Annotated in this window: 58 protein-coding genes (1 of these 58 cut by a window edge); 29 read left to right on the top strand and 29 right to left on the bottom strand. The window is 46.1% G+C overall.

Going from position 1 to position 55,747, the window contains the following annotated elements; translation table 11 throughout:
- From JWV37_RS06445 to JWV37_RS06390, 12 genes are all read right to left on the bottom strand, one after another.
- Window positions 1–199, bottom strand: the 5' portion of a protein-coding gene (locus JWV37_RS06445) for an HMA2 domain-containing protein (RefSeq protein ID WP_205458963.1). 122 nt of this gene lie to the left of the window's left edge; only the first 199 of its 321 coding nucleotides appear in the window; it begins with the start codon at window positions 197–199; its stop codon lies off the left edge, out of view.
- A gap of 124 nt (window positions 200–323) precedes the next feature.
- Window positions 324–779: a Fur family transcriptional regulator gene (locus JWV37_RS06440; protein ID WP_205458962.1), complete on the bottom strand. Its 456-nt coding sequence runs from the start codon at window positions 777–779 to the stop codon at window positions 324–326.
- Window positions 776–2,404 (bottom strand): DUF4857 domain-containing protein, encoded by a 1,629-nt coding sequence (locus JWV37_RS06435; RefSeq protein ID WP_205458961.1) that lies wholly within the window; start codon window positions 2,402–2,404, stop codon window positions 776–778. Before JWV37_RS06435 ends, JWV37_RS06440 begins: the two co-directional genes overlap by 4 nt.
- Complete coding sequence (locus JWV37_RS06430) at window positions 2,404–3,240, bottom strand: ABC transporter ATP-binding protein (RefSeq protein WP_205458960.1); 837 nt, start codon at window positions 3,238–3,240, stop codon at window positions 2,404–2,406. The genes JWV37_RS06435 and JWV37_RS06430 overlap by 1 nt, the downstream gene beginning before the upstream one ends.
- Window positions 3,237–3,368, bottom strand: coding sequence for a FeoB-associated Cys-rich membrane protein (locus JWV37_RS06425; RefSeq protein WP_205458959.1), 132 nt, complete (start codon window positions 3,366–3,368; stop codon window positions 3,237–3,239). Before JWV37_RS06425 ends, JWV37_RS06430 begins: the two co-directional genes overlap by 4 nt.
- Before the next feature lie 9 nt (window positions 3,369–3,377).
- Window positions 3,378–4,115, bottom strand: coding sequence for an EAL domain-containing protein (locus tag JWV37_RS06420; RefSeq protein ID WP_205458958.1), 738 nt, complete (start codon window positions 4,113–4,115; stop codon window positions 3,378–3,380).
- Window positions 4,116–4,158: 43 nt separating this feature from the next.
- Window positions 4,159–5,235, bottom strand: a complete 1,077-nt coding sequence (locus tag JWV37_RS06415) for an Opr family porin (protein ID WP_205458957.1) — start codon at window positions 5,233–5,235, stop codon at window positions 4,159–4,161.
- The gene (locus JWV37_RS06410) at window positions 5,236–6,030 is read right to left on the bottom strand and encodes a DUF4198 domain-containing protein (protein ID WP_205458956.1); all 795 of its coding nucleotides are present in this window, start codon (window positions 6,028–6,030) and stop codon (window positions 5,236–5,238) included.
- A gap of 91 nt (window positions 6,031–6,121) precedes the next feature.
- A complete protein-coding gene (locus tag JWV37_RS06405; protein WP_205458955.1) occupies window positions 6,122–6,421 on the bottom strand; it encodes a hypothetical protein in 300 nt (99 codons plus the stop codon).
- Between the two features lie 14 nt (window positions 6,422–6,435).
- A complete protein-coding gene (gene feoB, locus JWV37_RS06400) occupies window positions 6,436–8,895 on the bottom strand; it encodes a ferrous iron transport protein B (RefSeq protein ID WP_205458954.1) in 2,460 nt (819 codons plus the stop codon).
- Window positions 8,892–9,116 (bottom strand): FeoA family protein, encoded by a 225-nt coding sequence (locus JWV37_RS06395; protein WP_205458953.1) that lies wholly within the window; start codon window positions 9,114–9,116, stop codon window positions 8,892–8,894. The genes feoB and JWV37_RS06395 overlap by 4 nt, the downstream gene beginning before the upstream one ends.
- A gap of 209 nt (window positions 9,117–9,325) precedes the next feature.
- Window positions 9,326–10,762, bottom strand: coding sequence for a sensor domain-containing diguanylate cyclase (locus tag JWV37_RS06390; protein ID WP_205458952.1), 1,437 nt, complete (start codon window positions 10,760–10,762; stop codon window positions 9,326–9,328).
- A 156-nt stretch (window positions 10,763–10,918) separates the two neighbouring features.
- Here JWV37_RS06390 and JWV37_RS06385 point away from each other — a divergent pair, with 156 nt between their 5' ends.
- Genes JWV37_RS06385 through JWV37_RS06375 form a run of 3 tightly spaced genes read left to right on the top strand, consistent with a single transcriptional unit; the run spans window position 10,919 to window position 14,133 of the window.
- On the top strand, window positions 10,919–11,710 hold the full coding sequence (locus JWV37_RS06385) for an efflux RND transporter periplasmic adaptor subunit (protein ID WP_205458951.1): 792 nt from the start codon (window positions 10,919–10,921) through the stop codon (window positions 11,708–11,710).
- A complete protein-coding gene (locus JWV37_RS06380; protein WP_205458950.1) occupies window positions 11,711–13,444 on the top strand; it encodes a molybdopterin-containing oxidoreductase family protein in 1,734 nt (577 codons plus the stop codon).
- The gene (locus JWV37_RS06375; protein WP_205458949.1) at window positions 13,441–14,133 is read left to right on the top strand and encodes a hypothetical protein; all 693 of its coding nucleotides are present in this window, start codon (window positions 13,441–13,443) and stop codon (window positions 14,131–14,133) included. The genes JWV37_RS06380 and JWV37_RS06375 overlap by 4 nt, the downstream gene beginning before the upstream one ends.
- Here JWV37_RS06375 and JWV37_RS06370 read toward each other — a convergent pair.
- From JWV37_RS06370 to amt, 3 genes are all read right to left on the bottom strand, one after another.
- Window positions 14,099–15,463, bottom strand: coding sequence for an SLC13 family permease (locus JWV37_RS06370; protein ID WP_240332066.1), 1,365 nt, complete (start codon window positions 15,461–15,463; stop codon window positions 14,099–14,101). The two genes, JWV37_RS06375 and JWV37_RS06370, sit on opposite strands and share 35 nt — an antisense overlap.
- 194 nt (window positions 15,464–15,657) lie before the next feature.
- Window positions 15,658–15,996: a P-II family nitrogen regulator gene (locus JWV37_RS06365; RefSeq protein ID WP_205458948.1), complete on the bottom strand. Its 339-nt coding sequence runs from the start codon at window positions 15,994–15,996 to the stop codon at window positions 15,658–15,660.
- A 9-nt stretch (window positions 15,997–16,005) separates the two neighbouring features.
- Window positions 16,006–17,220: an ammonium transporter AmtB gene (gene amt, locus JWV37_RS06360; protein ID WP_205458947.1), complete on the bottom strand. Its 1,215-nt coding sequence runs from the start codon at window positions 17,218–17,220 to the stop codon at window positions 16,006–16,008.
- A 415-nt stretch (window positions 17,221–17,635) separates the two neighbouring features.
- On the opposite strand from amt, the gene JWV37_RS06355 reads away from it, so the two are divergent.
- The gene (locus tag JWV37_RS06355; protein ID WP_205458946.1) at window positions 17,636–19,570 is read left to right on the top strand and encodes a bifunctional diguanylate cyclase/phosphodiesterase; all 1,935 of its coding nucleotides are present in this window, start codon (window positions 17,636–17,638) and stop codon (window positions 19,568–19,570) included.
- A gap of 44 nt (window positions 19,571–19,614) precedes the next feature.
- Here JWV37_RS06355 and JWV37_RS06350 read toward each other — a convergent pair whose 3' ends face one another.
- Together JWV37_RS06350 and JWV37_RS06345 are read right to left on the bottom strand one after the other, a co-directional pair.
- The gene (locus JWV37_RS06350) at window positions 19,615–21,498 is read right to left on the bottom strand and encodes an AMP-dependent synthetase/ligase (protein WP_369407661.1); all 1,884 of its coding nucleotides are present in this window, start codon (window positions 21,496–21,498) and stop codon (window positions 19,615–19,617) included.
- 10 nt (window positions 21,499–21,508) lie between these two features.
- Window positions 21,509–22,078 (bottom strand): HD domain-containing protein, encoded by a 570-nt coding sequence (locus tag JWV37_RS06345; RefSeq protein WP_205458945.1) that lies wholly within the window; start codon window positions 22,076–22,078, stop codon window positions 21,509–21,511.
- A gap of 147 nt (window positions 22,079–22,225) precedes the next feature.
- Here JWV37_RS06345 and JWV37_RS06340 point away from each other — a divergent pair, with 147 nt between their 5' ends.
- The 12 genes from JWV37_RS06340 (at window position 22,226) to JWV37_RS06285 (ending at window position 33,467) form a co-directional block, all read left to right on the top strand.
- Window positions 22,226–22,450: a DUF2061 domain-containing protein gene (locus tag JWV37_RS06340; RefSeq protein ID WP_205458944.1), complete on the top strand. Its 225-nt coding sequence runs from the start codon at window positions 22,226–22,228 to the stop codon at window positions 22,448–22,450.
- 9 nt (window positions 22,451–22,459) lie between these two features.
- Entirely contained in the window at window positions 22,460–23,161 is a 702-nt protein-coding gene (locus tag JWV37_RS06335) for a phosphoadenylyl-sulfate reductase (protein WP_205458943.1), read from the top strand.
- Window positions 23,162–23,313: 152 nt separating this feature from the next.
- On the top strand, window positions 23,314–24,222 hold the full coding sequence (cysD, locus tag JWV37_RS06330) for a sulfate adenylyltransferase subunit CysD (protein WP_205458942.1): 909 nt from the start codon (window positions 23,314–23,316) through the stop codon (window positions 24,220–24,222).
- Window position 24,223: 1 nt separating this feature from the next.
- Window positions 24,224–25,639: a sulfate adenylyltransferase subunit CysN gene (gene cysN / locus JWV37_RS06325; protein WP_205458941.1), complete on the top strand. Its 1,416-nt coding sequence runs from the start codon at window positions 24,224–24,226 to the stop codon at window positions 25,637–25,639.
- A gap of 122 nt (window positions 25,640–25,761) precedes the next feature.
- A complete protein-coding gene (thiS, locus tag JWV37_RS06320) occupies window positions 25,762–25,968 on the top strand; it encodes a sulfur carrier protein ThiS (protein WP_205458940.1) in 207 nt (68 codons plus the stop codon).
- Window positions 25,965–26,771, top strand: coding sequence for a HesA/MoeB/ThiF family protein (locus tag JWV37_RS06315; RefSeq protein WP_205458939.1), 807 nt, complete (start codon window positions 25,965–25,967; stop codon window positions 26,769–26,771). The genes thiS and JWV37_RS06315 overlap by 4 nt, the downstream gene beginning before the upstream one ends.
- The gene (locus JWV37_RS06310) at window positions 26,768–27,166 is read left to right on the top strand and encodes a M67 family metallopeptidase (protein WP_205458938.1); all 399 of its coding nucleotides are present in this window, start codon (window positions 26,768–26,770) and stop codon (window positions 27,164–27,166) included. The genes JWV37_RS06315 and JWV37_RS06310 overlap by 4 nt, the downstream gene beginning before the upstream one ends.
- Window positions 27,163–29,442: a ferredoxin-like domain-containing protein gene (locus JWV37_RS06305; RefSeq protein WP_205458937.1), complete on the top strand. Its 2,280-nt coding sequence runs from the start codon at window positions 27,163–27,165 to the stop codon at window positions 29,440–29,442. Before JWV37_RS06310 ends, JWV37_RS06305 begins: the two co-directional genes overlap by 4 nt.
- A complete protein-coding gene (cobA, locus tag JWV37_RS06300) occupies window positions 29,415–30,758 on the top strand; it encodes a uroporphyrinogen-III C-methyltransferase (RefSeq protein ID WP_205458936.1) in 1,344 nt (447 codons plus the stop codon). Before JWV37_RS06305 ends, cobA begins: the two co-directional genes overlap by 28 nt.
- 75 nt (window positions 30,759–30,833) lie before the next feature.
- Window positions 30,834–32,033: an aminotransferase class I/II-fold pyridoxal phosphate-dependent enzyme gene (locus tag JWV37_RS06295; RefSeq protein WP_205458935.1), complete on the top strand. Its 1,200-nt coding sequence runs from the start codon at window positions 30,834–30,836 to the stop codon at window positions 32,031–32,033.
- Entirely contained in the window at window positions 32,030–33,055 is a 1,026-nt protein-coding gene (mnmA, locus tag JWV37_RS06290; protein WP_205458934.1) for a tRNA 2-thiouridine(34) synthase MnmA, read from the top strand. Before JWV37_RS06295 ends, mnmA begins: the two co-directional genes overlap by 4 nt.
- A 208-nt stretch (window positions 33,056–33,263) precedes the next feature.
- Window positions 33,264–33,467 carry a YgaP family membrane protein gene (locus JWV37_RS06285; RefSeq protein WP_205458933.1) on the top strand — a complete coding sequence of 68 codons (204 nt, stop codon included), beginning with the start codon at window positions 33,264–33,266 and terminating at the stop codon, window positions 33,465–33,467.
- A gap of 27 nt (window positions 33,468–33,494) precedes the next feature.
- Here JWV37_RS06285 and JWV37_RS06280 read toward each other — a convergent pair whose 3' ends face one another.
- Both JWV37_RS06280 and JWV37_RS06275 read right to left on the bottom strand, forming a co-directional pair.
- Window positions 33,495–34,325 carry a DUF4197 domain-containing protein gene (locus JWV37_RS06280; RefSeq protein WP_205458932.1) on the bottom strand — a complete coding sequence of 277 codons (831 nt, stop codon included), beginning with the start codon at window positions 34,323–34,325 and terminating at the stop codon, window positions 33,495–33,497.
- Between the two features lie 184 nt (window positions 34,326–34,509).
- On the bottom strand, window positions 34,510–34,710 hold the full coding sequence (locus JWV37_RS06275) for an NUDIX-like domain-containing protein (RefSeq protein WP_205458931.1): 201 nt from the start codon (window positions 34,708–34,710) through the stop codon (window positions 34,510–34,512).
- 151 nt (window positions 34,711–34,861) lie between these two features.
- Here JWV37_RS06275 and JWV37_RS06270 point away from each other — a divergent pair, with 151 nt between their 5' ends.
- The gene (locus tag JWV37_RS06270) at window positions 34,862–35,302 is read left to right on the top strand and encodes a hypothetical protein (RefSeq protein ID WP_205458930.1); all 441 of its coding nucleotides are present in this window, start codon (window positions 34,862–34,864) and stop codon (window positions 35,300–35,302) included.
- 59 nt (window positions 35,303–35,361) lie between these two features.
- Here JWV37_RS06270 and dmeF read toward each other — a convergent pair whose 3' ends face one another.
- On the bottom strand, window positions 35,362–36,285 hold the full coding sequence (gene dmeF / locus JWV37_RS06265) for a CDF family Co(II)/Ni(II) efflux transporter DmeF (protein ID WP_205458929.1): 924 nt from the start codon (window positions 36,283–36,285) through the stop codon (window positions 35,362–35,364).
- Window positions 36,286–36,356: 71 nt separating this feature from the next.
- On the opposite strand from dmeF, the gene JWV37_RS06260 reads away from it, so the two are divergent.
- On the top strand, window positions 36,357–36,629 hold the full coding sequence (locus JWV37_RS06260) for a metal/formaldehyde-sensitive transcriptional repressor (RefSeq protein ID WP_205458928.1): 273 nt from the start codon (window positions 36,357–36,359) through the stop codon (window positions 36,627–36,629).
- A gap of 34 nt (window positions 36,630–36,663) precedes the next feature.
- On the opposite strand, the gene JWV37_RS06255 is transcribed toward JWV37_RS06260, so the two are convergent.
- From JWV37_RS06255 to JWV37_RS06240, 4 genes are read right to left on the bottom strand one after another with little or no spacing between them, the layout of a single operon-like run.
- A complete protein-coding gene (locus JWV37_RS06255; protein WP_205458927.1) occupies window positions 36,664–37,362 on the bottom strand; it encodes a hypothetical protein in 699 nt (232 codons plus the stop codon).
- A gap of 20 nt (window positions 37,363–37,382) precedes the next feature.
- Window positions 37,383–37,847 (bottom strand): hypothetical protein, encoded by a 465-nt coding sequence (locus JWV37_RS06250; protein WP_205458926.1) that lies wholly within the window; start codon window positions 37,845–37,847, stop codon window positions 37,383–37,385.
- Window positions 37,831–38,520, bottom strand: a complete 690-nt coding sequence (gene queC, locus JWV37_RS06245) for a 7-cyano-7-deazaguanine synthase QueC (RefSeq protein WP_205458925.1) — start codon at window positions 38,518–38,520, stop codon at window positions 37,831–37,833. Before queC ends, JWV37_RS06250 begins: the two co-directional genes overlap by 17 nt.
- Complete coding sequence (locus JWV37_RS06240) at window positions 38,520–39,098, bottom strand: 7-carboxy-7-deazaguanine synthase QueE (RefSeq protein ID WP_205458924.1); 579 nt, start codon at window positions 39,096–39,098, stop codon at window positions 38,520–38,522. Before JWV37_RS06240 ends, queC begins: the two co-directional genes overlap by 1 nt.
- A gap of 102 nt (window positions 39,099–39,200) precedes the next feature.
- On the opposite strand from JWV37_RS06240, the gene JWV37_RS06235 reads away from it, so the two are divergent.
- A complete protein-coding gene (locus JWV37_RS06235) occupies window positions 39,201–39,752 on the top strand; it encodes a 6-carboxytetrahydropterin synthase (protein WP_205458923.1) in 552 nt (183 codons plus the stop codon).
- 4 nt (window positions 39,753–39,756) lie between these two features.
- On the opposite strand, the gene JWV37_RS06230 is transcribed toward JWV37_RS06235, so the two are convergent.
- The 5 genes from JWV37_RS06230 to JWV37_RS06210 form a co-directional block, all read right to left on the bottom strand.
- Complete coding sequence (locus JWV37_RS06230; RefSeq protein WP_205458922.1) at window positions 39,757–40,452, bottom strand: ABC transporter ATP-binding protein; 696 nt, start codon at window positions 40,450–40,452, stop codon at window positions 39,757–39,759.
- Window positions 40,445–41,212 (bottom strand): ABC transporter ATP-binding protein, encoded by a 768-nt coding sequence (locus JWV37_RS06225; protein WP_205458921.1) that lies wholly within the window; start codon window positions 41,210–41,212, stop codon window positions 40,445–40,447. The genes JWV37_RS06230 and JWV37_RS06225 overlap by 8 nt, the downstream gene beginning before the upstream one ends.
- Complete coding sequence (locus JWV37_RS06220; RefSeq protein WP_205458920.1) at window positions 41,209–42,243, bottom strand: branched-chain amino acid ABC transporter permease; 1,035 nt, start codon at window positions 42,241–42,243, stop codon at window positions 41,209–41,211. Before JWV37_RS06220 ends, JWV37_RS06225 begins: the two co-directional genes overlap by 4 nt.
- 10 nt (window positions 42,244–42,253) lie before the next feature.
- The gene (locus tag JWV37_RS06215) at window positions 42,254–43,150 is read right to left on the bottom strand and encodes a branched-chain amino acid ABC transporter permease (RefSeq protein ID WP_205458919.1); all 897 of its coding nucleotides are present in this window, start codon (window positions 43,148–43,150) and stop codon (window positions 42,254–42,256) included.
- A 127-nt stretch (window positions 43,151–43,277) separates the two neighbouring features.
- Entirely contained in the window at window positions 43,278–44,396 is a 1,119-nt protein-coding gene (locus JWV37_RS06210; RefSeq protein ID WP_205458918.1) for an ABC transporter substrate-binding protein, read from the bottom strand.
- Window positions 44,397–44,684: 288 nt separating this feature from the next.
- Between JWV37_RS06210 and JWV37_RS06205 the strand changes: the two genes are divergently transcribed.
- The 10 genes from JWV37_RS06205 (at window position 44,685) to JWV37_RS06160 (ending at window position 55,611) form a co-directional block, all read left to right on the top strand.
- Complete coding sequence (locus tag JWV37_RS06205; RefSeq protein WP_205458917.1) at window positions 44,685–46,235, top strand: flavocytochrome c; 1,551 nt, start codon at window positions 44,685–44,687, stop codon at window positions 46,233–46,235.
- Window positions 46,236–46,560: 325 nt separating this feature from the next.
- On the top strand, window positions 46,561–48,114 hold the full coding sequence (locus JWV37_RS06200; RefSeq protein WP_205458916.1) for a flavocytochrome c: 1,554 nt from the start codon (window positions 46,561–46,563) through the stop codon (window positions 48,112–48,114).
- Between the two features lie 2 nt (window positions 48,115–48,116).
- The gene (locus tag JWV37_RS06195) at window positions 48,117–48,551 is read left to right on the top strand and encodes a cytochrome c3 family protein (RefSeq protein ID WP_205458915.1); all 435 of its coding nucleotides are present in this window, start codon (window positions 48,117–48,119) and stop codon (window positions 48,549–48,551) included.
- Window positions 48,548–49,168 carry a cytochrome c3 family protein gene (locus JWV37_RS06190; RefSeq protein ID WP_205458914.1) on the top strand — a complete coding sequence of 207 codons (621 nt, stop codon included), beginning with the start codon at window positions 48,548–48,550 and terminating at the stop codon, window positions 49,166–49,168. The genes JWV37_RS06195 and JWV37_RS06190 overlap by 4 nt, the downstream gene beginning before the upstream one ends.
- Window positions 49,169–49,171: 3 nt before the next feature.
- Window positions 49,172–49,834: a winged helix-turn-helix domain-containing protein gene (locus JWV37_RS06185; RefSeq protein ID WP_205458913.1), complete on the top strand. Its 663-nt coding sequence runs from the start codon at window positions 49,172–49,174 to the stop codon at window positions 49,832–49,834.
- A 168-nt stretch (window positions 49,835–50,002) separates the two neighbouring features.
- Window positions 50,003–51,262 carry an OprD family outer membrane porin gene (locus tag JWV37_RS06180; protein ID WP_205458912.1) on the top strand — a complete coding sequence of 420 codons (1,260 nt, stop codon included), beginning with the start codon at window positions 50,003–50,005 and terminating at the stop codon, window positions 51,260–51,262.
- A 121-nt stretch (window positions 51,263–51,383) separates the two neighbouring features.
- Window positions 51,384–53,270: a methyl-accepting chemotaxis protein gene (locus JWV37_RS06175; RefSeq protein ID WP_205458911.1), complete on the top strand. Its 1,887-nt coding sequence runs from the start codon at window positions 51,384–51,386 to the stop codon at window positions 53,268–53,270.
- Between the two features lie 15 nt (window positions 53,271–53,285).
- On the top strand, window positions 53,286–53,963 hold the full coding sequence (locus tag JWV37_RS06170; protein WP_205458910.1) for a response regulator transcription factor: 678 nt from the start codon (window positions 53,286–53,288) through the stop codon (window positions 53,961–53,963).
- Entirely contained in the window at window positions 53,960–54,523 is a 564-nt protein-coding gene (gene ribA, locus JWV37_RS06165) for a GTP cyclohydrolase II (RefSeq protein ID WP_205458909.1), read from the top strand. Before JWV37_RS06170 ends, ribA begins: the two co-directional genes overlap by 4 nt.
- A 14-nt stretch (window positions 54,524–54,537) precedes the next feature.
- On the top strand, window positions 54,538–55,611 hold the full coding sequence (locus JWV37_RS06160) for a bifunctional 3,4-dihydroxy-2-butanone 4-phosphate synthase/GTP cyclohydrolase II (protein ID WP_205458908.1): 1,074 nt from the start codon (window positions 54,538–54,540) through the stop codon (window positions 55,609–55,611).
- Window positions 55,612–55,747 lie beyond the last annotated feature (136 nt).

Here is a 55,747-nt window from a genome sequence, read left to right as displayed (position 1 = left end):
TGGAGGCAACAATTTTATTAATCTTGACGCGCGTGATGCCCGTGATTTTTTGGGCCAACTGCTCAATGTCTTCAATCTTCCATCCCTTGCCATGTTCTTTGATTTTTGGATTTACGCGAAGGCGAATGCGGCCCTTGACGTGGTGGATCAGTGAAAAATATGAAAGCAATCTGACAATCTCTTCTGTGCGAATTTCCAACGGTACTTCCTTACATGTAATAGTACAATCCTAGTCTTCTTGGATTTAAAAAAAACTTAAAGTTTACTGATTGTTGTTATCAAAACACCCAATTTTCAGCAGGTTATTTCGATACTTGGTTTCATTAGATTTTACAGGAACTGCAAACACCGTACAAAATAATGGTTTGGTTGATGCCGGTAAAGGCGTGGTCTTGGAGGATAAGCCGCTCGCGCGCTTCGAGTTCTTTATCGTAAAAAGGAACGATTTTTCCGCATTTAATGCACACAAGCTGGTCGTGGTACTCTAGCATCAACCGGTAAGTTTTGAGGGTGTAGGGAGGCAAAATAAACACATGAATCATGCCAAGTTCTTCTAAAAAGGAGAGGGTGTTGTACACTGTGGGGAGGGAAATTTTCGACTCCTTGCGTACTTGTAGCGCAATCTCTTCTGCGCTTAGGTGGGAGGTGCTAAAAAAAAGCACCTTCAAAATGGCTTCTCGGTGCGCAGATTCATAATGGCCTTGGTCTTTGGTCATGGCAAGAAAACGCTGGTAAAAGGCGTCAAAGGTTTTTTTATGCTTGGGTGTGGTTGGATTCATAAAGAGCCTTTGTTGGCAGATGAAAAAGAGGTAGTATCTAAAAGGGTGAAATCCTTAGAAAAAAGCACCGCATAATACTCTGTACCGTTGTCATAACGCACGAGGTAGTGCAGCGGGTCTTGGATGAGTTGAAACTGCATAGAGGTGTAATCAAAATTTGGCAAAACAAGGGGGATAAATTCCCAGTTTTCTCGCAGGAGAACATGCATCTTTCCCATAGCATCAATGGCGTATCCGGCTAGATGATTGGCGCGGTTTTCGCTAGGATACATGTAAAAAAGTTCAAGACCTGGGGGTGTTTGAATAGCTTCAAGCGTTGTGCGGTTATCGTAGCGTTTGAGGTTAAAGAGTGCCCCTTGGCTGTCCGCTAAAAACATTCCAAAATCATGGGGTTTTAGGTTGGTGTGTTTGCCCCAAACATGGCGCAATGGAAAGCGAACTCCTGCATCTGCCGCAAGCGTGGCAATCTCTTGGGTAAGCTTGGTGTCTACACGTGCGTGTTCGCCATAGGCGACAATGGCATCTTTTTTGACGTGTAAAACCTCTTCAGGAAAGGGAATCATGCTCGTCTTGGCCTTGGGGTTTATGAGGGGCAGTAGGGCTACCTCTTTGGGTTTTAGCGCACTGGGTGTGTAGGCAAAACTAAGACGACTCTCTTTAATCTCTTCCGCTTCAAACACGGTGCCATCTATCTCCAAAGGAAGCTTGCCCTGAATTTCAAAATTGCGCCAATAGACAAAAGGCAGTAGTCCTTCATAGGTAAGGCGGTCAAAGGTTTCGCCTTCTTTGGTGCCGTATTCAAACTGGTGGCCGCCAAAGTTGCGTTGGTAAACAAAGGTTTTGGCAATGGGCGAATAAAAAAGATAATAATGGGTTAGTGGTGTGGTGTAATGGTTTAGGAAAAATCCTACACCTTTAACGCCTGCAAACCCAAGGGCCAAAAATGCTAAGGCGAAAAAGGCAGGAGAGCGCAAGGGTATGTCTTTGATGCGCAAAAAGCTCTCACCTGCAAGAACCATCAAGAAAAGCCCTACGCCAATCCAGCCTAAATTCTCCCAACCAAAGGGGGGTTGGGCATAAATCCAACCAATCGCAAGGGTGAGGGTGAGTTTTAAAAGGGCACGTTTGGAGGATTTTTCAAGGATAGCTGCGCTTAGACCACTGTAGGCAAGGATGCTCCCTAGCGCGTAAAAAAAACTATCTTTTAGGGCAACAATTCCCACGGGTGCGGGGTAATAATGCCCTATTAGGGCGTATAAAACGCCGCTAAGAAGCAATGCAAAAACCCCCAAAAAGGCCACACCCATGCTAAGGTGTAGGGCCAAAAGAGAGAAAGGACGCAAGGGCAGGTGGGCAAGAAGTTTCATGCGACCCTGAAGGCGTTCGGGTAAAAACTGCACCACCGCCACTAAGACGCCAACAAGAAAATAGAGCCACAAGAAAGAGGAGTAGGGTTTTTCTCCTAAAAAAGAAAAACGGTACCATGCCATGGATTCGGGTTCAACGCTGATAAACAAATAGCGCACATGATGCCACAGCGCAAAAGCACTCGCAAGAAGAAGGATGAGGCACAGGGGCACCAAGGGTTTGAGTTTGGTCCACTCTTTGGTGAAAATAGCGCGCATCATTCGTATTTTCCTATAAAACCTAAAAATTTTTCTTCAAAATCGCATGGGATTTTGGGGAGGTGTTCTACGGTATCAAAGGTAAAAAGTTTACGCGTTGTGCCGTGGGTTTCGATGCGATGGGCGGTGATGGAATCAATGGCATCGGTTTCTTCAAAGGCGTAGCAATGAAAGCTTTCCAAAAAGGCTTCCATGGTGTTGCGGTAGATATGGCCTCCTTTTTGGACGATAAGCATCTCATCAATAAGCCCTACTAATTCCCCCATCACATGAGAGGTTATGAGGACCGTTTTTTGCGTGCTACTGACGTGGTCTTTAAGGTAATCAATAAAGAGCCGTCGGTAGCCCAAATCCAACCCCATGGAATAATCATCCAAGATGAGCAGCTGTGCATCTTGAGCAAACAAGGCGCCCAGTACAACTTGGGATTTTTGCCCAAAAGAGAGGGTGGAAAGGCGTTGCGAATCTTCAAGTCCCGCAAGGCGCACAAGGTCATAAAAATAGTCGCGTTTCCATGCGGGGTAAAAGGCGCGAAAGAAGGCTTCGACTTGTCCTATGGTGAAAAAATCATAAGCCACGAACCCTTCGTGCAACAAGGCAATCTTGCGCTTTGAGGCAGGGGAGAGGGCATGGGTAGGCTCCCCAAAAATCGTGCATTCGCCTTGGCTTGGAAGGGTGTAGCCCATAAGAATGTTGATAAGGGTCGATTTTCCCACACCGTTTTTCCCTAAAATACCAAAAACAGAGCCCGCTTCTATGGCGAGGTTGAGGTTGCGGTAAATCTCTTTTTTGCCATACTTGTGGCAAAGATTGCGAATCTCGATAATGGGGCTCATGGTTGCTTTGGTTTTTTACTCGCGCACGAACCGCCACCGCTACAATTGCACCCTTTTTTCTTAAACAGTGAATAGTAAATGTACGCTCCAGCTCCAAGAGCGATGAGCACTAGAATAACGGTTTCCATAAAATCTCCTTAGTAGGTATTAAAGTGTGTGATAAACAAGGGTCGAAATAAAAACCCTTGAACACTGTCACATTCAAGGGTTTCGGCAAAACGCAAATCTTCTTCAGTTTCAACCCCTTCGAAGATGACCGTTTTGCCTTTGGCGTGGGCAAAGGCGATGAGCCCTTGGATGACGTTTGAGAAAACATCATCGTGACGCAACTCTTGGATGATGCCACGGTCAAGTTTGAGAACGTGGCAAGCTTTGAGTAAATACAGCGAAAGCATGCTGTTTTCTTGAAGAAAATCATCCACCGCTAGGGTGTAGTTTTGACTCAAAAAAACATCAAAGATTTCCTTGGCATGTAAGGTGGTGTATGAATTTTCAACCAACTCCACCACGAAATCACGTTGTTGGTTAAGGCACGCAAGCACCGCTTTGGAGGCGTGTTTGTCCTCTAAAATATGCGGGTCGATGTTAACGTACAACGTCCCCTCACTGGGGCGATGGGTAAACTGAAACCCTTTGAGCGTCGCTTCTGCTTTGCAAAATAAGGCGCGGTCTTCGTGCAGGGCATCAAAGAACACGTTAGGTGGAATCACCTTTCCTTGATACATAAAACGAGACAGCGCCTCATAACCTAAAACCGTACCGCTTTTTAAATGCACTATGGGCTGGTATTCCACCCCATAACTCCCTAAAATCAAGACTTCTTTTGCCATGGAAGCGGTAAAAACAGAAGAAGGAAAAGGATGGATATGACTCATAAAACTCCAATCATGTAAGGGCAAAAGCCCTTACATGTAAGCATTAAAATGCGTAAACAGCATTGAGCGAAAATTTAGTATAGTCATCATCACTATCCTGCGCGTTGACATCAACAATCAACCCACCCAAACTAAAGGCATCACTAAAGGCGTACTCCGCCATAAAGTTAAACTCTTTTTCTTTATCACTTCCGTATTTTGTGTGTCCGTATAGTGCGCCAAGGCTAAGTGCCCCTATTTCATACGTAGCGCCTACATAAACGGTTTTTGCATCAGCACCATAGACTTTATCGCCTTCTTCAAGAGGGTTAATGTTGTCTCCAATGCTGTCCATGCTACCAGCTCCTGCGTCTTTATCTGTAGTAATGTAGCCTGCAGATAATCCTAGGTCACTAAAAGTACCGCGCACTTCAGCGTGAAGAATGTTTCCATCTTTCATAGCGTCTTCGTTACTAAAAGCACCGTGGGCGGTAAGGCCAAACAACTCTGAATCCCACACCGCTTTTGCGCCATACCAGCTTGCAAGGTCATTGGCGTTGTAGTAGTAAGCGTTAAGCACTGTGTTTTCTACACCTTCGTAGGCAACATCTAGCACTTGTGCGCCATCGCTTCCGTTGAATTTTTCAAATTTTTCCAACGGCGCGTCGGTATCGGCTACCGCAAGACGAATAGTGTGCGCAAGGGTAATGGTGGTGTTAGGAAGACCTGTAAACACACCCACTAAAGCCTCGTGGTAGTCTCCTGCCCATTCAAGGTCTAGCTCTTGACGACCGCCAATCACCGTAAACGCTTCATTGGTGTAAGAGATGTTGGCCGTGTGAAGCAGCGATTTAGGCTCGTCTCCATCGCTGTAATCCCCATTTTCTTTTTCGCTCAAGTCGTTGTTAGCGCGAAAACCAGCCGCAAAACCAAAACCACGGTAGCGTGCACTTTCATAATGAAGTCCCAAAGAACCCATGGAAAAACCCGAATCAGGTTTGGCGTCAATACTTTCCCCATAAAGGGTAAAATCTCCGCCAAAACTTCCACTTTTAAGGGCATCTTCGATATCAAAAGAGTCTGCGTACAGTGTGCTTGTTGCCAACACCGCTATGGCGGCTAAACTGAGTTTTTTAAGCATCTATTTCATCTCTTTTGCTTGAACCCAAATAACGGCGTCTTGGCTAAGTTCTTTGCCTTTGTATTCATCATCTGGACCAACACCTAGGGCTGCAAATCCCCACCATCCCGCTTTGGGAATCCCGAAGGTAAACTCACCGTCTTTGTTGGCTTTGATACCCATGGTGACAAAGGCATCTTGGGGTGCTTCTACATGGGGTTTGCCCATGGAGTTTGTTGTTAAGTCTACGTCATGGTTGAGGTACTCTACTTCGATTTCTGCAAAAGGCACAGGTTTCCCCTCGCTCATGACGATGCCCGTAAAGGTTCCGCCTGCCCAAATAGCATAGGGTTTTGTTAAAGGCACGATTTCCGCTTTGAGGTTAAAGGTAGCATCCCAGTCACTTGGTGCACCTGCAACGTTGACGACGGTTTTGGTGATTTGTTGGATGTAGGCATCTTCATTTTTTTCATAATAAGGCGCTGGGGTGATGATAAATACGTGGTCGCCCATGCGTCTAGCTTGGTATGTAGAAGCGTACGCTTTACCGCTGTTGGCATTGCCTTTAAATTCGATAGGTTTAAGGGTGTCAAGAAGGTTTTTTTCTTGCTCTTTATTGATGACAACAAAAGATTCAATGCCTGCGATGTCCATGGTGTGCTCATCTGCAAATGGATGGTTGAACACGTGGCGTAGTTCGATATTTGTGGGCTTTTCAAGGGCGCTTTCTGGTGTGTAAAGCATTTGAAAATGCGCCATTGCGCCTGTAGCTAAAACTCCCGCTGCAACCATGGAACCTAAAAACTTCTGACTCATGCAAACTCCTTAATGTAAATGTAATAATAATCTTTCTCAATGAAAAACAATAGGCCTCTTGTAAAATCAAACAACAAGAGCACTAATGGCACTACTGGACGATATCTTTGCCTTGAATGACTACCTGATGACCTTCGCCTGCATCAAAAACTGCCTGATACTCGCCTGCTGGTTTTTTGAAAGTGAACTCGCTGTGCTGGTCCATTTTTCCACTCTCAACCGTGCTGTTTCCTTGTTTGACAAAAAAACCAACACCACTGGCGCTACTGCCATCACTAAAGCCACCTTCGCACGTGATAGTGCCATCTCCGTTATCAAAACAACTCATGAGCGCCGAATGCGCAAACAGTGAACTTGCTGCAAGCAAGCTAGCCAAAACAATTTTCTTCATTTTCTCTCCTTTTGTTAAGATTTATTTAAAATACTTTTTGTAAAACCACCGCTCCAGTTGATGCGTTTTTGCGGTAAGCTCCCCATGAAAAGAGCCAAGGCAATGACGGTGCCATAAAAGAGCGCAAAGGCTTCAACACCGCTCCATCCAAAGCCAGTCCCAAGGGTAAAGATGAGCGATGCGGCCAAAAATCCCAAGGTAATGGGAAAAAAGATAGCAAAAAGCATCCATTTGTAGCTCCCGGTTTGGAGCTTTACGACAATCATAGTCGCAATGCAAGGTGGCGTTAAAAGCATGAAAATAATAATGGCCGCAGCATGCAAAGGCGTATAGCCACTGTTTTGTGCCATGGCTTCTTCTGCTCTTAAGTTGTCAGCCGCGTTGTTTTCATAGATACTTCCCAGTGTTGCTACAGCGGATTCACGCGCAGCAAAGGAGCTCAAAAAAGCCACATTGATTTTCCAGTCAAAACCTGCAAATTGGGTGACAGGTTCTAAAGAACGTCCGATGAATCCCAGTAATGAGCTTTCTACTTTGTCATTTTTCATCTCTTGCAAGATGCCACGGCGATCACGGGAAAGGTTTCGTAATTGGCGATTGATGGTTTTTGCCTCAGCGTCGTCGGCTGGTGGCTTAATAAAGGTCATGTAAAAAGGTGCTTTTGCCTCAAAATCCGCGTCGATGTTACCCGCCTGCGCAGGGCTTGCCGACATGCGTCTGGCGCGGTAATCATCATAGGTGTTCAAAAGTCCTGATACACTTTCGCGAGTGCTTAATTGTTCACCGTATGAGGTTTTGGCCGCTTGGGCATAAAAAGAAGTAAGAAGTGCGTCGCTTCGTGCTTCGTATGCTACTTTTTGCTCATCGCTAAGGCCAGGAAGTTCTAGCATGGCAAACAAAACAATCGCAACAGCCAAGACAATGGTGCCTACTTTTTTGATGTACATCCACACCCGTTCAAAAGCGCGAAAGATAACCCCTTTAAAGGTAGGGAGGTGGTAAGGGGGAAGCTCCATCACAAAAGGAGAGGTTTCGCGCGTTTTTAAAACTGTTGCGGTTAAAATTTTAGCCACAATGAGAGCAATAAAAAGGGTGGCGGTGGAGATGAAAAACATCATGAGTGCCATTTGTGCTTCAAAAAATGCCCCTAACAGAAGGGTATAAAAAGGGACTTTTGCAAGGCAGTTCATGTAAGGTACAGATAAAATCGTCGCCATGCGCGCCCGCTCATCCGCAATGCCTTTGGTCGCCATAATGCCAGGAACCGCACACCCACCTACAAAGGCGCCACCTAGCACAAGCGGAAGGGTGGATTGCCCATGGAGGCCAAATTTTTTAAAAATACGGTCTAAGATAAAAGCCATGCGCGGCATGTAGCCCACATCCTCCAAAATAGCAATGAGCGCAAAAAGGATGAGAAAAATGGGGATGTAGTTTAACAGGGCGTTGGCGCTGTTGACCATCCAGATGGCAAAATCCGTAATCATGGGCACTTGGGTAAAATCAGCCTCAGGAGAAATGCCGATGATGAAGTTTTTGAAAGCGGCTAACAGGGGCCACGTGTAGTCGGTGAGCTTGTAGCCGTAGACGATGGAAGATTGGTAGATTAAGAAGATGATGAGAAACAAGATGGGAAATGAGAGCCAACGGTTGAGAATAAGCCCATCGGCAATGTCTGTAGCCGTTTTTTTGCCTTGTTGTTTCTCGACGACACTTTGGTGATAGATGACATCAGCCGAATCGTAACGCATGGTGGCCAAAAAGCTCTCCACGTCTTTGTCATATTGGCGGTGAAAGTCTAAGCATTTTTCGCGAATGGCAAGGGTGGCTTTAGGTAATTTTTCCAAAATAACACCGTCACCCTCAAGGGCTTTGATGGCGAGCCAACGGCGCGATGCCTGCGGGGAGTCTGTGGTGATGAGTGCTTGCGTTTCCTTAATGAGGGGTTCAAGCTCTTCGTAGTTGATTTTAAATTCATTGTAAGGGGTGGTTTTAGCCTGCATGATAGCTTCAACGATGGCTTCTTTGCCTTCGCCTCTTGCGCCACTTGCGGGAACCACGGGGCATGAAAGCATGCGTGCTATTTTTTGAACGTCAATGTCCATGCCACGCCTTGCTGCCACGTCCATCATGTTTAGCACCACCACGACGGGCTTGCCAATTTCTAAGAGTTGAAACGTAAGATAAAGATTGCGCTTAATGTTAGAAGCGTCCACAACATTGACGATAATATCAGGCTCTTCGTTGAGGATAAACTCTTTGGCTACGCGCTCTTCAAGGGAATAAGAACTAAAGGAGTAGGTTCCTGGAAGGTCCACCACCTCAATGGTTTCGCCTTGGTGCGAAAAAGTGCCAGATTTTTTTTCAACCGTGACACCGGGGTAGTTGGCAATGTGTTGTTTGAGTCCGCTGATGAGGTTAAAAATGGTTGATTTGCCGCAATTTGGCTGACCTGCGAGGGCAACTTTAATCATACGAGTTCCACCTCTACCAGCTTCGCTTCGCTTTTTCGTAAAGAGAGGAGGTAGTTGTGGATTTTTAACTCCATGGGGTCATACAGGGGGGCTTCACGCACCACGCTCACTTGAGCGCCTGAGACAAATCCCATGTCAAGGAGTTTGTACTTAAGTGCATCGTGGGCGTGTACTTTGATGATTCTACAAAGGGTGCCGCTGGCAAGTTCATCTAAACACATGTTAACCTCTTTTTTCGTATCGCTTTTGATAATCATTCTCGAACTATAAAGAAAAAGAGCTTAAGAAGAGATGAAAATAACTGAAATTACATAAAAAATTTGAGTGATTATAAATTTAATTTTTTATTAAGCTGTAAGGAATTATGGCGAAAATAACCTTTACATGTAAGGCAAAATGTAAAGATTAAGATACGCCAAAAAAAGAGGGTTTAAAGGGCAAGCACTGTTTGGTTTTTCCCATTTTTTTTGGCACGAAGCATGGCTTCGTCAACCCGATGAAACAAAGATTTTAGGGTGTCGTTTTCATGAAAAGTGCCAACACCGACACTGATGCTTAAGGGACCTTTAATAAGAGCATTGATAGCCGCATTGGTGCCAATGGCTTGACGAAGTTTTTCACCAATCTCAAAGGCATCATGTTGGGTAGTGTTAGGAAAGAGTAAGGCAAACTCTTCTCCTCCCCAGCGCGCGAGGATGTCAGAACCCCTAACCGTTGCCTTGGCGCACAATGCGACATGTTCAAGGACGGAGTCTCCAGTGAGATGTCCTAATGTGTCGTTAATATGTTTAAAGTTGTCAATATCAAATAAAATAGCGCTTAAAGGCGCTTTTGTGCGGCGGTGAAGGGCGGAGAGCGTGCGAAAGTGATTATCAAAGGTGCGACGATTGTAGAGCCCTGTGAGGGGGTCTTCGGCCGCAAGGGATTCAAGCTGTTTTTGGTAGGTGTTGATGGTAAAAATAATAATAGCAGCTACGATGCTAGTCACTAAAAGAGAAAGAAATAAGTTTCCTAAAAAGTTTTTCTTAAGCTCTTGGGTAAAGTCTGAAGTGTTAGCTTCTACAAATAAAAAGAGATTGAGTTCTGGGATGTATTTTGAGTTAACAACAAAGTGGTTGTTGCCTGTTTGGTACTCAAATTGCAAAGATTCGCTTTTGAGAATTTGAGGAACAAGGGTGGAGAGGCTTTTAATGTCCATTAAAAAATTATCGTTCTTTATGCCTTCTTCTATAAGTAAAATCTCCCCCGAAGTGTTGGCAAAAAAAACATTAAATTTATACGTTTCACGAAAGTGTTTTAACATGTGATGCACATAAGAGATATTGATGCCAATGCCTGTAGCGCCCATAAAATTGCCTGTATCATCAAGGATTTTATAATTAATAAACATGATTAAATCTTGATCAAGGTGCGTATTGAAGTCAAGATTCATCTCGTACTCTTCGGCGATATTCTTAAAGGCATAATACCAAGCGTTTTCTGTCTTGTGGGGTGAAACAACATCTATGGTGCCTGTGGGGTGGTAGTAATTGTTAGTAAAATCAGAGACGAGAAAAGTTGTAAACATCCCGTATTTTTCTTTGAAAGTGGCAAGGTATTGGTAAATTTTTTCAGGCTCTTTCTCGCCATCTCTTAGCCACTCTTTCACAAAAGTATCGTGTGCCATCATGGAAGAGACAAGGGTGGGCTCAATGAAGTGTTTTTGAATTTCGGTGTAAATATTGTCAATAGAAAGGGGCAAAGAGCGTTCTTTGAGCTGTGTGTCACTCGCTTGAAGAGAGTAGTAATAATTGAGCAAAGAGGAGCCTAGGGAAACGGAAATCAATAATAAACAGATAAGACTCACCACTTTGTATTTTAAATGCATTAAAAGGCCCCCTTGAAATAGTGGGAACATTTTAACCAAGCCTTCCTTTGGTTTTTTTTGTGGCGGTGTGTTCAAAAAAAGGCTTTAAATAGCGTGGCATTAACATTGCTTAGCTATAATGCCATCATTTTATAAATGCCTCCAAAGGAGAATAGTGTGAAATTTTTTATTATTTCAGGGCTTATTGCTTTGCAGTTGTGTGCTTCGGTCTACTATGCCAAGGTAGAGCCTGTTGAAGTGTATACCATTAAAGCAAACACAAGTGGAACAGTACATGCCGTAGCAAGGGAGTACGAAGGGGAGGTGGCTTCGGGTTTGGTTGTTGTGCAGCTTGATGATACGCTCGATAAAATTGAACTGACTAGTTCTGCTCAAAAACTTGCAGCACTAAAAGGAATGCAAGAGGCCACAAAAGCAAGTTTGGCAAACCTCGAAGCCATTGCAGCGGTTAAAGAAGACCAATACGCGCGGATTAAGGATTTGAAAACCAAAGCTCAAATAGCCAAAGAAGCCGAATACATTGCCCTAATGACGGCCAATAACCAAGCTATTTCTACCCGCTCAACCTTGCATAATCTAGAAAGCCAGATTGCAGATTTGTTGTTTAAAATCGAAAGCCTAGAAGACACTATTCGCAAAAAACGCATTGAGTTGGAGGGTTTGTTGGTGTATGCTTTACATGTAAACGAGCGCGACTATGTGAGCGTGGGAACAACACTTGTTGAAGCCCATGATGTGCGTCAGGGAAAACTCACTCTCTTTCTTAGCGCCAACGATGCCCAAAGTGTCGCTACAAAAACCATCTATTTGGACGACGCGCCAACGTCAATAAAACTGGATAAGCTTTGGCCTGTGGCGGACGCACAAAATATCTCTTCTTATAAGGCGCAAATCATCATCCCCGCGCCCGAGGTGTTTTCACGCCTTGTGAAAGTGGAGTTTAAGTAGGTGGAATACACCACATGCCCTTTGGATTGTTTTGATGGATGTAGTGTTGAGTATGAGGCTGGAAAAAAACTGCGGGGAGAAAAAGCCCATCCTATTACACAAGGGTATTTGTGCCCCCATTTAAACCACTGGTTTAAGCACCCACGCCTTGAAAAAGCACGTGTGGAGGGGACTGAAGTCCCTTTGCACACAGCACTTGAAGCGGCCATCGCAAGCCTCAAAGAAACCCCTCCTCATAAAATTCTTTTTTACAAAGGAAGTGGCAATCTCGGTCTGATGCAAGGGGTCACCAAGCTCTTTTTTGCAAAGCATGGTGCAGTCATTGCCAAAGGAAGTTTGTGTGATGAGGGAGGTGGTTTTGGTGTAGAGGAGGGGCGAGGACTTAACCTGACGCTTTCTCCTTTACATGTAAAGGAGGCTGATGTGGTTGTTTTATGGGGGAGAAATCCCACCGTAACCAACACGCACATGCTTCCTGCACTTCAAGGCAAAACGCTCATCGTCATCGACCCTGTGGTTATCATGCCAAGCGCGCAGTTGCATCTGGCTATTCGTCCGCGCGGGGATGTGTACTTGGCACTGCTTTTAGCGCGCATTGCCTACATGGAAATGCTTGAAGATGTGGCGTTTATTGAGGCGCGTACAGAAGGGTTTGAGGAGTTTAAAGAGCTCTTTTTGTGGACACCTATTAGGGTGTTGGCCCAGCGCTGTGGGCTTTCGCTTGAAGAAGTGGCGCACATGCTAACACTCATGAAGGGCAAAAAAGTTGCTTTTTTGGTGGGGACGGGTGTGCAACGCTACGCCCATGCGCACACAGTTTTACGCGCTATTGATTCTTTTGCTGCCATGATGGGGTGGCTAGGAACGTGGGGAAGTGGCGTGGGGTATTTGAGTCAAAGTGGCGTGGGTTTTACCAATCCGTTTGATGTGCCTTCCAAAGAAGCATCACTGGTAAATGTGGATTTTTCTGCCTATGAGGTGGTTGTTATTCAAGGAGCGAACCCCATTAGTCAAATGCCGACTTCTTCTGTAGTGCGTACGGGTTTGGGGAAAGTAAAAAAAGTCATCTACTTGGGCCTCCATGAAAATGCTACTTCTGTGCTAGCAGACATTGTGTTGCCTGTAAAAAGTTTTTTAGAAAAAGAAGATCTCAAAGCAAGCTATGGTCACCATTTTTTGGGCCGCATGCCAAAGTTGACTGAAAACCAAAATGCCTTAAGTGAGCATGAATTTTGCACCGCACTGATGGAGGCTTTTGGCTATGAGGCTCCTAAAAGTGAGCATAGCTACATTGAAGATTTTTTAGTTTCAGGTGCCGTGGAAAAAAAAGGAAGATGGCAAAATCGTCTTTATGAAACGTGGCCCTATGAAAAAACGTTTTATACGTCCAGTGGAAAATTTTGCTTTTTAGAAACTTTTGATGATACCTTGGAAGCGGAGGGAATGTGGCTGATATTTGCCAAGTGGGAGCGTTCGCTCAACTCCCAGTTTTTGCCTCATCATGCGTTACATGTACCGCCTTCTTTGGGTCTAAAAGATGGAGATGAAATTCGTCTTAACAGTCCTTATGGAAGCTGTGTTTATGAGGTAGTAAACGACATAAGGCTCCGAAAAGATACCTTCTTGCTCCATTCTGGAGCCAACAACGCCAATGCCCTTACGCCTTCTTTTGAGACCGAAGAGGGACACAGCGCAGCGTATCAAGAGATGCATGTTACTTGGGAGCGCGCATGAAAACAACGCAACTGCTTGAAGATGCATTGCTTTTGGTGGAACAGAATTTTTACTTTTTGCATGCTGGACAATTCTTTGGAAAGCTTGCCAAAACAGCCGAGTTTGACGAGTCGTTACTTGATGTTTCATTGGTGTGTGATACCTTACACACGTACCATTTTCACCCAAAATTCACCAAAGCAGTGTTAGAAGACGCTAAAGACAACAGCGATGAGGTGAGTTTGTTTGATTATTTTGTGGCGTTTAATGCGTTTCGAGGTATCTGTATGGCAACCGTAGAGGCCTTGCGCCTTAACTCCTCTTTTTCTGATTTTTTGCACGTACGTTTGGGTGAGCGGTATGAGGATTTTTTCGACCTTCTCTCTTTTGTGCGCAATGTTCTCTCCCACAACATTCACGCTGAAATCGCCTTAAACGCAAAAGACTACGAAGGGACACTAAAACGTATTCGGCGCATGGGGCGCAATCCTCATGTGGTGTTTACTTTTGTCTATGCACAGGATTTGCCTGAAATTTCTCCGCCTTATGAGGGGTATGGCTTTACATGTATCATTAATTTTGAGGCTCTTGATGAGGGGATGGAGTTTTTAGAAATCATCCCCTTGTGGGAGCTTTTTATGATAAGTGAATTGTGTTTTAACCTCACTCAAGCCTTTAGAGGAAATATTGCCAGTAGCTCAGTGCAATAAACGTCGTTAGTCCAATGGCCAAAAGATTAAGCACAAGGCCAAAACGCATCATTGTAAAGGTATTTACCACGCCTGTACTCATGGCAACAGCGTTAGGCGGCGTGGCAATGGGCAACATAAACGCATAGCTTGCACAAATGGTTGCAACCATCATCAAAAGTTCAATCTGAATATCTGCCATTTTTCCAAGAGCAAAGATAATGGGTAAAGCGATGGAGATGAGCGCGGTATTGCTTGTAATTTCCGTAGTAAAAGTGATAAGCGCTGCCACGCAAAGAATGAGCAATAGTGGTGAAAAATCAGAAATAGCCATCAAATAACTAGCAATTGACGAAGCAAGTCCCGTGTCAGAAAATGCTCGCGCAATGGAAAAGCCCGCCCCAAATAAAAACATAATTTCATAAGGGACTTTTTTAGTATCTTCCCATTTTAAAAACCCAATTTTCGGAAAAAACATCACCAATCCAAAGCCGAGTAAAATGACGCTCTCATGGATACCAAGGCCGTTGTAGTAAGGCTTGATGGGTGAATTTACTAACAAAAGAAGCACCAAACCCCCCAGTATCCACAAGAGGCGTTTTTGGTCGCTTGAGATCACTTTGGTGGTGTCAATTTCACGTATATTTTGGCTAAATTTAAGCCCAAACGTCAGTACAAAGCACGAAACAACAAGCATCATGGAAGCCAGTGGAATGGTTAACATAATCCATTTTACAAAAGGAATGAGCTCCATCGCCTCTTTTTGCATGAATCCTAGCAAAATCATATTGGGCGGCGTGCCAATAGGTGTGACTATTCCTCCAATGCTTGCCCCATAAGCGATGGCAAGAATGAAGCGGATTTTGAGTTGGGTATCTGAGGTAAGAAAAGAGGCAATAGGAATGAGCAACAACGCTGTGGTAGTGTTGGATAAAAAAGAGCTCAGCACTGCCGCTGTGGTAGCAAGAGAGAAGATAATGCCCCGTGGAGTAGAGGGGAAGACATTGAGAATTTTAGAGGAGATGAATTCGTGTAAGTGGATTTTTTCCGTCGCAACTGCCAAAATAAAACCACCCAAAAAGAGGTAAATGATAGGATTGGAGTAATTAGGAGCCGTTGCATTAATACTAATAATATCCAATGAGGGAAAAAGAATAATGGGCAAAAGAGAAACAACCCCAATGGGCAGTCCTTCGTTGGTCCACATTGTTACCAAAAAGGCAATGAGGCCAATGAGCCTTGCTTGAATGTCATTAAAAACCAAAAGCCCAATCCCATATCCAATAAGTCCAATCACAAGCCCCATGGCGATGAGTTTTAGTTGCATTTCTTGGGTTTTTTCCTGTGGCATGTATCCTCCGCTGTGATAAAATCAAGGTAACTGTGTCGCGCTAGAAATGATTTTAACAGTGGGATGGGAGATTTTTGGGATGTTTTTACCCCTTACATGTAAAGGAGAAAAAAAGAGAAGAGGATGTGTAAAATGGTTACGTTTAGGGCAGTGGTTTTTGCATGTTTGCAAAAACCACTGCTAGAGCGCGTGGACTAAACAGCTTCTTCGTCTGTTTCGCCTGTTCGGATTCGGATGATTTTTTCGATATCGCTCACAAAGATTTTTCCATCACCAATTTTTCCTGTTTTGGCAGAGCCGACAATAGCATGAAGGACTTTGTCAAGCATTTCGTCTTTAACGACCAGTTCGATTTTTACTTTGGGTAAAAAATCTACTACGTATTCTGCCCCGCGGTAAAGCTCTGAGTGTCCTTGTTGGCGACCGTAGCCCTTTACCTCGCTGACTGTCATGCCCGTAAGTTCAAGCTCAGTCAAAGCCTCTTTTACATCTTCGAGTTTAAAAGGCTTGATGATTGCTTCTACTTTTTTCATACTCACTCCTTATCGGTTAATCTTGTTGAATTCTGGGTATGCTTCTAGGCCACATTCGTGTACATCAAGCCCCTCGTATTCTACCTCTTCGCTGACGCGAATACCCATGGTAATTTTGAGAATATACCATACAATAAAGGAAGCGATAAAGACAAATAGGCCAATCACAACAATCCCTTTAATTTGTGCAAGGATGGAAACATCAGGGTTAAAGATGCCTACTGCTAGGGTTCCCCAGATGCCACACACCAAGTGAACACTAAGTGCACCCACAGGATCATCAATGCGTAGTTTGTCGAAGAAAGGCACGGCAAGCACTACCAAGATACCACCGACGATGCCATCAATAAAGGCAACATTCATGCCTAAATCCGGCCCTGCTGTGACGGCAACCAAACCGCCAAGGGCACCATTGAGCACCATGGTTAAGTCTACGCGCTTGTAGATGAGTTGGGTTAAAATCATCGCCGTAATCGCACCAGCAGCTGCAGCCATGTTAGTGCTGGCAATGACCGAAGCGATACCATCGATGTCATCTTTACTACCAAGGGCAAGTTGTGAGCCGCCGTTGAAACCAAACCATCCTAACCAGAGAATGAATGTACCTAGGGTTGCTAAAGGAAGGTTGGAGCCTGGAATGGCCTTGATGCTTCCGTCTTTGCTGTACTTTCCCTTGCGTGCACCAAGAAGTAAAACCCCAGCTAATGCTGCCCATCCGCCCACGCTGTGGACAATCGTAGATCCTGCAAAGTCAGAGAACCCTTCAAGTAAACCACCAAGTTCAGAACCGCCCCATGTCCAGTGCCCTTGAAGTGGGTAAATAAAGGAGGTAAGAACAAAAACAAAAATGATAAACGGCCACAATTTCATGCGCTCAGCAATGGTGCCTGAGACTACAGAAGCGGCTGTTGCAACAAAGACCATTTGGAAGAAAAAATCTGCCATGGTGGGATAGTCGCCACCACTTTCAGCCACAACAGGGCCAATGCTTCCAGAAAGTGCGTTGCCATCACCGTACATCAAGTTGTACCCAATAAAGTAGTAGGTGATACCTGCTAATGCATAAAGCGTGATATTTTTGGTCAGAATGGTGGCGGTGTTTTTAGACCGTGTAAGTCCCGCCTCCAGCATCGCAAAGCCCGCAGCCATCCACATGACCAGGGCACCCATGATGACAAACAAGAAGCCATCAAGAACGTATTTTACATCAGCAAAGTTTTCCATTTGCTCTCCTTTTTGAAATGTTGAGAGCAGTATAACAAGGAAATTGATTTTTAATAGACACTTGATTGATTAAAATATAGGCACAATGGGGTAAACTTGTTAGCGAGGCAATCCCTTACAATGAAAAAAATACCTCCATCAAAACATCTAAAAAACAAGATATTGGAGACAAACCCACGGGTGAGGCACCTCTGTTTGCTTTGTGGAGCCTTCTTGGATGTATTGGTTGAAAGAAAAAAAGAAGCTAATTGATTAAAAATTAATCAATCAATAAATAGCTTTGGAGGCTTTCGAGGCAGGGATTTTGAAATTTTTGAAAGCGTGTTCAAGAGTGCTTCAAGGCAGCGTAATGTGTAATTTTTGTCGATATTTAAGTATTAACACACTAGAATTACCCACTTGATTAGGAGCTTGATTGAAGACATACCATAAGGTGTTGCTTATTCTTTTTTTTGTCCTTGTAGGATTGCTCTCCTTCAAGGGATACAAAGACTATGTGCAAATCAAAAGCGCGTACCAGATGGTTGCCCTTGAAGAATCCAAAACACTTGCCAATGCTATTGTTGCTTTTCGTGAAACTTACCAAAGCCTTTTCCTAGACCACAACATTTCAATCAACACAACCACCGCACCCTTGTTTCCCCATAAGGCAACAGAATTAATAGCGCAGAAGTTTCAAACCCTTGATGGTGCACGTAAAGAAGCGCGCGTGTATGTTCCTCTAAAAAAAGCTCTGGATGAGCAAGTGATGGACGCGAGGGCTTTTGAGTACTTTGTGGCTCACCCCGATGAGGCGCACTATTTTTTACCCTTATCTGGCCATGAGTACTACTATGCTACACCTTTTTTTGCTTCTGCTTTGTGTGTTTCGTGTCACAAAGGCGAGCGTACCTATGAGGAAGGTGCTTTGGTGGGGGTTGTTGGGATTGAGGGGAAAAACACTAGACTGATTACTGCTTTACAGGGTGATTATTTTTCTTCAATGGTGGCGTACGGTGTCCTTGGAATTATGATTTATATACTGTTGGCTTATTTTGTCAGAAAAGGTTATGTGCGCGATGAGCATTACCGTGTCACGCTGGAAAAGGAGCTCAAAGAACACCTTGAAATGTTAAGTCAAAAAAGTGAAGAGATGCATTATCAAATCTTTCATGATGCGCTGACAAATTTACCCAACCGCAATCAGCTTATGCAAGATTTAAGTACCAAAGAAGGAAGTGCGCTGGCGCTCATTAACATTGATGATTTTAAACAAATCAATGATTTTTATGGTCAAGAAATTGGGGATGAGGTATTGGTTTCTTTGGGGCAGCTTGTGCTTACATTTGCTAAGCACCACCGCGCCCACGCATACAAGCTTCATGCGGATGAGTACGCGATTATGTTTCCGCAGATTGTTCCACGCGTTTTGGAGAAAAAAATCCACGCACTTTTGGAAGAATTGCGTCAGTTTATTCTCATTACGGACGAAGATCACGACATAGACATTATGGCGACCATCGGTGCGGCAATTGGCGATGAAACACTTTTGGCCCATGCAGACATGGCTCTTAAAAAGGCAAAAAAAGAACGTATTTCGTACCTTTTGTATGAATCTTCTATGGAGATTAAGGAAGAGTATGAAAAAAATATCGAATCCTCTCGAAGGCTTAAGCGCGCTATTCGTGATGATCGCATTGTGCCTTACTACCAAGCCATTGTCTCTTTGGAGAACAAAAGTGCAAAACGCTATGAGGTTTTGATGCGTCTTATTGGTGAAGACGGTAGTGAAGTGGCGCCAAATTCTTTTTTACATGTGGCCAAAAAAAGCAGGCTTTATAACCAACTCACACGCATCATCATTACTAAAAGTTTTGAAGCGATGCGCCCTTGTGATGCTGTTTTTTCGGTGAATGTTTCCATTATGGATATTTTAAATCCCAAGACGGTCGCTTTTATTCTTGAAAAAATCGATCAGTTTCCCGAGCCAGCGCGCATTACCTTTGAAATCTTGGAGAGCGAAGGAATTGAAAACTACAAAGATGTTTTGGAGTTTGTGCGTCAGGTTAAGGCCAAAGGCTGTAGCATTGCTATTGATGATTTCGGGTCGGGGTATTCGAGCTTTGAGCATATTTTGAATTTACATGTAGACGTGCTTAAAATTGATGCTTCACTCATTCGTTCTATTGATACCAATAAAAACGCACGAGTAACTGTCGAGACCATCCTCTCTTTCGCTAAGGCACTCGGCATTAAAACGTGTGCAGAATTTGTCTACTCCAAAGAGATTTACGATATTTTAGAGGGCATGGGAGTGGATTATGTGCAGGGGTATTATCTTGCGAAGCCTTTGCCCTTTGAAAAACTCTAATGTAAAAAGCATCAAAGACGCACAGGCTTGGCGCAAGTAAGGTTTTAGTGCAGAAGTTTATCGATGAGTTCTTTGTATTTTTTTTCGATGACGTGGCGTTTTTTCTTGAAGGTATTGGTTAACTCCTCGCCAGGTTTGAATTCTTCGCTTAAAAAATGGATGTTTTGCAGTTTCTCAAAGGGTTTAAACCCTTTTTGCGGGTGCAAGAGTTCGTTCATCTTAGATTTGATTTTTTGGGTGAGCGGTTTGTTTTCTAGTAAGTGTTCGACACTGTGTACCACCTCGCCATACTGTTCTAGCACATAATCTTTAAGCTTATCAAAATCTGGCACAATAAGAAGTCCTAGCCCTTTTTTGTCATGCCCTACAAGGATAGCGTCAGTCACAAAAGGAAGCATGGAAAGGGTGGATTCGATACGGCTTGGATCTACGTTTTCGCCGTTGGCTAGGACGATGATTTCTTTGGAGCGCCCTGTGATGAGTAGTTCGTGTCCGAGGGTAAATTTGCCCAAATCCCCTGTTTTTAAAAATCCATCTCCCGAGAAGGTTTTGGCGTTTTCTTCGTGAGCTTTGTAATACCCTGGCGTGACTTGGGGGCCTTTGACCCAGATTTCTCCCACTTCGCCGATGGGCACGTCACCACCTGATTTGTTAACAATGCGCAGTGTCGTGCCAGGTACCGCGTAGCCAATGGTGCCAAACACGTCGCATAATACCCCGCGCCCTGCGATGGCGGGGGCGCATTCGGTCATACCATAGGCGTTAACGATGCGAATACCAAGAGCGTCAATCCACTCGTCCAAATACTCAGGCAAACTTCCCCCGCCACTAATGGCAAGACGCAAGCGTCCGCCAAATTTTTCTTGTACCAAGGTGAGCTTTTTTTTAGCAAATGCGTTGAGCGGGGAGAGGAAAAAACAGGCTAATGAGGCTTTACATGTAAGGAAAAATTTCTCTATTTTAGACAAAGGATAAAAACGGGGAAGTTGGTTTTTGCGCAAGCGGTCATGGTAGTTGTATGCTGCGCTAATGCGTACAAGTTTGTTGAAAATCTTGGCTTTTTTCGGGTCTTTTTTCTCTAGGGCTTGGTTGATTTTACTGTACATGGATTCCCAAAGGCGCGGTACGGTGGCCACAAGGGTGGGGCGGTAGTGTTCGAGGTCACTGGCAAAGGTTTTGATGGTGGAGTAGATAGTTGTGCAGCCATAGGCAAGAGATAAGTACTCGGCTGAGCGTTCAAAGATGTGCCAAGAAGGCAAGATAGAGAGCCACGTTTCTCCCTCCATGAGACCAATCATGGGGGCCATATGGGTGACATTGTGCATAATGTTTTGGTGGGTTAAGATAACGCCTTTTGGTGTGCCTGTGGTGCCCGAGGTGTAGATGAGGGTAAAAATATCTGGAGCGTCAAGGTGCTCTTTTTGGTCGATAAAGGCTTGGATTTCTTCATCGCTGATGGTGCGGTCTTTGAGGAGATCGTTGTAAGAGTAGAGGGAATCAAATAAAGTATGTACTTTGGCGGCTTCAACGATAAAAATGGCTTTTTGGTTTTTTAGCACTCCCTCGTAGCGCTCGTATAGCTTTTGGGTTTCGACAATCAAAAACTCTGCTTCAGAATGCTTGAGGATGAAGTCAAGCTCAAGGGCTGGCGTATCGGAACCTCTTGGGATGCTGATGGCCCCTAGGGACAACAATGCCAAGTCGGTGACAATCCACTCGTAGCGGTTGTCGCACACAAACATCACCTTGGTGCCTTTGGTGATTTTTTTGGCCTTAAAGGCGCGGGCAAGTAGCAGGGCATCTTCAAAAAGTTTTTCGTAGGTTACGGTGTATTCGGTTTCACCAGCGCGGTAGATAAAAGCCGCTTGGGTTTTATAAGCGAGGTAGCTTCGGGTAAACATATGAAAAAGCGTAGGACCAAAGGGCACAAGATTTCCTTTACATGTAAGATGGTTGACCAAGGCCCAAACGTGCCTCAATCGGCCGTAAGGCCACAATCACTTCGTGAATCAGCATATCAAGTTCCATGTCAAGCATGGCCGCACCTTTTTGGATAACCTCACGGTTGGCCCCTGCGGCAAAAGAGGCTTGTTTGAACTTTTTCTTTACAGATTTGACTTCCAAATCTTGCAACGAGCGGGAGGGACGCACAAGGGCACAGGCAATGACAAGGCCTGTAAGCTCATCTACCCCGTAAAGGGTTTTTTCCAGTTTGCTTAACGGCTCAACGTCGGTGCAAAGGCCCCAACCGTGGGACATGACAGCGCGAATAAACGCCTCCTCATACCCCTTTTCTCGCAAGATTTCTTGGGTTTTGTAGCAGTGCTGCTCGGGAAATTGCTCATAATCCAAGTCATGCAACAATCCTACCATTCCCCAGTACTCGGGGTCTTCGCCAAACAGTGTAGCAAAGTGGCGCATAGCCGCTTCAACAGCCAAACCGTGGGTGACAAGCGCGTCCCCATTGTAAGCAGAAAGTAAGGCAAATGCTTCCTCGCGAGTGGGCATGGGTTTCTCCTGTTTTGAAGCCCTAAGGGTACCGAAAAAAGCCTTACATGTAAGTCAAGAGAGTTTATACTTGACTAAATCAATAAGAAAACTTGACAAAAAAGCAAAGCTGAGGTATTATTTCGCCAAATTATCCCAAGGACTTTCATGGAGCAGCACAAACGTAGTATCGCCAAAGCCATCTCATGGCGCGCCACAGGCACGCTAGATACCATTCTTATCAGTTGGCTTGTTACAGGAAGTGCGACAGCAGCGGTGTCTATCGGGGTTTTTGAATTAGTAACCAAAACCTTTTTGTACTACGGCCATGAGCGGGTGTGGAATCGCATCAGTTTTGGCAAGGCCAAGCCCGAAGCCGAATACCACATCTAAAGGAAAACCATGAAAGATAAAATCGTCATTTGGCGCGAGGCAACCCAAGGAAAAACCACCCAAGAGGTGTTGGACTACTTTTTAAATACCTTACATGTAAAGATTGCTTTTGCCTCTTCTTTGGGCGTGGAAGACCAGGTGTTGAGTGATTTGTTGTACAAGACCCATCCCAATCCACGCATTTTCACCCTCGACACAGGCCGACTTCCCGCTGAAACCTACGCGCTTTTGGAAAAAACACGCACCTATTATGGCAAACCCCTAGAAGTGTTTTTTCCCAAAGCCGAGTTGGTAGAGCCTTTGGTGAGTGAAAAAGGGATGTTTAGCTTTTACGCGTCCATTAAAGAGCGTAAGGCCTGTTGCTATGTGCGTAAAATCGAACCGCTAAAACGCGCCCTTGCGGGGCTTGAGGTGTGGATGACGGGCCTTCGCCGCGCCCAGTCGGTCACAAGGGAGAAGATGGAATGCATCGAATGGGACGAGGCCAATGGCCTTGTGAAGCTCAATCCGCTCATCGAGTGGAGCGAAGAAGAAGTGTGGGAATACGTGCGCACCCACAACGTGCCAGTGAACGCCTTGCACGCCAAAGGGTACCCAAGCATCGGATGTGCGCCTTGTACCCGTGCGGTTAAGGAGGGCGAAGACGTGCGTAGTGGCAGATGGTGGTGGGAAAATCCTGAACATAAAGAGTGTGGATTACACGCAAAATAGGTACCAAGTGGTGGTGCTCATGAGCGGATTTTCGAGGACACAAAGCGTTCAGGAGAACGCTGTCTGAGAACCCTCGGAGGTTTGCCAGGACGGCAAACCGAGAATGAGCGAATGGGTGCCACCACTTGGTATTCACATTGAAAAGGGAACGTATGGAAAAACATCGGTTAAGTCACCTGAAAAAACTCGAAGCCGAGTCTATTCACATCATGCGCGAAGTGGTGGGGGAGTTTGATAATCCCGCCATGTTGTATAGCATTGGCAAAGACAGTTCGGTGATGTTGCACTTGGCGCTAAAGGCCTTTTACCCTTCAAAACCGCCTTTTCCACTCTTACATGTAGACACCACATGGAAGTTTAAAGAGATGATTTCCTTTCGGGATACGCGCATCAAAGAGCTTGGATTGGAACTGTTGGTACACGTCAACCAAGAGGGTGTACGCCAAGGGGTTGGGCCCTTTAGTCACGGGAGCAAAATCCACACAGACATCATGAAAACCGAAGGACTCAAACAAGCGTTAAACCAGTACAAATTTGACGCGGTCTTTGGTGGGGCGCGCCGCGATGAAGAAAAAAGCCGTGCCAAAGAGCGCATTTTTTCCTTTCGGGACGCCTTTCACCGTTGGGACCCTAAAAATCAACGCCCTGAATTGTGGAACCTCTACAACGCGCGGGTCAACCAAGGGGAAAGCATGCGGATTTTCCCTCTTTCTAACTGGACGGAGCTTGATATTTGGCAATATATTTTTCTGGAAAATATCCCCATCGTGCCTTTGTATTTTGCGAAAAAACGGCCCATCATCGAGCGTGATGGCATGAAAATCATGGTGGATGACGACCGCGTGCCTTTGCGTGAGGGCGAATTGGTACGGTATGAGAGCGTGCGGTTTCGCACCCTTGGGTGTTACCCACTCACGGGCGCAGTAAGTTCAACGGCAGACACTTTGCCAGACATCATCCAAGAGATGCTGCTGACTAAAACCAGCGAACGCCAAGGCAGGCTCATCGACGCAGATCAGTCGGGGTCGATGGAAAAAAAGAAACAAGAGGGGTATTTTTAAGATGCACACACCACAGATACAGAGCGATATTTTGGGGTACTTAAAAACCCACGAGAACAAGGCGATGTTGCGTTTCATCACCTGCGGGAGCGTGGATGATGGCAAAAGCACGCTCATTGGGCGGTTGTTGCACGATACGAAGATGATTTTTGAAGACCAGTTAGAGGCCATCACTAAAGAGAGTAAAAAAGTGGGCACCACAGGCGAGCGGGTGGATTTGGCGCTTCTTGTGGATGGGCTTCAAAGCGAGCGCGAACAGGGCATTACCATCGACGTGGCATACCGTTACTTTACGACCGATAAGCGCAAATTTATCATCGCCGATACGCCTGGTCATGAGCAATACACGCGCAACATGGCCACGGGTGCTAGCACCGCCGACGCGGCGATTATCCTCATCGACGCGCGGCACGGCATCCAAACCCAAACGCGGCGCCACTCCTACATCACGCGCTTACTTGGCATCACCCACACCATCGTGGCTATCAATAAGATGGACTTGGTGGGGTACGCGCAAGAGGTATTTGAGCGCATTAAAGCGGAGTATTTGCACTTTGCGGGAGAGATTGGCATCAAAGATGTGGTGTTCATCCCCTTAAGTGCCCTTGAGGGGGACAATGTGGCCTCCAAAAGCCCTGCCATGCCATGGTACGAGGGAGAGAGCTTGCTTGAAACCCTGGAAACCGTCCCCGAAGCACAAGAAGCCGAAGCGCCGTTTCGTTTTCCTGTGCAGTGGGTGAATCGCCCCCATTTGAACTTTCGGGGCTTTAGCGGTTCGGTAGCCAGTGGCACAGTGCGCGTGGGAGACTCCGTGCGCGTGTTGCCCTCAAACCAAACCTCTAAAATCGCTTCTATCGTGACCTATGATGGGGAGCAAGAGAGTGCCAATGCGCCCATGGCGGTGACGTTGACACTAGAAGATGAAATCGATGTGAGTCGGGGCGATGTGTTTGTGCATGCCCACGACGTGCCAGATGTGTGTGCGGCATTTGAAGCGACTTTGGTGTGGATGAGCGACGCGCCCTTGCGCCTTGGGATGCCCTATGCGCTTAAGATGAACGCTAAAACGGTGGATGGGTTTGTGGAAGAGGTGCTCTTTCGCAAAGACGTCAACACCCAAGAAGAACACCCCGCCCAAACTTTGGGACTCAATGACATCGGCAAGGCAAAAGTGGTGCTCTCCTCCAGTGTGTTGTGCGACACTTATGAAGCCAACCGCAACACGGGACGGTTCATTCTCATCGAGCGTTACACCAATAAAACGGTGGGTGTGGGGATGATTGTGGGCAAAGCCAAAGAGGCCAAACAAGCCCATGCGGTGAGTGAGTTTGAAAAAGATTTAAACCTTTTTGTGCGCAAACATTTCCCCCACTGGGAAGCCAAAGACGTGAGCGTGCGTGAAGACTTTACGATATAGCCTTCTTGTAAGAAGGCAAAGCACCAAGGGTGCGCGAGCCCTCTGCTGAAGAGAACTCAGCGTTAGCGTAGCTTTTGGAGCTTTACTTCAAAAGCGTATTAAAAAACATGAAAAGGATAACGATGAACGTGATTATCAATGAAGAAACAAAAACGGTTCCCGAGGGGTTAACCCTTGTTGAGCTTTTAAAGGTGGAAAACGTGGAGATGCCTGAGACGGTTTCTGTGCAGATTAATGGCGTATTTATTCGTCAAGATGCCTACGCTTCCACCTTGATACAAGAAAATGATACCATTCACTTTTTATACTTCATGGGAGGGGGCGCATGAGAGCGTTTAGTGATGAGGAACTAGAGCGGTATTCGCGGCATATCTTGCTTCAAGATGTGGGCATCGAAGGGCAAGAGAAGATTATGGACGCAAGCGTGCTCATCATCGGTGCGGGTGGTCTTGGTTCGCCTATTGCCCTGTATTTGGCGGCTGCGGGGGTTGGGCGCATCGGTCTTGTAGATGGAGATGTGGTGGATTTAAGCAACTTGCAACGCCAAGTCATCCACACCACTGCGGAGATTGGCACCCCTAAAGTCCTTTCAGCAAAGCGTAAAATCGAGGCCATTAATCCCCATGTACATGTAGAAACGTACCAGAGGATGGTGGATGCATCAAACATCGTGGAGCTGGTGAGCAAATACGATTTTATCATCGATGGGACGGATAATTTTTCCGCCAAATTTCTCATCAACGACGCGTGTGTATTGGCTAAAAAACCCTACTCTCACGGGGGGATTTTGCGCTTTGGGGGTCAGACCATGACCATCGCGCCCCATGAAAGTGCGTGCTATGCGTGTGTGTTTGACGCCCCTCCACCTGCAAACGCCGTGCCCACGTGTTCGAGTGCGGGGATTTTGGGCGCCGTAGCGGGGATGTTAGGCACCATTCAAGCCACCGAAGCGCTCAAATACATCACAGGCGTGGGCGAATTGTTGCACAACAAGTTGCTCAGTTTTGATGCGAAAACCATGCAGTTTCGCACCATTAACCTTGCCAAAAACCCCGCGTGCCGCGTGTGCGGCGGGACGGGCATCACCCATGTGCGCGACTACGAAGCCGTGGTCTGCGAGATGAAGCGATGATTATTTTCCCTAAAGCGGCCTTTGAAGCCATCCAAACCCACGCCCAGCGGGATTTGCCCAACGAAGCGTGCGGGTATTTGGTAGGAAAAACGGGCGAAGTGGTGTACGCGCTTCCCATGACCAATGTGGACGCCAGCCCTGAGCATTACACCTTCGACCCTCAAGAACAATTTAATGCGTACAACCGCGTGAAGGCTGAGGGGTTAACGCTTATGGGTGTGTACCATTCCCACCCAAACACGCCTGCGCGTCCCTCACAAGAGGACATTAAACTTGCCTATGACCCGAATGTGAGTTATGTCATTGTCTCCCTTGCGGGGGAAAAACCCGATGTGAAATCCTTTCGCATCGTCAAAGGGGAGGTTACTCCCGAAACGATAAAGGTAGTACCATGAGCCATTTTCCACACCAAATCCATGAGGATTTTGCGAGATTTAAAGAACAACATGCCGCCTATTTGCGCGGTGATTTGGACGCGCTAGCCTTTAAAACCATGCGCGTGCCTTTTGGCGTGTACGAACAGCGCGAGGCAGACACGTACATGGTGCGCATCAAGCTTCCTGGCGGGAAAATCACCCCCGCGCAGTTGCGCCAAGTGGCCCTCCTTGCCAAAGAATACGCCCACGAGCACTTGCACATCACCACGCGCGGCGGCGTGCAGTTGCACAATGTGAACATCACCTCCATCATCGACATCATGAGTGCCTTGCACGAAGTGGGGCTCACCGGACGTGGCGGCGGGGGAAACACGGTGCGCAACATCACCGCTGACCCGTTGGCGGGCATCGCGCAGGATGAAGCCTTTGACCTTTCTTTACATGTAAAGGCCCTGAGCGAAAAAATCCTCGCTTCCACGGACTCGTACAACTTGCCCCGAAAGTACAAAATCGCCTTTAGCAGTTCTGAGGCTGACCGCGCGCACGCGACCATCAGTGACGTGGGCTTCATCGCCAAAGTCAAAGACGGACAGTGCGGGTTTGCGCTCTATGTGGCGGGTGGCATGGGAGCCAAATCTCGCCTTGGGAGTTTGTTTGCGGAGTTCATCCCTGAAAAGGAAATCCACCTCTACACCCAAGCCATCAAGCAAGTGTTTGACCGCCATGGCAACCGCAAAAACAAACACGCCGCACGCTTGCGCTTTTTGATTGAAGAGTTGGGCGAAGAGTCCTTCCGTGCCCATGTGGAAGAAGAATTAGCCAACGTCAAAGCTAAGGGAGGGTGGGAAATCGACCTCGTTTCTTCGCCTTCTGTGCCTGAAAAACTCATCCCATTTACGCCTCCAGCTTCCCATGAAGCGTGGTGGAATCGCTATGTCTTTTCCCAAAAACAAGCAGGACTTTTTGGCTGTAAAGTGCCTATTTATTTGGGAGACATTCACTTTGAACATGCGCTCAAATTTGCCGATGCCCTCGAAGCAATAGGTGAAGATGTGGTGCGTTTTAACAGCGACCAAAACCTCTACGTGCGCAACCTCACCCCCGAACAATTGCTAAACCTGCACGAGGTTATCACCTTGCTCTCTCCTGATTCCAAACTGCCCACCCTTTTTGGGGACATGGTGGCGTGTACGGGCGCGGCGACGTGCCAGCTTGGCATCGCTAGACCCAGAGGCGCGGTAGAAGCTATCCATGAAAGACTTGCGGGAGTGCAAGAACGTTATGGTGAGCTTGATGGGTTTAAAATCCACCTCTCAGGGTGCCCCAATAGCTGTGGTAAACACCTTGTGGCAGACCTTGGGTTTTTTGGAAAAGTGGCGCGCAACGAAGGCTACTCGTACCCTGCCTACAACGTGGTCGCGGGTGGAAGCATCACAGGACTTGGCAGTGCGTTTGCCATCAAGTGCGGCAGTGTCGCGGCCTTTTTTGTGCCTGCGTTTGTGGAAGCTGTGCTAGAAGAGTGGCGCAAACACGTGAAGCAACACGCGAGTTTTCATGCGTGGGTGACCCAAGCAGGTGGCGCAAAAATACTCGAAACCATTCTAGAGCAGTTTCAAGAAGTGCCTTCTTTTAAAAAAGACAAAAATCCCTACTTCGATTACAACTGTGAAGAACTCTTTTCTCTCAAAGGACGAGGCACGGGTGAGTGTAGTGCGGGAATGTACGACTTGATTGAGTCGGATAAAAAAGCCTTGCAAACGGCACTTAAAGAGGGCAGTACTGATTACAAAAACATCCGCTTTTTGAGTGCGCGCATGTTGCTCGTGACGCGCGGGGAAGACGCTAGAGACGAAGTGCGCGCCTTGGAACTTTTTAAAAAACACTTTATAGAGACGACCTTGTTAAACGCCTATTTTGGCACTTTGCTAGAGGGCGAAGCGGATGAACGCGCGGTGGAACTGGCCGAAGAAGTGCTCAAACTCTACGAACGCATGGATCACACATTTCATTTTGCGGGGGCAAAAACAGCCCAAGCACCTAATGTAGCCGAAGCACCCAAAGCGGCTTTTAGCGCTGTGTTGGAGAAAGATTACCGAGGCGTGGCGTGCCCCATGAACTTTGTCAAAACCAAAAATGACCTTTCTAAAATGCAAAAAGGAGAGGTGTTGGAAATCTTACTAGACGATGGCGCGCCCATCGACAATGTGCCCCGTTCTGTCCAAAGCGAAGGCCACAAGGTGGAAATCTTGGGTAAAGAAGGTGAGGCATGGCGCGTACGCATCATCAAAGCTTAGCGTGCCTAAGCGTCGCGCTCACGCCTAAGAAAACCTTGCTTATCGGGGCGGGGAAAATCGCCGCCCAAAAAGCGCGAGCCATGGACAAGGTGGGCTTTGCGTACGAAGTCATGGCCCAAGAGATTTGCGACGCTTTTTTTGCCGACAAACCCGTGGTTGTGATGCCTTTTGACCCTTTACATGTAAAGGGTTTTGAAGTGGTAATCGACGCGACGGGCAACCCTGAAGTGGCTAAGGAATTGGTCGCATTGAAGCAAGCCCACGGGTTTTTACTCAACGTCGTGGACGTGCCGCCGCTGTGTGATTTTTACTTTAGTGCGCTGTGCGTGCGGGGCGCGTTGCAAGTGGCGGTGAGTAGCACAGGCGCGTCACCTTCCCTTGCCCAAGAGGTGCGCGACAAGGTGGAGCGTTTGTTGCCCCGTACCCTTGACCCGCTGTTAGAACGCCTCAAACACGCGCGAAGCGTGGAAAATGCCCCGCCTCAAACCTTGCGTGCCATCGCCAAAAGCGGCGTGGGCAAGGTGTTTTTGATAGGATGCGGGCCAGGAAGCGTGGACAACCTCACGGTGGGCGCGTTGAGGGCTTTTGGGCTCTTGGATGTGGCACTCATCGACGCGTTGGTTTCGCCTGAAATTGAGGCGTTATTGCCCCTTGCATGTAAGAAGGTGGACGTGAGCAAACAAAAAGGCTTTCACACCAAAACCCAAGAGGAGATCAACGCCATGCTCGTAGCGTACGCCAAAGAAGGGCTGTGTGTGGGACGGCTTAAAGGGGGCGACCCGTTTATCTTTGGGCGACTGCACGAAGAAAAGGCCGTCTTGGCGGAAGAGGGCATCGCCTATGAGGTCATCAACGGCGTGAGTTCGGCACTTGCTGCGTGTAATGCTGCTGGCGTAGTGCCGACCCTGCGCCGCGTGTCAACGGGCATGACTATCGTCTCGGCGCACTTGCGGGAGAGTCGGTTTAACGATGATTGGGTGGAGATTTTAAACAAACCTGCCCACACGGTCGTGGTGCTCATGGCGCAAAGTTTTGCAAGCCAGATTAAGGCTTCGCTGTTGCGCGCGGGGATTTCCCCTGTGTTGCCCGCTCTTTTTGTCTCAAACATTGACCGTGAAGGCGAGTGCGTCATAGCCGGTTGTGTGGAAGATTTAGATAAAATGAGCGCTTTGGCACCCCGTCCTGCTGTGTTGATTTTGGGAGAAAGCGTGGGCGATGCGTATCGCATGACTGATGACCCCTTAAGGTCATTCGCTCATTCTCGGTTTGCCATCCTTGGCAAACCTCCGAGGGTTCTCGGCCAGCACTCTTCCTGAGTGCTTTTGTGGACTTGAAAATCCGCTCACAACCTTAAGGGGCCATCAGAAACTTTAAAGCAAGGAATTTAACCGATGAAATTTGCCACCAAGGCCCTACGTTTGGGTGCTCATGATGCCCACGGCGCGATGCGCTTTCCGATTTACCAAAGTGCGGCCTTTGAAGCCAAAGATGCCGCGGCCCTTGAAGCGGTGTTTAAAGGGCAATCCGCCAACCACGCCTACACGCGCTCCACAAACCCTACGACCCAAGAGTTTGAGGCAAGGGTGCGCGGGCTTAGCGGGGCCTTTGGGGTAGTGGCGACGGCTTCGGGCATGGGAGCGATTTCCAATGTGCTGTTGGGATTGTTGAAAACGGGCGATAATTTTATCGCCACTAATCACCTTTTTGGCAATACCATTTCGCTCTTTAATACGCTCTTTGAAGACATGGGCATTGAGGTGCGTTACGTGGAACATGCAAGCGAGGTGGAAGCGCACATCGACGCGAATACGCGGCTCTTTTTTTGCGAAGCTTTGAGTAACCCACAGCTTAGCATTGTGGATTTTGAAGCACTTAACCCCGTGTTGAAGGCTCACAATATCCCCCTCGTGGTGGACACCACTATGACGCCTTGGAACATCTTTGACGCGAAGGCGCACGGGGTGGATGTGGAAGTGGTTTCGGCCACCAAGTTTATCAGCGGTGGCGGGCATGTGCTTGGGGGTTTGGTGCTTGAATACGGTACTTTTGATTGGGCGAAGGCCCCTAATCTAGCGAATTTTTACGCCAAATTTGGCCCCAATGCGTTCATCGCCAAGCTACGCAAAGAGACTTACCGCAACCTTGGTGCGTGTCTCTCACCCCAAAGTGCGTACTTGTTGGCCCTTGGGCTTGAGACCTTAGACTTGCGCGTGAAGCGCAGTTGCGAGAGTGCGCTGAGGTTAGCGCAAACCCTTGAAAAAAAGGGGTTAAAGGTGCACTATCCTTTGCTTGAAAGCTCGCCTTATTGTGACCTTGCGACCAAGACTTTTAGTCAAGGTGGAGCGCTTTTGAGCCTTGATATGGGCAGTAAAGAAGCCGCGTATGCCCTTATGGATAGCTTTAAGATTTTTAAACGCGGCACGAACATTCAGGATAATAAATCGTTGGCCATTGCGCCATATCATACCATCTATGCGGAGTTTTCCCACGACCAAAAGAGCGCGTGGGGTGTCGGCGAGGGGCTAATCCGCCTCTCCATCGGCCTTGAAGACCCTGAGGATTTGGAAACAGATTTTACGGAGATATTATGAAAAAAACCAAAGTCGCCGCGCTTCTTAGCGGGGGCATCGACTCAAGCTATACGGCGTATTTATTAAAAGAAGCAGGTTATGAAGTGGAGGGCGTGTACCTAAAACTGCACGAAGATGAGAGTAAGCACGCCATTAACATCGCCAATGTGGAAAAAGTTGGGGAGTTTTTGGACATCAAAACCCATGTCATCGACGCCAAAGCGGAGTTTAAAAAGGTCGTGTACGACGCCTTCGTGGCTTCGTACGAAGCAGGGCTTACGCCTAATCCTTGTGCTTTATGTAACCCGCACATGAAGTTTGGCTTGGCCCTTAGAAAAGCCCTAGAAATGGGGTGTGAGAAGATTGCCACGGGGCATTATGCGCAGGTGAAAAACGGGCGCATCGCTGAGGCAGTGGATGAGAGTAAAGACCAGAGTTATTTTCTTTTTGGCATTTCCCAAGAGGCGATTGAGCGTGTGATTTTCCCTCTTGGAGGGCTTATCAAAGAAGAGCTTAAGCCCATCGCTTTGGAAAAATTGCCGTGGCTTGGGTCGTTGCAAACGTACAAAGAGTCCCAAGATGTCTGTTTTATCGCCAATGATTACATGGAGATTTTGCGTTTACATGTAAAGGCAGATGAGCCCGGCACCGTGACCGACCAAGAAGGCAACACTGTGGGTACGCATCAAGGCTACATGCACTACACCGTGGGCAAACGCCGTGGTTTTCGCATCGACGGCGCACACGAACCCCACTATGTGTTGCGCACCGACCCTAAAACCAACACCGTCGTGGTGGGCAAAAAAGAGGAGTTGCAAACCACCTTTGTGCGGGCTAAAAACCTCTCCCTGCCTGTAGATTTTAAGGAAGGTGAATACGGTATCAAAGTCCGCTACCGCAGTCCCAAAGTGCGCGCTCATGTGCGCCTTCTTGGCGAAGAAATCATCGCCCAGCTTCAAGAGCCCGTCTACGGCGTAGCCGCAGGCCAAGCCCTTGTGGTGTACGAAGAAGACAGAGTGCTAGGTGGTGGGTGGTTGGAGTAAAAATCGTGCGTTCTTGAGGGCTTTACATGTAAGGCCCTTTGGGGAATTAAAAACTCCTATCTTACCTCTTTCTTCTAAAGCAACCAAATTTTAAGACATGACGTATAAAACCTTAAAATAACCAAATAAAATCATCATACTTTTTACTTTTTACGGTATTTTTTGTCAAGGAGAGTATAGTTTCAAAAATCACTCCAAGGGGTAGCCGATGAATTTTAATAAAATCAGATCATTTTGCCAAAAGTTCCGCATTGTGTTGGGCTCTGTTTTGATTGTTGTGGGGATTTTCTTGCTGGGCAAAGCCTCTTATGCGCCTTGGTTTTTTCTTGGGGTTATCCCTTTGATTGCAGGGTTGTTAAACTTTTGTCCTCTTTGTATCATCACCAAAAAGTGTGATATTTCTAAAAAATAAGCCTTACATGTAAAGACTTTACCGCCTCTAGAGCGCCCCAAAGACTTTTTTTAGCAAAGGGGTGCTTCTGGCGCTAATGCTGTTTCTGATCTTCTCTTCTTCTTTGGCAATGATGGCAAAGAGCCCCTCAGCGGTTTTTGTGCTCATATACGCGTCCAACTCTTCCTTACTTAAAAGCGCTCCATTACCCAAGGTAACCCCGCTCACCGAAGAGGCGATGGCCATTAAATTAGAGTTTTTTACGCTAGTGGCCAGCGCGCTTTGGCTGAGGTTGTCGTAGTACTCTTTTACATTGGTGTAATACGTATAGACGCTGTTTTTTTCCATGTTGGTTTGGATGATGGGCGCTACGGCAATCACTATGTCTGCGTTTGTTTTGTTTTTAAAGTAGGTAGTGGCGGCGTTGTCACCGCTTGTGAGGATGCCCTTGGCGTCTTCTACGCTCATACTTGAGAGGGCATTTGCAAAAAGAGGGGCGATGGTGCTCACGGATTCTTCAGCCGCCCTGTTCATCGCCAAAACAAAATCATCCACATACCGCGCGCCACCGGCTTTTTTGACCAAATCTGCTGCATTTTGCATGCTTTGGGGCATCAAGATTTTTACCAGTTGGTCACCATAAAAGCCATCAGTTGTGCCAAGTTGGGCGATGGATGCCTCTATGCCTTTGCGCAAAGCCTCTTTTAATCCTTGGGAAACTTCATGGGAACTTAGCGCGGAGAGCGAGGCTGTGCTATCGGGATTATTTGAAGATTCAAGGAGGGTGGTTCCTTTTTTTAAGAAACTGTTTAAGTCAAAAGCATTGGAAGAGACTACGCTTAAAGAGGCAAGTAGTAGTATGTTTAAAAGGGGTTTCATCGGGATATTTCCTTTCGTGAGGGCGTGTTTGAAGTTTTTAAGAGTTGCATGGTGCGTCTCTCATTTGTCAATGCAGATAGTCTATAGATTTTGCTTTAAATAAGCGCTTAAAAGTACTTTGTTGCAAAAGGGTAATTTCTCGCTACTATCAACACAACTAAAAGGGGCAGTGGCAACCACTCCTTCACCCCACAAAGACCGCGTGGGTTTTGGCCCCACAACAAGCACAGTGTTGATGGGAAATGTGCCAGTTAAGAACGCTTTGGGCTTGCGCGAAAATGCCTAACTCCTCCTCCTCTACAAGGTTTTGTTCGGCGAGATTTCTAAGGTCTATGGTCGTGGCGTTGTTGGGGATTTTGTGAAAAGTAGGCAAAAATTTTCGCATTTTTGGCCTTAGGGGGAGGATAAAAACGCTATTATGCCCCCTCTTGTTTGATGGAAGGTGGGGAGTTGTGGGAAAAGTTTTTATTACATTTGCGTGTCTGTTTAAGATTTACAGCTATAATTCCCCATCTCAACTGTGTGGAGGTGTGTGTATGAAAAAAACAATGTTATCTATGGCCCTTGCGGGTGCGTTGATGGTGCCTGCGATGGTAAATGCTCAAGAGATTAAGGGCCTTAATGTGCTCATCGTCTCAGCGGATGCTCAGACCCAAATGATGGGCATGGTGCTCTCAACCAGCACCATCAAAGACCACGGCAAAGCGGTCAATATTACCCTGTGTGGCCCCGCTGGAAACCTTGCGCTAAAAGAGTTTGAGGCAGGTTCGGTAAAGCGACCTGATGGTAGCGTCGTGAACCCAAAAGGTGCCCTTGGAGGGCTTATTAAGGCGGGTGCTTCGGTGGAGGTGTGTCCACTGTTTTTACCCACAGCAGGCAAAGACGCTTCGGCGTTGGTGGAAGGCGTGAGTGTTGCTAAGCCCCCAATGGTCGCCAAAGGTTTGCTAGACCCTGCGTTTAAGAACATTAGCTTCTAAGTTTTACGCCTTACATGTAAAGGATTTTTCGTTACATGTAAGGCAAAAACTCCTCTTTTTTACCTGATTTCTACCGAAATATGTACGAGCTCCTCGTGGATAGACAAGGCGTGTTTGACGTGGTCTAGGCTCAGGGGGGTTTTACATGTAAGGGAAAGCAAACAACCGTATTTGCCTTTGCCCACCCGCCATACATGCAAGTCTTCTAAGGTGACATTTTCTTCTAGGTCATCGATAACTTCGATGATTTCCTCGACCACGGGGTCGTTCATGTTGGCATCGAGTAAAACCTTTCCTGATTGTTTGATAAGGCCCATCGCCCAAATAAAGACAAGCACGGAGCCCACAATGCCCATCACAGGGTCTAGCCAATCCGCGCCCCAAAGCATTCCGCCAATGAGGGCGATGATGGCCAAAACCGAGGTGAGCGCGTCAGCAAGCACGTGGATGTAGGCGGCTTTGAGGTTCACATCGTGCTGGTGCCCATGATGGTGGTCGTGTCCGTGGTCATGGTCGTGATGATGGTGGTCATCTTTGAGCAACCACGCGCAAATGAGGTTGACCACAAGGCCGATGATAGCAATCATAATCGCCTCTTTGTACGCGATGGTTTGGGGGTTGAAGATGCGCTCTATGGAGTGAAACGCCATGAAAAACGCCACCACTACGAGCAACACCGCACTGGTGTAACCGCCCAAGACTTCTATCTTAAAGGTACCAAAGTTAAAGCGAACATCATTGGCGTATCTAGTCGCCATGACGTAGGCGAGGTAGGCCATGCCAAGGGCTAAAACGTGCGAACTCATGTGCCAGCCATCGGCGAGCAAGGCCATGGAGTTGTAGTAAAGGCCGCCAAAAATCTCCACGAGCATCGTCACAAAGGTCAGGAGTGTGGCGTAGAGGACATTTTTCTTGGCGATGGGATTAGCGGTGTCAAACTGGTGCGAGTGAGTGGAGGTTTGAAGGGTGGCACGTGTGTTCATGAAGGCTTCTTTTTAAAGTTTTTTTGGTACTATACCCCAGTATAGTTTAGATGAAACTAAAAGGAGCTTTCATGTCCCACACGATTGCCGATAAAGAGAAATTACTCGTGCGTGTCCGCAAGATAAAAGGCCAGCTTGGCGCTATCGAAAAGGCGCTAGAGGGAGAAAAAGAGTGCTTCAAAGTCCTCCAACAAATCAGCGCCACGCGCGGAGCCATGAACGCACTCATGAACCAAGTCATCGAAGGGCACATCAAAGAGCATCTAGGCAACCACGTCAGCCCTGCTCAAAGGGATGAAGAAATTATAAAACTCATCACGCTCTTAAAGACGTATGTGAAGTAAAGCCTTACATGTAAGGCTTTGTAGGTGTGTTTTTTTAAGGTTTTATTTCTACATACCCCACATCATAAATCTTTTTTACCTCATTTGCTAGCTCGTCAACGTGTGCATAAACAGAGACAACATGCTCGCCATCAAAAAGAAAAATAAGTGCTTTTTCTCCGTGAGGGATGGAAAAGTGGGTTAAGTTTTGATCAAAAAAATTATTTTCTTCTCCAAAGACATTTTTGTATTTTTCAGTAATTCTTTTTTGTTGCACTAGGTCAAAGTTGTATTTATTTTCTTCGCTCATTCTTTCTATTTTTGCAGGACTAAAAAGAATGGAGAAATTCGCCAACGGAAGAGTTGTGTTTTTGTTTTCAAAATTAGACCAAAAATTTTTGCTTCGATAAGGAGTTGTGTGCAGGTTGTTTGTTGTATATAAAAAAAGTCCAAATCCAAATGGAATTATCAGAACCAAAGCTATTAGTTTTGTTATAAAATCTGAGAAACTTTTTTTCACTTCCTTGCTTGTATTTATCTTAAATATATTTATATCATTAAACGATAACACTCTAAGAAGAAAAAAGAAAATGAAAGCAAGTGCATTAAATGTAATCAGGGGTCCCGCAAAATTAAATTCATAAAAAAATGGAACGAATGAAACAACGAATTTAATAAAAAGATAGCAGAGGGAATAAACAATAACCAAACCACTCGATTTTCCAATGAGCACATAATAGGAGACAATAGCCATGGTAAAAAGATTATTTATAATTAGAGAGATGCAAAGAAGAAAAAAAATAAAGATGGCTGTTGTATGTTAAATTTGCTCAATATAAAAAGTAGCAAAATATCGGCAAAAATAGAGAAGAAGTAGATAAGAAACACTGTAGGTTTTTTATATTTTGTGTCTAATTTTTTGCTGTCCGAAATAAGACTTTTGACATATTTGAAGACAGTATCCAAAGAAAAAAATTGCCAAGCATATAAGATGCCAAAAACAAAAATCACTGTAATAATTGGCAGGAATATATAAGGCCAAAACTGACTAAAAGAGCCAAAAGCATTCGGCAAAACCCTGTTGAAAAAGACAGCCCCGTTCATGTGGAAGGTTTCTTTGAAAACGTACAGGTCAAATAGTGAGAAGCATAGAAAGACAAACGCAGACAATAAGGCAAGATTATTTTTTATAAACAAAAGCACTGTTTGGGCTATATTTTCCTTAACTGTTTCTGACATTTTCTTCCCTTTTGAACTCCTCCCACCCCATTTTGCGCAACACGCACGCAGGACACGTGTCACAGCCGTAGCCCCACGGGTGTTTGTGGGTGTGGTCGCCGTTGTAGCACGTGTGCGAGTCGTCGATGACATGGGTTAAAACGCCCTCAGTTTGGGCGAGGGCGAAGGTTTGGGCTTTGTCTAAGTGCATGAGGGGTGCGTGAAAGGTAATGGCCGCTTCACTGCCAAGGTTTAACGCCTTTTCAAGGGCGTCTACAAAGGGTGCACGGCAATCAGGATAGCCCGAATAGTCCGTTTGGCTCACGCCGATGATGATGTGTTCAATCCCTTGTTTTTGGGCAAAGGCGTGGGCGAGGGTGAAAAAAATGGCGTTGCGGTTGGGCACAAAAGAAGCGGGTAGGTTGGCGTGCGTGGCATGGTGCGCGCCGATGTCTTTGGTGCCATCGATGAGCGCGGAGTCGTTAAGCTGTGCAAACGCGTCCAAGCTTAGCACGGTATTGTTTACATGTAAGGCTTTTGCGATTTTTTTGGCTTGGGTGATTTCTATGCGGTGTTTTTGCCCGTAGTCAAAGGTGATGGTTTCGACGCTTTCAAAGCGGTTTTTCGCCCAACCTAGGCAGGTGGTGCTGTCTTGCCCACCGCTAAAAACCACGAGAGCTTTGGATGTTTTCACTACGCAACTCCTAAAAATTTGTGCAATTGAACGCTAAGATGAAACTGCGGATGGGCTTTGACAAGGTCAATACAAAAGGCCACATTGTCCCAATCGGGCGCGTCTTTGGCATTTTGAGGTTGGATAAACACGGGTTTTTGAGTGTGAAAGGCGAGTATCTTTTTCACAGGCGAGGTGCGCGCAACCACGAATTTAAGCTCATCAAACCCTTCTTGCTTAATGGCGTCCCAGTCTTTGGGGCTGTAAGTGACCCAGTTGGCACCTGAAAGGTTGGCAAAATCGTATCCGTTGGTTTCCACCGCCACATGGTAACCGTGCGTTTGCAAAAAGCCGATAAATGCTCTTAAATCGTACAAGCTTGGTTCGCCGCCTGTGATGACCACGTGGCGAGAGGGGAAGCGGGCTATGCGCGCAAGGATTTCTTCAAAACTGAGTGTCTCATAGGTGCCTTTGTGTAACGGTTCGTCGCAAAAACTACAGGCAAGATTGCACCCGTATAAGCGCACAAACACGCATGCCACACCCGTTTGCGCCCCTTCACCCTGAATAGAATAAAACACATCGACTATGTTGACCATAACGTACTTTCAATTGGAATGCAAAAGTGTAACCCACCTTCGCTAAAAAGCACGTCAAAAGCTCTTTTGCGTTAGGATAGGGGATTTGAAAAAAGGTCTTTTATGGTATGGCAAATCAGCAAGGAATTTGATTTTTGTTATGGGCACCGTGTGTGGTCGCAGAAGCTTGAAAGCGAGTTTTCCCTCACAGGATGCTTGGCGTGTCGGCATTTGCACGGGCATCAGGGCAAGGTCATTGTGCATTTGCAAAGTAACGTGCTCAAAGACGGCATGGTGACGGATTTTCACCACCTTAACTGGTTTAAGCAGTTTTTGGACGACACCCTTGACCATAAGTTCATCATCGACATCCACGACCCGCTGTTTGAAACCTTGTTGCCTCACTTTCAAGACAAATCGGAACTCATCGCCCACGAAGCGGGCTACCACACCCCTGACCTTGCGCGCATTCAAGACGCTCCCGAACACGTGCGCGAAATGTACGAGGGTTACATCATCGTGGACTTCGTCCCCACGAGTGAAAACATCTCTACGTGGCTCATGGAAATCATCGCGCGCAAAATGCAGCGCCTTGGCGTGAAGGTCTCTCACGTGGAGTTTTTAGAAACCCCCAAAAGCAGAAGCGTGGTGTACAGCGACAAGCCTTACATGTAAAGGTTTACCCGCCGAGGTACTTTTTACGGACTTCGTCATTTCCCACAAGCGAAGCGGCCACGTCTTCCATGACGATGTGCCCGTTTTCCATCACGTACGCATAATCAGAAATCTTTAGCGCGGCAAAGGCATTTTGCTCTACTAGTAAGATAGTAATTCCCTCTTTTTTGAGGCGTTCGATGGTCGCAAACACTTCGCCGATGACCTTGGGCGCTAACCCTAAGCTTGGTTCATCGAGCATCAACACCTTGGGTTCACTCATGAGGGCTCGTGAGATAGCAAGCATTTGCTGTTCACCGCCACTGAGGGTGCCTCCCATTTGATGGCGTTTTTCTTTGATGCGTGGAAAAAGTTCAAACATCGCTTCTTTGAGGTGTTCGTAGTTTTCGTCATTGTTAAACGCACCCATGCGGAGGTTTTCTTCGACGGTAAGGTTGATAAACACCCGTCGACCCTCGGGCACTAGGGCGATACCGTGTTGCACAAGCGTGTGGGTTTTGTGTTTATCGGTATGAAACCCTGAAAAAATCACTTCCCCTTTGCGCTTGACGCGGTTCAAAAGCGCGTTTAGCGTCGAGGTTTTGCCTGCGCCGTTGGAGCCAATGAGCGAGATAATCTTCCCCTCAGGCACCTCAAAAGAGACGCCCTTGACCGCTTCAATGACGCCGTAGTATACATGTAAATCTTTCACTTTAATCATGTTTAAAATCCCCCAAATACGCCGCAATCACTTCTTCATTTTGAATAGCATCCGCAGGCTTGCCTTCAAAAATGGTCTTGCCATAATCCAACACAAGCACTTTATCGCACAGTTGATTCACAAATTTCATATCGTGCTCAATGAGCAAAACGGTCAAATCAAAATCTTCTCTGGCTTTGAAAATAAGCGCCGCTAGCTCTTTGGTTTCGGCAGGATTCATTCCTGCAGCAGGTTCGTCTAGCAAAAGCAGTTCAGGATTGGTAGCAAGGGCGCGCGCAATTTCTACCTTGCGTTGTTGTCCGTAGCTCAAATCCGTCGCGTTGTGGTGCGCTAAATGGTCAATTCCAAGGTAGCGTAAAATCTCAAAGGCTTTGGTGCGAATGCGCTTCTCTTCGCCAAAAAAACGGGGCAAACGCGTAATGGCTTCTAAGAAGGAGTACCGTGCTTGAAAATCAAACCCAATAAGCACATTGTCAAGCACGCTCATGCTTTTAAATAAACGGATATTTTGGAAGGTGCGTGCAATGCCTTTGCGGACGATTTTGTGGGGCTTGATGCCTTTGAGTTCTTCTTGACGAAAAAGGATGCTCCCCTCTGTGGCGAGGTAGTTTCCCGTGATGATGTTAAACATCGTGGTCTTTCCCGCGCCATTGGGGCCAATGAGGCCGTAAATTTCTTTGGAATTAACCGTAAAAGAGGTGTCATTGATTGCTACTACACCACCAAAACGCATCGTAGCATGTTTGACTTGCAGTATCATGAATCCTCCTTTTTCTTTTTCCAAAAGCGCTCAAGTAGCTCTTTTTTGCCCATGATTCCCTCGCGTGCAAAGAGCATAACCAAAATCAAAATGACCGAAAAAATAACCATGCGCATGCCTGGCATCGCAGGCGTTTCAAACCCAAACAAGGCCATAGGCTCATCCAAAAAGCGCATCCATTCTGCGCCTCCGATGACCAAAATCGACCCAATAATCGCTCCTGTAGTGCTGCCAAGACCCCCCAAAACAATAATAATGAGCAGTTGGAACGTGAGAAAGAAGGTAAACAAGTCTGGCGAAATACTGGTGAGTAAACACGCCAACAAGCCACCGCCCACGCCCTCCATGAAAGCACTAGTGCAAAAGGCGAGGGTTTTGATTTTGAAGGTATTTACCCCCATGGCAATGGCGGTGTCTTCATCGTCTCGCACGGCTTTCATAGCGCGACCGTACTTAGAATAAATGATGTTTAAAATCACGGTCACCGCCACAATAGCAAGACCGCCTGTCCAATAGAGGTTGGAGTATTCGGGGATGTCATTAAGTCCCAATGAACCGTTGGTGATGTGAGGATTATTGATGGCTAAAATGCGGATGATAAACCCAAAGCCCAGTGTCACGATGGCTAAGTAATCCCCCCGTACCCGAAACACAGGAAACGAGAGCATCAATGCCACAAAGGCAGAGACGATGCCACCTGCCAAAAGGGCAAGGATAAAGCTTTGGCTGTGAATGGCGAGTACCACAGGGCTGGGGTCTTCGATGTAGTACTGGTAAAGCATCGTGTCTGCATCGAGGAGGATAATCGCTGCCACATACGCCCCAATGGCCACAAAGCCATTGGGCTCGAGGGAAAGTTGCCCCGTGACGCCATTGATGAGGTTGTAGCTGACGGCTAAAATCATAAAAATAGCGATATTGTTTAGGATGCGTATGGAGTATTCATCCAAGGCTGTTTGGGCAAACCAGATAAACCAGATCGCCACCCCGTAAAAGAAGAGGTGTAGCATTTTGCGTTGAGATAAAACCATGCCCGCCTCCTTAAAACCGTGCTTTTTCAAAGTCATACCCTAAAATCCCTGTGGGCTTAAAGAGTAAAACCAGTATCAAAAACACAAAGGCAAAGGCATCTTTGTAACCGCCTAAATCTGGCCAAAATGCAATCACAACAACCTCGGTAAAACCGATGATAAGTCCTCCAAGCACCGCACCCGCGACGCTTCCGATGCCACCCACCACTGCTGCGGCAAACGCTTTTAGGCCGATAAGCACGCCCATCATGGGTTCAACAGTGGGGTAGTTAAGCGCCCAAAAGACACCCCCCACTGCCGCGAGTGCAGAACCAATAGCAAAAACCACGGCAAAAATACGGTTTGCATCAATTCCCATCAAATTTACTGTTTGGGCATCAAAGGCAAGGGCACGAATCGCCATGCCGTATTTGGTCTTAAACAAAACCAATAAAATAATGCCAAGTAAAATAAGGGTAACTACAGGCACCATAATGGATGCTACAGAAAACATTAAGCCTGACACAGAGATGATTTGTTCGGCAAAATCAGGCACAGGAAAGGCTCTAGGAACGCCGCCGAAGACAACATTAAAGATGTTTTCTAAAAAGAAGCTCACCCCAATAGCGGTAATCAAAAGGGAAATGCGTGGGGCTTCTCGCAGGGGTTTGTAGGCAATGCGGTCAATCATGACACCCAAGAGGGCAGAACCCGCGATAGCTAAAATAACCGCAGCAAAAAAAGGAAGTTCAAGCACTGCGATCCCAAAAAAGCCCAAAAAGGCACCTACCATCAAAACATCACCGTGGGCAAAGTTAATGAGCCGCAACACCCCGTACACCATCGTGTATCCGATAGCAACCAGTGCGTACATGCTCCCCAAGCTAAACCCGTTTATCATTTGTTGCATAAACGTTGTGAATTCCATCTACTCTCCAAGCAAGTCAAAATAACGACGACTATGGGTGTTTCCAAAGGGCTTTACATGTAAAGCTTTAGAAACACCCACGCCCAAAGACGCCAATGGCGCTTTGGGCGTTAGATCGGTTTGGGGTCTAAGGGTTTACGGTCGCTTTGTATACCGCTTTGCCGTCTTTAATTTCTTTGATAACAGCAGAACGCGTTGCGTTGCCTTTTTCGTCTAAGTTAATCACGCCGCTGACGCCTTCAAAGCCTTTGGTGGCTTTGATTTGCTCATTGATGCACACGGAGTTAGTAGGGTCATCACAACGGTTCATGGCATCAACCATAAGGTAGTACGTATCCGCACCAAGGGCTGTAAAGGAGCCTAGCTCTTTTTTGCCCGTTGCTTTTTCGTATTCAGCCATGAAGTCTTTAGACTTTTGGGTTGGAGGGGCAGAGTAGTCAAAAAAGTCGGTAAACATGTAGCCCTCAACAGCGCTGCCACCAAGGTCGATGAAAGTTTGATTAGAGACGCCATCGCCTGAGAACATAGGAATGTCAAGCCCAGCTTGCTTGGATTGGCGTGCAATCATAGACGCTTCGGGGTGATAAAGAGGCAAGAACATAAAATCAGGATTAGCCCCCTTCATTTGGGAGACGGCTGCGCGGAAATCTTTATCTCCAGAGCTGACGGTGATTTTTTTCACAATGGTGCCACCCGCTGCTTTGAACGCTTGTTCAAAAGCTTTGGCAAGTCCCAAAGAGTACACCTGTGCTTGGTCAATAACAATCGCCGCGGTTTTAAGCCCCAAATCTTTAAAGGCGTAGTTGGCTACCACGGCCCCTTGAAAGGAGTCCATAAAACACACACGGTTGGCGAAATTTCTTCGCTCGGTGAGTTGGTCGTTGGTTGCCACTGCGGCGATGATGGGCACTTCGCGTTTTTCTGCCACGGCAATCACCTGAGCGGTGTTGGTGCTGGTTAATGCACCCAAAATACCCACCACGCCATCAGCGCTCAACAGACGCGTTGTTGCTGTAGCGGTCTCCACCTTGTCGCCTTTGTTGTCTACTAAGACCAACTTAATAGTGTCACCATTTTTGAGTGTTGGCTGAAGCTTGTTGGCTAGCTCAATCCCCTCATAGGTAGTTTGGCCGTAAGCTGCCAGTGGGCCGCTCATGGGCATGACTGCACCAATTTTAATCTCCTTGGCCATAGCCAAAGAGGACACTAATGCAACCGAAGTAGCAAGAACACTCAATCGTTTCATTGACGCTCCTTAAAAAAAGTTTTTTGTATTGTACACAAGCTTGCCCTTGTTAGTGCCGTTTTTGTGGACAAAAAACGCCCACATGGTTAAAAATGCTACAAGCCAACACATAAAATAGCGCACAGCACCTCTTTTTATCTTTTTGAAACCCCCTCTCTTTACATGTAAATATTTTTATTGACTTAACAAAATAAAGTAATCTTTAAATTAAATAACACATTAAATATCACGATGGGTTGTTAGAATTGTCAACGAACAAAACACTACCACACACAAAAGGAGTTACAGATGAAGAAAGAAGGCCTTTCAAGAAGAGACGCCCTCAAGTTTGGTGCCCTTGGCGCAGGTTTGGCGGTTTTTGGTGCGAGCAATGCAATGGCAGCCGCCCCTTTAGAAAAAGAGGTCAAATTTGACGAAGAATATGATGTTATCGTCATTGGTACAGGGTTTGCGGGCCTTGCAGCTGCGGCCAAGGCTGCCGAGCGAGGCTTGTCGGTGCTTGTTGTTGAGAAAATGGGACGTATTGGTGGCAACTCAGTCATTAATGGTGGCGGGATGGCAGTGCCAAACATGCCTCTTCAAAAAAAGCACGGCATTGAGGATTCTAATGAGCGCTTTATTGAAGACTGTCTTAAAGCGGGTCTTGGCATTAACCACGTGGAGCTTTTGGAAACGATTGCGGCGCGTGCTACAGAGGCGCTTGAATTTTCCATTAAATGCGGCGCCAAATGGCAAGATGTTAAACCTGCATGGTTTGGCGGCCACTCTGTTGCCCGTACTATAGTAACAGAAAACATGAGCGGTTCGGGCGTCATTCAGCCTATGGTGGAGTTTGTGGAAAAACTTCCCGGATGCAAAATCTACCGCCGTACAAAATTTGATGATTTTGTGCTTAATGCCGAAGGGCGCGTAGTGGGCGTCACGGTACGAACAAACTATCGGTTTGATAGTAAGCTTTTAAGCGACGACCTTGAAAATACTGCGGGCGAAAAAAAGGCATACAAAGCCAAGCGAGGGGTTGTCCTTGCTTCAGGTGGATTTGGTGCTGATAAGATGTATCGCAAGCTTCAAGACCCACGCATCACAGACGATGCAGACACCACAAACCATTCAGGCGCCACTGCGGGCGCATTGCTTAAAGCTTTTCAAATCGGCGCGCTGCCTGTGCAGGTGGATTGGATTCAGTTTGGCCCTTGGGCAAGTCCGGATGAGCGTGGCTTTGGTGTGGCACCTTTGATGACCCAGCAAGGGTTGTTTAAACACGGTATCGCCGTGGACGTGCGCAACGGAAAGCGTTTCATGAATGAGCTAGCTGATCGTAAAACCCGTGCGGACGCAGAGTTTAAAATCCTCAGAGCATCTCCAGAAGCATATCCTGTAGCCATTGGAACTTACAACACTTTTGGTGAACAACTTTACCCTTTAATTGACAAAGCCTTGCAAACCAAAGTGATGCAAAAATTTGACACCCTCGACCAAGTGGCAGCGGCTTATAAAATTCCTGCCGCAGCCTTGAAGGAGAGCGTGGCAAAATTTAACGAAGGTGTAAAAAAAGGCATAGACGAGTTTGGCAAACCCGTTGCAACCTTTAATGGTGTGGGCATTGAAGCCAAAGGGCCTTATTATTGTGTGCGCCTTGCGCCAAAACCTCATCACACGATGGGTGGCGTAAAAATTAACACAAAAGCCGAAGTGATTTCAGGCAATACCCACAAGCCAATCCCAGGTCTTTTTGCCGCAGGAGAAGTCACGGGCGGGACGCATGGGGCAAGCCGCTTGGGTACAGTTGCTGTTACTGACTGTCTTGTGTTTGGCATGATTGCGGGCGAAAACGTTTAATTTTTTTGGGCCGTTTGCAGGAATAATCACTGCAAACGGCATATTCTTTTATTAAACTTAAAATAATTATTACATTTATGTAAGTGAAAATTTTAGGTGAAAAAGAAAAAAAGTTTGCAAGAAAATTAGTTTTTTAAAAAATGCAGAAAGATAAAAGCATAGTTAAGTGCATTTTTTTGGTACTTAACTATTTAAACTGATAATTTAATAAAAAAGATAATGTAGTTTATCAATTCAATAAACTTTCAAAATCTCACGTTAAATCTCACAGTGTGGCGTTAGAATTGTCAATGAACAAAACACGAACACACAAAAGGAGTTACAGATGAAGAAAGAAGCCCTTTCAAGAAGAGACGCCCTTAAGTTTGGTGCCCTTGGTGCAGGTTTGGCAGTGTTTGGTGCGAGCAATGCTTTTGCCGCAGCGCCGCTTGAAAAAGACGTCAAGTTTGACGAAGAATATGACGTTATCGTCATTGGCACAGGGTTTGCAGGGCTCGCAGCAGCTGCCAAGGCAGCACAACGCGGCAACACGGTGTTGATTGTAGAGAAAATGGGACGCATTGGTGGCAACTCTGCCATTAATGGGGGCGCGTTTGCGGTTCCAAATAACCCTGATCAAAAAAAACACGGCATCGAAGATTCAGCGGAACGCTTTATCGCAGATAGCCTTAAAGCGGGCCTTGGCATTAACCATGTGGAACTTTTGGAAGTCATTGCAGCGCGTGCCATTGATGCGTTTGAGTTTTCACGCGAATGTGGTGCTGAGTATAAGCTAGGCGACAAGCCCTCTTGGTTTGGTGGCCACTCTGTTCCAAGAACTCTTGTAACAAGCGACATGACGGGCGCTGGCATTATCAAACCCATGACGGAATTTGTGGAAAAACTCCCTAGATGTAAAATCTACCGTCGTACTAAGTTTGATGATTTTGTTTTGGATGCTGGAGGTCGGGTTGTCGGCATTATGGCACGAACAAATTACCGTTTTGATTCCAAGTTATTTAGCGATGACCTTGAAAACACTACAGGCGAGAAGAAAGTGTACAAAGCCAAAAAAGGCGTCGTGTTAGCTTCGGGTGGTTTTAGTGCTGACCGTATATACCGCAAGCTTCAAAACCCACAAATCCCCGATAATTCAGACACCACAAACCATGCAGGAGCGACTGCTGGTGCGATGTTAAAAGCTTTTCAAATCGGTGCGTTTCCTGTGCAGGTAGATTGGATTCAAGAGGGCCCTTGGGCAAGTCCAGATGAGCGAGGGTTTGGTGTAGGACCACAACTTAATCAACAAGGGTTGTTTAAGTACGGTATTGTTGTAGACGTGCGTAATGGAAAGCGTTTCATGAATGAGTTGGCTGACCGCAAAACCCGCGCAGACGCACAATACAAAATCCTCAAAGAAGCGCCAGAAGCGTTTCCTGTAGCACTTGGAACATACAACACCTTTGATAAGCAAATTCTTCCTTTGGTTGAAAAAGGTTTAGCAACAGGCGTGATGAAAAAATACAACACCCTTGATGAGCTAGCAGCTGACCGCAAAATCCCAGTAGCAGCATTAAAAGAGAGCGTAGCGAAATTTAATGAGGGCGTTAAAAAAGGAGTGGATGAGTTTGGTAAACCGGTTGCTTCGTTTAACGGTGAGTGTATTGATATGAAAGGGCCGTTTTACAGTACACGTACGGCACCAAAGCCTCACCACACAATGGGTGGTGTAAAAATCAATACCAAAGCACAGGTTATTTCAGCCCTGACAAACAAACCCATCCCGGGTCTTTTTGCTGCAGGTGAAGTGACAGGAGGAACCCACGGTGCGAGTCGCCTAGGAAGTTGTGCGGTGACAGATTGTCTAACCTTCGGGATGATTGCAGGAGAAAATATTTAGCCATGAGTGGTGGAAAAACATTAGCAATTGCTGGGGTTTTTCTTGTGCTTGGCGTAATGTCGCTAATAGGAGGTGAGTCGGACTCACCTCTTAAGCCCATAGTGATTACGCCTGAGCTTAAAGAAGAATTTCCTCTTAAATCCCATCATGCAAAACTCTCTTTCGAGTGTACGTTTTGCCATGTGGGACAAGGAGATGACCCCAAGGAGTTTACGTATATAGGTGATGAAGGATGTTTATCCTGTCATCAAAGCAAAGAGCACATGGCAGAGCGGTTGGCGTTCATGGACAAGTTACATGTAAACCCACACAACTCTATTCACGATGGGCCAACCTTGTATTGTGATGAGTGTCATAATGAGCACAAACCCTCTACGAACATGTGTACCGAGTGCCACGAGCATGATATCGACTTATGGATGAGGCCAACACCATGAAAAAACGCATACTCATAGCCGCAGGAGCAATCGGCGTGTTTTTAGGACTTTTTGGTTCGTGGGTAACGTACGAAGGGCTTCATCGCACGAGTGATGATAAGTTTTGTATTGTTTGTCACGAAATGGCACCGATGGTTTCGGCCTATCATACAGATCCGCACGGTGGACAAGGTGAAAGTGGGTTTAAGGCAAGTTGTGTGAGCTGCCACATGCCACATGACAATGTTTTTAACTACATTTACACTAAGGCAAAAAACGGTGTGGTTGAGGGGGCGATTCACTTCTTTGGAGATGTGGATGCTATTGATTGGCATGCCAATCGTAAGAATCGCGACAAGTTTGTTTACGATGATGGGTGTATTTCTTGCCACAGTAATTACAAAACCAACGCATTCATTAGCCCAAAGGGCCAACAGATGCATACCCATTACGATGCCTTACTTGGAACGGATAAGCAAATCGGATGCGCTTCGTGCCATGTAGAGGTTGGGCACATGGGACTTCGCACAGTACTGAATTATTATAAACCTGAGTACGAATACTACGAAGGGAAGTTTGACGCAGAAAAAGAGGCGGTAGAAAAAGGGTTGATAGAGGCATTTAAAAAAGGAGAGTAAGAAATGAAAATTTTCCTTCTCGAGCCAGATAAAGCATTGCAAAATCGAATTGAGACCTGTTTAAACCAGTATCGGTTAAGAATCAATGTTCACAAGTTCCAGCACGAAGAGGCACTTTTAAGCCATGCTGAGAGTTTTTGTGAGTATGCATTGTTTATTTTGAATCTTGCCAATCCTTTAGACCCTTCTTTGATGCACTTTGTGCGCAATAATGGGGGCGATGCCCCCATTATGCTTATCTTGGAACCCACGTTTGACCCGCCAAAACTCAAAACACTTTATTACCACTCCTATAATGACATTATTTTTAAACCGTTTTTTCCTGAAGAGATTATGTTTAGGATTTATAAATTGTGTGATATTTGGAATGACGATAAGTTTTTTTTCTCGCAAGATATCTATTTTGATTGCAAAAATTTACAGTTTATTTACAGAGAAGAAGAGATAGCGCTGGGTAAAAAAGAGGCATTGTTGTTGAAGTTTTTGTTGGTCAAATCACCTTGTGTGGTTTCGTTTCAAGATATTACCTATTACATCTACCGCGGTGAGAGTGTTAATGAAGATTGCATACGTTCACTGGTGCGACAACTGAGGGCAAAGATTCCTTTGAGTTTTATCGAAACCGTCAAAGGGGAGGGGTATCGGGTTGTAAAACGGGGCGAATAACCTTTTACATCTCAAAACTTCCTTGCGCTGTTGGTAAGACTCACATGAGTGTTTTGTTCAATGGGCTATCGGCAAAGGCGCTCTCTTGTAAAAGAGGGCCAAAAATGTCACATCCCCAAAGCCTAAGGGTTTTGGGGGTTTACATGTAAGCAATACAAAGGGGAAATTATGAAAGCGATACATTTATCCTTAGCAGCGCTCGTGGCTATGGGCACCATGGCGCATGCGGGTGAATCTTTGGAAGATGCGTTTAAAAATGGAAAAGTGAGCGGTGCGTTTAAGTTTGTTTATGCCAACGGTACTGATTCGGATGCGGCGGCTTTAAACCCACAAGACCCTGCTAATAATTCTAATGTTGGCTCTGTTGCGGTTGAGTTAAAATACCTTACTGATGATTTTTACGGGTTTAAATTGGGTCTTGGGTTTCAATCGGGCCATGATTTAAAGATTCACAAGAAAAACACCACAGAAGATGACTCGCGCAATTCCGTCAGTGCATCCCACCTGCATAATCTTTATTTGCAATACTCTTTCTTAAATTCAAACGTGATTGTGGGCCGTCAAGGCATTAAGCTGCCATTGCTAATGAGCAGTTCCGCTTGGCCTTTGGAGGATTACTTCACAGGAGCGGTGCTTACAGTTAATGAGATTCCCGACACGGTTTTAAAATTGGTGTACATTAAAGAGTGGAACAAACGTTATGGAAGTGATTCCAACGGCGGCATTGTACAAGAAGACGTGCACTATGAAAAACCTCTTTACAGTGTGTTTGTTAAAAACACGAGCATCAAAGATGTGACCTTTGAGGGCCAATACCTCACCACCAATGAAAAATCCTTTAACGGCGATGCACCAGCGCTTGTGGCCGTGGGCGGTTTTGACCAGTACTACGCGCGCGCAGATTACAAACTTCCTACCGAACATCCTGTGACGCTTGGTGTGTTGTGGGGTGGTGCTGAGTTTGACGCAGCAGGCAAAAAAGATGCCTCTTTTTATGGGGCTAGAGCCATGACAAACATCGGTGAAGTGGGCCTTAAAGCGGCTTATACCTCCGTGGATGATGATGCGGATTTTCCAAGCACACTCGGACACGTGCCTGATGCGGTGCTTGATACATCCATGCTTGTCAATAATGCTATTTTTGCTGGGATAGACGCTGTCTCATTGCAAGCTTCCTACAACTTTGGTATTCCTGCTTTGCGTAGTGCGGTAAAAATAGGACACTTCAAGCAAAGCGATGAAGGCAAAGCAAATTCTGGCACTAAACTAGGCAAAGCAACCGAAGTAAACGTAGATGTAAATTACGCTTTTGCGGGACTGTTAAAAGGGTTTAGCACACGTGTTTGGGCAGGTCATGCCAAATACGATGATAACGTCGATAAAGATGATTTTACCTATGCAAAGTGGTATGTGACCTATCGGTTTTAGAAAGTTTGTGTTACATGTAAAGAAGCCTTAGAAAAGCGATGACCTTGCATCTTTTGTGTGCAAGGTCACTTTTTGGTCACTAGGGAAGAGTACAATAATGAAATTGACAAAAGGGGCATGAATGAAGTTGCAGCAAAAGATTATTGTTTCCATTGTGGGTGGTATCATTGCGGGATTTGGTGTGTTTTTGGCGATTAATCACACCATGATGAAGCAGGCTACAACGGTCGAAGTTCATGAAACCCTTAGGGAAAAAGTAGGCGCGCTTAGCCATATTATTGATGATTGGTTGGTGGGTAAAAAAGATATTTCTGTGGCACTTGGCAAAAGCATTCTTGCCCTAGAGGAAAAGACACCCAAACGTGTTCGAGAACATTTAGCGCAAGCCAAAGACGCAGCAGGTGTTGCGGTGAGTATCGCTTATTTTAAAGGCGAAGAGGCGGTACATGTGATGCCTCAGGTTAAAATCAGTGCCCAAACAATGGAGCAAGAACTTGTCTACAAAATCACCAAAGCCAACGGTTTTAAACCCACGTATTCGCCACCACACGATAACCCTGTGCGCCCTGGCATGGCTATTATCACGGTTTCAGCTCCTATTGAAAATGAAAATATTGCATTCTTGGTAGTCCCTTTGGCCAATATTGAGAAAAAAGTGCTCGAGTCAAAATTTGAGGGCGGCTTTGCTTCTATTTCAGATGCGAGTCGCAAAAATGTTTTTCATCCCGTCGAAGAGTTTAAGGGTAAAAAACTGAGTGAAGTCAGAAAAGAGTTACGGTGGGTTGAAGATGAAATCTACAGTAAAAAATCGGGAATTGTGACTTTTAGTGTTGATGGAAGTGAAAAGATTTTAGCCTTTGATACTGTGGAAGCAACAGGGTGGAAAGTGTTGGTGAATATTAATCAAGATGTTGCGTTTGCAAACCTAAACGCACAAACGAATCAACTCTTATGGGTCAGTTTAACCTTTCTTGTGCTTGGCATTTTGGCCTTGTACGCCTTGTTGAGGTGGCAGTTTAAACCCTTGCAAGCCTTGCGTTCCATGATTCAAGACCTTGCTTCTGGTGAAGGAGATTTAACCCAACGTTTACATGTAAAGAGCAAAGATGAGCTAGGCGACATTGCGACTTCGATTAACCAATTCATCACACAGATTCAAAATTTGCTCATTCGTGCCAAAGAGAGCAGTTCTGAAAATACGGCCATTTCCCAAGAACTCTCCTCTACCTCCTTGTCGGTTGGAAAGCGTTCTGAGGATGAAGTTTCGTTGGTGTCTGAGGGCGTTAATGCAGGTCAAGCGGTGCTTGGTGGGATGAAAACTTCCGTTGAAACCATGCAATATAATAGCTCGCAACTTGGCACGGTGAATGATAATTTTCAACAAATTCAATCTCAAATGGACAAGCTTAATGCAAAACTCCAAGAGAGTTCCCATAAAGAGTTAGAGCTTGCTTCGCGCCTTCAAAAAACAAGCCAAAGCACTGAGGAAATCAAAAGTGTTTTAACAGTCATTGCCGACATTGCTGACCAAACAAATTTACTCGCCCTCAACGCCGCCATCGAAGCTGCGCGCGCAGGGGACCACGGGCGCGGGTTTGCAGTGGTCGCTGATGAGGTGCGAAAATTGGCGGAACGTACCCAAAAAAGCCTCGGAGAGATAAACACGACCATCAACATCGTCGTCCAATCCATTGCCGATGCTTCTGGACAAATGGATGCTAACTCTAAAGAGATTCTGTCTCTTTCTGAAATCTCTGCAAGCCTAGAGGGTGTCGTGAGCGAAAATGCAGTGATTTTGCGCCAAAACATTCAAAGTAACCACCACAACGTCCAAGAGGCTTTACATGTAAACACGTCTGTGGGGATGATGATAGCCAAAATTCAAGAGATAGAAACCATTGCCAGTGCCAATGCAAGAAGCATTGAAGAAGTGGCTCAAGCGAGCGAGCATTTGGCTTCCATGGCGGCAAAACTTGACAGTGAGTTGAGCCAATTTAAAGTCCACTAAGTGGCGAGGTGAACCATGAATATTTTTCTTCAAGAGCCTGATACTACTCTTTGGCGGGCGATTATTGACCGGATGAACGGGTACCGCCAAAAATTAGAATTTAAGTGTGTAGAAACCGAAGAGCAAATTTTGCGAGAAACTTTTGCACTAGACACTTATGCCTTGTTTATTTTAAATCTCAAAGAGCCTACTAATCCCTATATGATGAATTTCATTCACTCAAATGGGGGAAAAGTGCCTATTTTGCTCATTTTAGAAAAGGATTATGATCCTGATACATTAAAAACGCTCTATTATTTGGGCTATGACGATTTTATTGTCAAAGATTTTTACATGCAAGAAATTGCATGGAAGATTTATAAACTTTGTAACATCTGGAATGATGAGCGCTTTTTTCTCTCCCCGAGTGTCTATTTTGATTGCAAAAAATGGATGTTTTATTATCATGATGAAGTTGTTTCTCTTGGCAAGAAAGAGGCAACACTGCTCAAATACCTTTTTGTGAAGTCGCCAAACATCATCTCATGCGATGAAATAGTTTCACTTGTTTACCACGATGAAATTGTAAGCCCTGAGAGCATCCGAGCGTTAGTGAAACAACTTCGAGCAAAGCTCCCCATCGATCTTATCAGAACGGTGCGAGGCGAAGGGTATCAAATCACCCATCTTTCTACATTTAAGGCAAACCCATGAAATCAACCCATTCCCACGTTGCCAACCTCCCTTCGCGTTTTGGGACGTTTCAGATTCAAGCGTTCAAAGAGGGTGACAAAGAGCATTTGGCGATTTTCAAAGAGCCTTTTGGAGAAATTCCTTTGGTGCGCATTCACAGCGAATGCCTCACGGGAGATGCACTAGGGTCTCTTAAGTGCGACTGCAAAGACCAACTCGAATACGCCCTTGGTGTCATTGGAAAGCGCGGTGGCATGGTCATTTACTTGCGCCAAGAAGGGCGCAACATTGGCCTTTTTAATAAAGTCAACGCCTACGCACTCCAAGACCAAGGGTTTGACACCATCGAGGCTAACCACCAACTTGGCTTTTTAAATGATGAACGCACTTATGAAATGGCAGAAATCATTTTGGGCCATTTTGGCATCGATAAAATCAAACTTTTAACCAATAATCCCAAGAAAATAAACACCCTCAAAGGTATTACTATTGTGGAGCGGTGGCCCATTATCATGCCCTCCAATAACCACAACACACACTACCTTACTACCAAAAAAGAAAAAATGGGGCACATGCTCTAAAGGAGAACCATCCAATGAATGCTATTTTGAACGATCAAAAATCACTCCAAGCGCTTAAGCGCGTCAACCAAGCCATCGAAGACATCAAGCAAGGCAAGATGGTTGTGATGATGGACGATGAAGACCGGGAAAACGAAGGCGATTTGGTCTATGCTGCCCAGCTTTCAACCCCTGAAAAAGTCAACTTTATGGCGAGCCACGCCAAAGGGCTCATCTGTGTGTCTGTCTCCAAAGCCATCGCCAAAAGGCTAGCACTTGTTCCTATGGTCAAAGAAAACGATTCTTCCTATGAGACCGCCTTTACCATCTCTGTAGATGCCAAAAGTGCGGCGACGGGCATCTCTGCGTTTGAGCGGGACATGACCATAAAAATCCTTGCAGATGCGCATTCAAAACCCACGGAACTGGTGCGTCCTGGGCACATTTTTCCGCTCATTGCTAAAGAGGGCGGTGTCTTGGCGCGGATAGGACATACCGAAGGATCAGTTGATTTGTGTGCCCTGGCAGGGCTCAGAGAATCCGCGGTGATTTGTGAAATCATGAAAGAAGATGGCAACATGGCAAGGCGCCCGGATTTGGATATTTTTTGCGATAGGTACGGGCTAAATATTGTCTATATTTCTGATCTTGTGGAGTACCGCATGATGCACGAGTCGCTCATCCGCCGTGTGTGCGAATCGCAGGTAGAGTTCATGGGTTCTTTGGCGCGAAAGGTGGATTTTTTGGACCATTTTGACAATCACCACACGGTCTATGCTTTTGGTGAGCCAAAGGAGTATATGGCTGTGAAATTTCACACCATAGCCTCCGATATAGCATTGCTAGAAAACGATGAAAGGCGCGTAAATCTTTTGCGGAGTGTTGCGTATGTACAAAAATACGGCGGTGTTGTCGTGTTTATGGAAGGTGGCGCTCAAAACATGCGTCAAATGCGAGAATACGGTATTGGGGCACAGATTGTGAAAAAAATGGGCATTTCAAAAATAGAACTTTTGAGCACGAGTGGTGCAAAAGAGTTTGTGGGGATTGGTGGGTTTGGATTGGAAATTATTAAGCATACCGAACCTTTTAAAACCCTTGTTTGCTAAATTGCATGCCCCCTTCTTTTTTGCAGGGGGTAAGTTTTTCACCCCAAGGAATTCCATGACCCCATTGCCTAAGGTTTTTTTGCACCTTATCCTTGCCCTCGCAGGGTTTTTAACTTCTTCCCAAAGCCTACATGCT

It is taken from the genome of Sulfurospirillum tamanense (assembly GCF_016937535.1).
GTDB lineage: Bacteria > Campylobacterota > Campylobacteria > Campylobacterales > Campylobacteraceae > Sulfurospirillum_B > Sulfurospirillum_B tamanense.
Note: the sequence above shows the minus strand (reverse complement) of the source record. Positions and strands in the feature narration are given on the sequence as shown.

Excerpts from the sequence above, each read along its gene's own strand:
- JWV37_RS06375 (WP_205458949.1), top strand. The coding sequence starts at position 13,441 with ATGAAAACAACGCAACTGCTTGAAGATGCATTGCTTTTGGTGGAACAG.
- JWV37_RS06395 (WP_205458953.1), bottom strand. The coding sequence starts at position 9,116 with ATGTGTTTAGATGAACTTGCCAGCGGCACCCTTTGTAGAATCATCAAA.
- JWV37_RS06275 (WP_205458931.1), bottom strand. The coding sequence starts at position 34,710 with ATGCGAAAATTTTTGCCTACTTTTCACAAAATCCCCAACAACGCCACG.
- JWV37_RS06260 (WP_205458928.1), top strand. The coding sequence starts at position 36,357 with ATGTCCCACACGATTGCCGATAAAGAGAAATTACTCGTGCGTGTCCGC.
- JWV37_RS06270 (WP_205458930.1), top strand. The coding sequence starts at position 34,862 with ATGAAAAAAACAATGTTATCTATGGCCCTTGCGGGTGCGTTGATGGTG.
- JWV37_RS06210 (WP_205458918.1), bottom strand. The coding sequence starts at position 44,396 with ATGAAACGATTGAGTGTTCTTGCTACTTCGGTTGCATTAGTGTCCTCT.
- JWV37_RS06180 (WP_205458912.1), top strand. The coding sequence starts at position 50,003 with ATGAAAGCGATACATTTATCCTTAGCAGCGCTCGTGGCTATGGGCACC.
- amt (WP_205458947.1), bottom strand. The coding sequence starts at position 17,220 with ATGGAAAACTTTGCTGATGTAAAATACGTTCTTGATGGCTTCTTGTTT.
- JWV37_RS06185 (WP_205458913.1), top strand. The coding sequence starts at position 49,172 with ATGAAAATTTTCCTTCTCGAGCCAGATAAAGCATTGCAAAATCGAATT.
- JWV37_RS06225 (WP_205458921.1), bottom strand. The coding sequence starts at position 41,212 with ATGATACTGCAAGTCAAACATGCTACGATGCGTTTTGGTGGTGTAGTA.
- JWV37_RS06220 (WP_205458920.1), bottom strand. The coding sequence starts at position 42,243 with ATGGTTTTATCTCAACGCAAAATGCTACACCTCTTCTTTTACGGGGTG.
- JWV37_RS06430 (WP_205458960.1), bottom strand. The coding sequence starts at position 3,240 with ATGAGCCCCATTATCGAGATTCGCAATCTTTGCCACAAGTATGGCAAA.
- JWV37_RS06295 (WP_205458935.1), top strand. The coding sequence starts at position 30,834 with ATGAAATTTGCCACCAAGGCCCTACGTTTGGGTGCTCATGATGCCCAC.
- JWV37_RS06345 (WP_205458945.1), bottom strand. The coding sequence starts at position 22,078 with ATGCCCACTCGCGAGGAAGCATTTGCCTTACTTTCTGCTTACAATGGG.
- thiS (WP_205458940.1), top strand. The coding sequence starts at position 25,762 with ATGAACGTGATTATCAATGAAGAAACAAAAACGGTTCCCGAGGGGTTA.
- JWV37_RS06415 (WP_205458957.1), bottom strand. The coding sequence starts at position 5,235 with ATGCTTAAAAAACTCAGTTTAGCCGCCATAGCGGTGTTGGCAACAAGC.
- JWV37_RS06240 (WP_205458924.1), bottom strand. The coding sequence starts at position 39,098 with ATGGTCAACATAGTCGATGTGTTTTATTCTATTCAGGGTGAAGGGGCG.
- dmeF (WP_205458929.1), bottom strand. The coding sequence starts at position 36,285 with ATGAACACACGTGCCACCCTTCAAACCTCCACTCACTCGCACCAGTTT.
- JWV37_RS06365 (WP_205458948.1), bottom strand. The coding sequence starts at position 15,996 with ATGAAAAAAGTAGAAGCAATCATCAAGCCTTTTAAACTCGAAGATGTA.
- feoB (WP_205458954.1), bottom strand. The coding sequence starts at position 8,895 with ATGATTAAAGTTGCCCTCGCAGGTCAGCCAAATTGCGGCAAATCAACC.
- JWV37_RS06420 (WP_205458958.1), bottom strand. The coding sequence starts at position 4,115 with ATGAGTCATATCCATCCTTTTCCTTCTTCTGTTTTTACCGCTTCCATG.
- JWV37_RS06200 (WP_205458916.1), top strand. The coding sequence starts at position 46,561 with ATGAAGAAAGAAGCCCTTTCAAGAAGAGACGCCCTTAAGTTTGGTGCC.
- ribA (WP_205458909.1), top strand. The coding sequence starts at position 53,960 with ATGAAATCAACCCATTCCCACGTTGCCAACCTCCCTTCGCGTTTTGGG.
- JWV37_RS06425 (WP_205458959.1), bottom strand. The coding sequence starts at position 3,368 with ATGGAAACCGTTATTCTAGTGCTCATCGCTCTTGGAGCTGGAGCGTAC.
- JWV37_RS06285 (WP_205458933.1), top strand. The coding sequence starts at position 33,264 with ATGAATTTTAATAAAATCAGATCATTTTGCCAAAAGTTCCGCATTGTG.
- JWV37_RS06335 (WP_205458943.1), top strand. The coding sequence starts at position 22,460 with ATGAAAGATAAAATCGTCATTTGGCGCGAGGCAACCCAAGGAAAAACC.
- mnmA (WP_205458934.1), top strand. The coding sequence starts at position 32,030 with ATGAAAAAAACCAAAGTCGCCGCGCTTCTTAGCGGGGGCATCGACTCA.
- JWV37_RS06160 (WP_205458908.1), top strand. The coding sequence starts at position 54,538 with ATGAATGCTATTTTGAACGATCAAAAATCACTCCAAGCGCTTAAGCGC.
- JWV37_RS06390 (WP_205458952.1), bottom strand. The coding sequence starts at position 10,762 with ATGCATTTAAAATACAAAGTGGTGAGTCTTATCTGTTTATTATTGATT.
- JWV37_RS06230 (WP_205458922.1), bottom strand. The coding sequence starts at position 40,452 with ATGATTAAAGTGAAAGATTTACATGTATACTACGGCGTCATTGAAGCG.
- JWV37_RS06235 (WP_205458923.1), top strand. The coding sequence starts at position 39,201 with ATGGTATGGCAAATCAGCAAGGAATTTGATTTTTGTTATGGGCACCGT.
- JWV37_RS06190 (WP_205458914.1), top strand. The coding sequence starts at position 48,548 with ATGAAAAAACGCATACTCATAGCCGCAGGAGCAATCGGCGTGTTTTTA.
- JWV37_RS06310 (WP_205458938.1), top strand. The coding sequence starts at position 26,768 with ATGATTATTTTCCCTAAAGCGGCCTTTGAAGCCATCCAAACCCACGCC.
- cysN (WP_205458941.1), top strand. The coding sequence starts at position 24,224 with ATGCACACACCACAGATACAGAGCGATATTTTGGGGTACTTAAAAACC.
- JWV37_RS06440 (WP_205458962.1), bottom strand. The coding sequence starts at position 779 with ATGAATCCAACCACACCCAAGCATAAAAAAACCTTTGACGCCTTTTAC.
- cobA (WP_205458936.1), top strand. The coding sequence starts at position 29,415 with ATGGCGCGTACGCATCATCAAAGCTTAGCGTGCCTAAGCGTCGCGCTC.
- JWV37_RS06255 (WP_205458927.1), bottom strand. The coding sequence starts at position 37,362 with ATGGCTATTGTCTCCTATTATGTGCTCATTGGAAAATCGAGTGGTTTG.
- JWV37_RS06410 (WP_205458956.1), bottom strand. The coding sequence starts at position 6,030 with ATGAGTCAGAAGTTTTTAGGTTCCATGGTTGCAGCGGGAGTTTTAGCT.
- JWV37_RS06175 (WP_205458911.1), top strand. The coding sequence starts at position 51,384 with ATGAAGTTGCAGCAAAAGATTATTGTTTCCATTGTGGGTGGTATCATT.
- JWV37_RS06170 (WP_205458910.1), top strand. The coding sequence starts at position 53,286 with ATGAATATTTTTCTTCAAGAGCCTGATACTACTCTTTGGCGGGCGATT.
- JWV37_RS06305 (WP_205458937.1), top strand. The coding sequence starts at position 27,163 with ATGAGCCATTTTCCACACCAAATCCATGAGGATTTTGCGAGATTTAAA.
- JWV37_RS06435 (WP_205458961.1), bottom strand. The coding sequence starts at position 2,404 with ATGCGCGCTATTTTCACCAAAGAGTGGACCAAACTCAAACCCTTGGTG.
- JWV37_RS06195 (WP_205458915.1), top strand. The coding sequence starts at position 48,117 with ATGAGTGGTGGAAAAACATTAGCAATTGCTGGGGTTTTTCTTGTGCTT.
- JWV37_RS06370 (WP_240332066.1), bottom strand. The coding sequence starts at position 15,463 with ATGCCACAGGAAAAAACCCAAGAAATGCAACTAAAACTCATCGCCATG.
- JWV37_RS06250 (WP_205458926.1), bottom strand. The coding sequence starts at position 37,847 with ATGTCAGAAACAGTTAAGGAAAATATAGCCCAAACAGTGCTTTTGTTT.
- JWV37_RS06315 (WP_205458939.1), top strand. The coding sequence starts at position 25,965 with ATGAGAGCGTTTAGTGATGAGGAACTAGAGCGGTATTCGCGGCATATC.
- JWV37_RS06340 (WP_205458944.1), top strand. The coding sequence starts at position 22,226 with ATGGAGCAGCACAAACGTAGTATCGCCAAAGCCATCTCATGGCGCGCC.
- JWV37_RS06205 (WP_205458917.1), top strand. The coding sequence starts at position 44,685 with ATGAAGAAAGAAGGCCTTTCAAGAAGAGACGCCCTCAAGTTTGGTGCC.
- JWV37_RS06405 (WP_205458955.1), bottom strand. The coding sequence starts at position 6,421 with ATGAAGAAAATTGTTTTGGCTAGCTTGCTTGCAGCAAGTTCACTGTTT.
- JWV37_RS06280 (WP_205458932.1), bottom strand. The coding sequence starts at position 34,325 with ATGAAACCCCTTTTAAACATACTACTACTTGCCTCTTTAAGCGTAGTC.
- JWV37_RS06215 (WP_205458919.1), bottom strand. The coding sequence starts at position 43,150 with ATGGAATTCACAACGTTTATGCAACAAATGATAAACGGGTTTAGCTTG.
- cysD (WP_205458942.1), top strand. The coding sequence starts at position 23,314 with ATGGAAAAACATCGGTTAAGTCACCTGAAAAAACTCGAAGCCGAGTCT.